Raw genomic sequence first — 54918 nt, 5'->3', positions numbered from 1 at the left:
CTGGGCTTTGTGGAAATGATCGAACAGATCATGGAACTGGCCGAGACCCGCCTGAAGAAACTCGACCAGCGCCGCCGCGAAAGCGTGCCGGCCAGCGAACTGATCCTGGGTATGCAGTGCGGGGGCAGCGATGCCTTCTCGGGCATCACCGCCAACCCGGCGCTGGGCTACGCCGCCGACCTGCTGGTACGCGCTGGCGCCACCGTGCTGTTCTCGGAAGTGACCGAAGTGCGCGACGCCATCTACATGCTCACCTCGCGGGCGGAAAACCAGGAGGTCGCAGACGCCCTGGTGCGCGAAATGGACTGGTACGACCGCTACCTGCAGCAAGGCGCCGCCGACCGCAGCGCCAACACCACGCCGGGCAACAAGAAAGGCGGCTTGTCGAATATCGTCGAGAAGTCCCTGGGGTCAATCGTCAAGTCCGGCAGCGGCGCCATTCAGGGCGTGCTCGGCCCGGGCGAGCGGGTCAATCGCAAAGGCCTGATCTTCTGCGCCACCCCGGCCAGCGACTTTGTCTGCGGCACCCTGCAACTGGCTGCCGGCATGAACCTGCATGTGTTCACCACCGGCCGCGGCACCCCGTACGGCCTGGCCATGGCGCCAGTGGTCAAGGTATGCACCCGCAGCGAGCTGGCCCAGCGCTGGCCCGACCTGATCGACATCGACGCCGGGCGCATCGCCAGCGGCCGCTCGACCATCGAGGAGCTGGGCTGGGAGCTGTTCCACTACTACCTGGACGTGGCCAGCGGCCGCAAGCAGACCTGGGCCGAACAGCATCGCCTGCACAACGACATCACCCTGTTCAACCCGGCACCGATTACCTGATGCCAAGGGCTTGCCCGACTCAATATTGCAACGCGGTCCCTGTGGGAGCGGGTTCACCCGCGAATACCGGCAAAGCCGGTGCCATACACCGAGTTGCCTGCTTCGCGGGTGAACCCGCTCCCACAGGGTCCGAGCAAACGCCTCAAGCACGGTCTCTTCCTTCACTACTCTCTACAGGAGCATCCCATGCCTGAAATCCTCGGCCACAACTTCATCGCCGGCCAGCGCAGCGCCGCTGGCCCGCAGCGCCTGCAGAGCCTGGACGCCAGCACCGGCGAGGCCCTGCCCTACAGCTTCGCCCAGGCCACCGAAAGTGAAGTGGACCAGGCCGCCAAGGCCGCGGCCGCCGCTTTCGCCGAATTCCGCCAGCTGACCCCGGCGCGGCGCGCCGAGTTCCTCGACGCCATCGCGGCCGAACTGGACGAACTGGACGACGCCTTCGTCGCGATCGTCTGCCGTGAAACCGCCCTGCCCCCCGCCCGTATCCAGGGCGAACGCGGCCGCACCAGCGGCCAGATGCGCCTGTTCGCCCAGGTGCTGCGCCGTGGTGACTTCCTCGGTGCGCGCATCGACCTGGCCCTGCCCGAGCGCCAGCCCCTGCCACGCGTGGACCTGCGCCAGATGCGCATCGGCGTCGGCCCGGTCGCCGTGTTTGGCGCCAGCAACTTCCCGCTGGCCTTCTCCACCGCCGGTGGCGATACCGCCGCGGCCCTGGCCGCCGGTTGCCCGGTTGTGTTCAAGGCCCACAGCGGCCACATGGCCACCGCCGACCTGGTCGGCTGTGCCATCCAGCGCGCCTCCGAGCGCACCGGCATGCCCAAGGGCGTGTTCAACATGGTGTTCGGTGGCGGCGTCGGCGAGTGGCTGGTCAAGCACCCGGCTATCCAGGCCGTCGGCTTCACCGGCTCGCTGAAAGGCGGTGACGCCCTGTGCCGCATGGCCGCCGAGCGCCCGCAGCCGATCCCGGTGTTCGCCGAGATGTCCAGCATCAACCCGGTCATCATCCTGCCGGGCGCCCTGGCCAAGCGTGGCGAAGCCATCGCCCGAGAACTGGCCGGTTCGGTGTGCCTGGGCGCAGGCCAGTTCTGCACCAACCCGGGCCTGGTGATCGGCCTGCAATCGCCGCAGTACAGCCAACTGCTGGCAGAGCTTGGCCAGCACCTGAGCCAGCAGGCCGGCCAGACCATGCTCAACGCCGGTGGCCTGCGCAGCTACGTCGGTGGCCTGGAGCACCTGCACGCCCATGCCGGTATCGAGCACCTGGCCGGCCAGGCGCAGGCAGGCAGCCAGGCGCGCGCCCAGCTGTTCAAGGCCGATGCCCGCCTGCTGGTGGAATCTGACCCGCTGCTGCAGGAAGAAGTGTTCGGCCCGACCACCGTTGCCGTGGAAGTGCAGGACAACGACCAGTTGCGCGCCGCCCTGCTCGGCCTGCGCGGCCAGCTGACCGCGACCCTGATCGGCGAGCCGGAAGACCTGCAGGCCTTCGCCTGGCTGGTGCCGCTGCTGGAGGAGAAAGTCGGGCGGATCCTGGTCAATGGCTACCCGACCGGTGTCGAGGTGTGTGATGCGATGGTGCACGGCGGGCCATATCCAGCCACGTCGGATGCGCGCGGCACGTCGGTCGGCACCCTGGCCATCGACCGCTTCCTGCGCCCGGTGTGCTACCAGAACTACCCGCAGGCGCTGTTGCCTGAGGCACTGCGCGACGGCAACCCGCTTGGGCTGCGCCGGCTGGTAAATGGACAGTGGAGTGAGGGCGCGATCTGATCGCCCCTTGAAACCAGAAAGCCCCGCGCATGGCGGGGCTTTTCTTTTGGCTGTACCGGCCTCTTCGCGGGTAAACCCGCTCCTACAGGGACCGCGCCGTACTTACAGGTAATGGATAACCTTGTGGGAGCGGGTTTACCCGCGAAGAGGCCAGGTCAGGCAACAGAGAAGCCTCAGACCCCCTGCGCCTCGGCCTCTTCATGCGCCTGGCGCAAGCGCTCGCGGCTGTTGCTCAGGTGCATGCGCATGGCCATCTTCGCCCCTTCGCTATCACGCCGGGCGATGGCTTCGTAGATCGCCTCGTGCTCATGCATCAACCGGCTCATGTAGTGCGCCTGGTCATCGTGGGCCAGCCGCGCCGAATTCAACCGGGTACGCGGGATGATACTGGTGCCCAGGTGGTTGATGATGTCGGCGAAGTAGTGGTTGCCGCTGGCCTGGGCAATGCGCAGGTGGAACTGGAAATCCGCCGACACCGCATCCGTGGCGTGGGCAGCCCCTTCGTTGAGTTCGTCCAGCGCCGCACGCATGCCGGTCAGCTCTTCATCGCTGCGCCGCTGCGCCGCCAGGCCCGCTGATTCGATCTCCAGGGCAATGCGCAATTCCAGCACCGCCAACACTTCGCGCAGGGTGACCACGGTCGCCGGGTCGATACGGAAACCACCCGTGGCTGGCGCGTCCAGCACGAAGGTGCCAATGCCGTGGCGGGTCTCGACCTGCCCGGCGGCCTGCAGCCGCGAGATCGCTTCACGCACCACCGTGCGGCTGACACCCTCTTCGACCATGATCTGCGATTCGGTCGGCAGCTTGTCGCCGCGCTTGAGCTGGCCGCTGCGAATGCGCTCGGTCAGCACCGTGACCAGTTCCTGGGCCAGACTGCGCGGCTTGCGCCGGGTCTTTGCCTGTACCTGCTGCTCTGTCATTGCCCTGTATTTCACCTTGAAAGACAGCGCTCATCATAGCGCAAGCAGTTGTACGATCACATACACGCAGTGCGGTATTTCTCGGCGTTCGCTGGCGCGGCAGCCCTGAACGAAACACTGGAAATGCTGGCCCCTCGCAGGTGCGAGGCTGTACTGTGCGGTTTCACGCTCATCCATGGAAGGAAAACACAGCATGAAACCCCTCGACCGCCTGTTGCTCGCCAGCGGCCTGTTGATCCCCCTCTGGCTGCTGGCAGGTGTATGGTTCACCGCCCTGGCCTACCCCGGCTACGACCACCTGCAACAGGCCATGAGCCAGCTCGGCGCGGTCGGTTCGCCGACCCAGAACTGGTCGCCGCTGGTCAACAACTTCCCCCTTGCCATCCTGTTCACCCTGTTTGCCTGGGGCCTGGCGCGGCGCTGGCGTGGCTCGAAGCTGGCATTGCTGAGTGCGGCGCTGGTGCTGTTGCATGGCGTGGGCAGCCTGGGTACCGGGTGGTTTCCCTGCGACCAAGGTTGCGTTCCGGCGCAGCCTTCCCGTTCGCACCAGCTACACAACCTGTCCGGCTTGCTGATGTTCCTTTCGCTGACCCTTGCTAGCGCGCTGTGGGCCTGGTTGGGCAATCGCATTGCCGGCTCCAGGGCACTGGGGCTGTTTTCCCTGGCCTGCGTGGTATTGGCGATCGTGACCATCGCGCTCATGGGCAAGGCAGCGCAAAGCGGCCAGTGGTTCGGCCTGTACCAGCGACTGAACTACGGCGTATCAGTAATCTGGGTCGCCAGCCTGGCCTGGACCAGCCTACGCCCCTCCCGCGCCAGCCCGTTGCGGATGGCAACAACCTGACGGCAATTTGCTGGCCCCCGGTAGCAGCTTGTGAAGGCAAACTTCGTTTTCCTTCAGATGCTTAGGACAGCAACATGCGAGTACTTCTAGCAACGATGGCCGGCTGCCTGCTGGCCACGCTCGCTTTCGGCGCCCAGGCACGGGCGCTGAGCCAGAACGATCGCCACACTTGCGGCTGGGGCGCGCAGATAGCCGCCGAGGCGCAGCAGGCCAAGCTTTCCGGGGTAACCCTGTATGCCACGCGCAAGAAGCTGCAGGCGCGCAAATTCCCCAAACCGTGGATGCGCATGACCGCCTTCGGCATTACCGAACAAACCTACAACAGCCGCTCGCGGCTCAAGCCTGCAGCGATCAAGCAGACCTATTACGAGCAGTGCGTGCAGCATGCCGTAGCAAGGCGATAACGATTGCCCGCGTACCCTGTGGGAGCGGCTTTAGCCGCGAAGAAGCCAACGCGGTGCATGGCACCGGCTACGCCGGTGTTCGCGGCTAAAGCCGCTCCCACAGGGTCTCTGCTAATTCAATTAGTTATGTGCAATTCTATAGCCGCCATGGTGCGCCGGCCTCGAAGCGTGCTTCCAGCCACGCCTTGAAAGCCACCAGGGCGGCAGTGTTGAGGCGCGCGGTCGGCCGTACCAGGTAAATGCCTGCCGCCACATCCAGCTGCCATTGCGGCAGCACCCGCACCAAGCGCCCGGCGGCGAGGTCCTCGCCCATCAGCCAGTCCCCTCCCGCCAGGATGCCAACGCCACGCCGCGCCGCCTCCAGCAGGGCTTCGTTGTCATTGCTGCGCAGGCTGCCGGCAACCTTGACACTCACCTGCTGCCCACCACTCATCAGTCGCCATTCAGGAAAGCTTCGCAAGCCACTGAAACTCAAGCAATTGTGCCCAGCAAGATCCTCTGGTTGCCGAGGTGCGCCATGCCGGGCCAGGTACTCGGGCGACGCACACAGGATGCGCAGGTGATCACAAAGCTTCCTGGCCACCAGGCGGTTGTCAGCCAGCTCGCCAATGCGGATGGCGGCGTCGAAACCCTCGCCGATCAGGTCGACGAAACGATCGGCATACTCGGCCTCCACCATCACCTGCGGGTAGGCCAGCACGAAATCGGCCAGCATCCCACTCAACCAGCGCCGGCCCATGGCTGCCGGCAATGCCAGTCGCAGGCGCCCACGTACCGTCGCCGCCCCCTCGGCCGCTTCCTGTTCGGCCTCGGCGATCAGCCGGTTGGCCTCGCGCACCTTGGCCACCAACCGCTCGCCTTCATCGGTAAAGCGCAGTTGCCGCGTGCTGCGCTCCACCAGGCGAATGCCCAGGCGCACCTCCAGTGCACTCAGGCGCTTCGACAGCACCGTGGGGTGGCGCTCCAACTGCCGCCCGGCAGCGGCAAACGAGCCCTGCTCGTGCAGCGCCAGCAAGGTGGCAAGTTCATCGGCGCGGCGGCTGTCGAAGGCATCCATGGCAAGGCTCGGCACAAGGCAGTAGGGGTGGAATTCGGGTATCAGGCAGTAAGGACCAGCGCGCCCTCCGACTGCCCTTGCTCCAGGTCCCCGTGGGCCCTGGCCGCGTCGGCCAGCGGGTAGGCACGCCAGACCCGAGGCTGGATGATACCCTCGGCGACCGCCGCCAGCACATCGGCGGCGCGCTGCTGGTACTCGTCGACCGTGCGGGTGTGCGCTGCCAGCGAGGGCCGGGTCAGGTACAGCGAGCCCTTGGCGTTGAGCGTGGCAACCTCGATGGCCGCCGGCGCGCCAGAGGTGCCGCCGAACGACACCAGCAAGCCACGCACCCGCAGGCTGTCCAGCGAGGCTTGCAGCGACACCTTGCCGACACAGTCATAGGCCACGTCCACGCCCTGGCCCTGGGTCAGCTCGCGGACCTGGCCGGCCAAGGTTGCCGCGTCGAACACCAGCACATGGTGGCAACCCGCTGCCTGCGCCCTTGCCACACTCTGCGGGCGTGATACCACGCCGATCACCGTCGCCCCAAGGTGCCGCGCCCAGGGCGCCATCAGCTGGCCCAAGGCACCGGCGGCACCGTACAACAACACTTGGCTACCCGGGCCCACGGCATAAGTGGTCTTCAGCAAGTACTGCGCCGTGATGCCCTTGAACAGCACGGCGGCAGCGGCCTGGTCATCCAGCTGCGGCGGCAGCTTGACCAGGCGCTCGGCCGGGTACAGGCGGCCGCTGGCGTAACCGCCAACCGGGCCCATGGCATAGGCGACCCGGTCGCCCACCTGCACGTCATGTACCCCTTCGCCGATGGCAGCGACCCGCCCAGCCCCTTCCAGCCCCAGCCCGGAAGGCAAGTCCAGTGGGGCACCGCCCTTGCGCTGCAACAGGTCGAGCGGGTTGACACCCATGGCCGTCTGTTCCAGCCAGACCTGGCCGGGCCCTGGGGCTTGTGCTTGCAAGTGTTCAAGCTGCATGACATCGGCGGTGCCGGTGCTGTTGAGAACGATGCGGGTAGCCATGATCGAATCCTGTTGGATGGGTGTTCGAGTCAGGCTAATCAGGCGAGGAAAGTTGAACAATAAGGCGGGATGCAGATGATTTCTGCACCCCTTGCAGCAATTCGCTCAGTGCCTCAGCACCCGGTGAGTGCTACAGGCCGACGCTCGCCGGCAAAGTGTCGCGATGGGCCGCAACGCGGCCCCGACAATGTCAGCCATGATGCCGAAATCCTGGGGCCTCGACAGCCCTGGGCATTTGTTAAGCTGATCAAAACTGCCAGACACAACCAAGACCATTCGCACCATGGATGAACTACGCAAGATCGACCTCAACCTGCTGCTCGCCCTGCACGCCCTGCTGAGCGAAAAGCACGTGACCCGCGCCGCCCTGCGCCTGCACCGCAGCCAACCGGCGGTAAGCCACGCCCTGGCGCAGTTGCGCAAGCACTTCGACGACCCCTTGCTGGTGCGCCAGAACGGCCGCATGGCCTTGACCGCCCGCGCCCAATCGCTGGCCAAACCGCTGCACGACGCCTTGGGCAACCTCAACGGCCTGCTTGCCGCCCCACAGTTCGAACCGGCCAAGGCCCAGCGTCGCTTCAGGCTCTCGCTGTCCGACTATTCCTCGCGGATCATCCTGCCACCCCTGCTGCGCCACCTGCGCCATGTCGCGCCCGGGGTGGACCTGGCCATCAGCCAGGCCAGCCGCGAAACCATGCTGGCCCAGTTGCTCGATGGTGAACTGGACCTGGCCCTGGGCATCTTCCCGGACCTGCCCCAGGCCATCACCGCGCAGCCGCTGTTCACCGACAGCTTCATCAGCGTTGCCGACCGCCAAGTGCTGCCGGCCAGCGGCGGCCTGGCCCTGGCCGACTGGCTGGCCCGCCCGCATGTGCTGATGGCCATGCACCCGGATGCCTTCGATGAAATCGAACGCGCCCTGGCCGCGCAAGGCCTGCGCCGGCGGATTGCCCTGGCCTTGCCGCACTGGAGTGCGGCAGTCGAAGTGCTGGCCGGCACCGACCTGATCCTGACCGTGGCCAGCCGCGCGGTGGGCTCGCTGCACCAGCACAGGACATTGCGCCAGTTCGAGCCGCCACTGGCGATTCCTTCGTTCGATTACCAGCAAGCCTGGCATAGCCGCAAGGACAACGACCCCGGGCATCGCTGGCTGCGGGAAACCGTGTGGGCGTGCAGCCAGCCGGGGCGCTGATCAGCCTTCCGGCTGTTTCACCACGGCAGTGGCACTGGCCGGCGTGCCTGCTGCCCAGGTGCCCTGCACCAGCAGCACGCCGCAGAGGATCAGCACCACACCCGCCAACCTGGCCAGGTTGAGCGGCTTGCCCCCCAACCCCATCACCCCGAAGTGGTCTGCGACCACCGCCGTGATGATCTGCCCCGCCACCACCAGCACCAGGAAACCCGCTGCGCCCAGCCTGGGGGTGAGCGCCGCGGCACCGGCCACGTACAACGCCCCGAGCACACCGCCAACCCACAGCCACCAGGGCCCCTGCAAGGCCTTGCCCATGTCCGGCGCCGGCACCCTGAGGATCAGCAACGCGGCGATCACTACCAGCGAACTTACCGTCAATGACGTGAACGCACCCCACAACCAGTGCCCCAGCGCCCGGCCGACGGCGGCATTACCCGCAGCCTGGAACGGCAGCACGGCACCAGCAAGCAACGCCAGGGCAAAGGGAAGCACCAGAAGGCACAAGGTCTTGCTGAACATGGCAGTCCTCATTTCGTGACAGATGTTCAGGCGATGATCGGAAAATTCCCTTTATCCATGGAAATCGAAAGTGTGCACGCATGCTATTCGCCACATGGATACCAGCCAATTGGGCTAGGATGCTGCGCAGCCTCGGCGCCCGCAGCCTGAGCCGGCGGGTTCACGGCTGAGGCCAGACCAAACCGTATGTGATGGAGCACATTCGATGACAGATGAACGTACAACCCTGATCGACCATGGGCAGTTGCCCACCCGCAACCTGGCCGAATGCCTGGCGGTGGATCAAAGGACCTTGGTCAGTGCACTGACAGGCCAGTTGCCCGACACGCTGATCGAACAGCTGGCTACCTGCGCCGAAGAAACATGCTCGCAGGGCCTGTCAAAAAAAATCACGGGGATCGGCCTTGCCCTTGGGCAGTGGCTGGAACCCGTACCTGCACCCCAGCGCCAGCAGGTGTTGGAGCAGTGCAGCGCACACAGCTCCGATACGGTGCGCAGCTGGGCGGCCTTCGCCCAGGCGCACCTGTCGCGCACGCTCGATCTCGAAGCCGCATTGCTGGCCCAGCTGCGTTTTGCTCGCGATGAACATTTTGGTGTGCGCGAATGGGCCTGGATAGCCCTGCGCCCGCGCCTGGCTCAAGCGCTGGATGATGCCCTGGCCCTGCTTGCCCGGCATGCCGGCGACAGCAACCCACTGGTACGACGCTTCTGTATCGAGGTGCTGCGCCCACGTGGCGTCTGGTGCGAGCACATCGCCGCACTCAAGCAAGCGCCCGAAGTGGCCGAGCCACTGTTGGTGCCGCGCCTGGCCGAAGCAGACAAGTATGCCCAGGACTCGGTTGCCAATTGGCTCAACGATGCCAGCAAGACTCGGCCCGATTGGGTGATGCAGCTGTTCGAACGACATCCGCCGTCATGCAAGGCATCACGGCGGATCCATGCGCGGGCAACCCGTAGCCTGCCCCAATGAATGGTCAGCGCGAGGTTTCGACGCGCAGCACTTCGGTGTAGATCGCGTCGACCGTCTGGCCGACCTTGAGGTTCTTCATGCGTGCCTGCAGATCAGGGTTCTCGACCTTGACCACCTGCAGCTTGCCCTCCGGCGGCAACAGGCTCACCTCATGCTTCTTGAGGTCGATCTTCTTGATCTGCGAGGTCACCTTGACCTGGCGGAACGCCTCGCCGCCCGGGTTGGGGTTGTCCGCCGTGGCGCGAATGGTACCGGACTCTTCAGTCGCCTTCGGTGCACCGCCCACTTCGGGATTGAGCACATAGGCCACAGCACGGGTCACGTAGATGTCGACCTGGTCACCCACCTTGAGGTTGGGCAGCGCCTTGGCCTTTTCCGTGAGCTGGAAGGTCACATCCTTCTTGTCGTCGGGGCCTTTCACCGTGACCTGGCGGCTGGCCAGGTCGATGGCCGTGACCTGCGTGGTGACGTGGCTTTCCAGCGCCTCGCTACCAATGGGAATACCGGCAGCCTGCACCGTGAAGCTGGCGGCGGACGCCAGGGTGGCAAGGGCAACAGCACGAGCGAGAGAGCGAATTGGATTCATAGGCCTGCTTCCATGTGATCAAGACCGGATGGGGGCGTGAAATGCTCACGCGCCAACAAGCATAGCCCTTGCCTGGCACATTGCCGGCCCTCCCCCTTGCGACGCGTTTTGTCGTTTTTTCGCCACCTGCGCCATTGCAATAGCAAATGCGAACTCTTTACACTTGCTTTACATTTACAAATCATTACTATTCGTGACCTCCAAATACAACAAAGAGTCACCTGTAATGGCAAAAAAGTCTGTTGCCCCAGCATCCATTTCCATGCTGGGCCTGCTGGTTGTGCCTGCGGTTCACGCGGCTGTCCAACCTGAATCGCAGGGCTCCCTCGCCTTACCCGCCACTGCCGTCACCAGCGCCTACGAGCAGCAAAGCTACAAGGCCAGCGAAAGCCGCAGCGCCATGAAGATCGACGCCCCGCTGCGCGACATCCCGCAAACCGTCAACGTCGTGCCCGAAAGCGTGATCAAGGACCAGGGTGCACAGTCCATGGAAGACGTGCTGAAGAACGTGCCCGGCGTCGGCCTGTCCAACGGCGACGGCCAGCGTGACCAGGTGACCATTCGCGGCTTCAGCGCCATTGGCGACATGTACATCGACGGCGTGCGCGACGACGCCCTGTACTTCCGTGACCTGTCCAACATCGAGCGGGTCGAGGTGATCAAGGGCCCTGCCGCCGTGCTGTATGGCCGTGGCTCTTCGGGCGGCCTGATCAACAGCATCAGCAAGAAGCCGAGCTTCACGCCCAAGCGCGAAGTCGGCATGAGCTTCGACAGCGAAGGCAAGCGCCGCACCCAGTTCGACACCGGCTGGGCCGACCCGCGAAGCAACCAGGCCTACCGCGTGACCGGCGCCTTCGAAGACAGCGACACCTTCCGCGACGATGGCTACATCGACCGCAAGGCCATCGCGCCGTCGGCCTACTTCCGCCTCTCCGACGACCTGGAACTGAACCTGGGCGCCACCTACCTGTACGACAAGCGCCTGATCGACTTCGGCATCCCGGCGCTGGGCAACCGCCCGGTAGATGTGGACCGCGACAAACGCTTCGGCTCCGGCGATGCCGACCAGGACTACGCCCGCAGCGAAGTGTTCTCGCTGACTGCCAGCCTGGACTACCGCATCAACGACGACTTCACCCTGACCAACACCAGCCGGTACTACCGCTACGACCTGGACCGCAACAACACCTTGGCCGACAGCAGCCCGACGCGCTTCGTCACCGCGCCTGACGGCGAACTGCTGGTCAAGCTCAACCGTGGCAACGTCGCCCGCGACGAGTACGGCATGTTCAACCAGACCGAACTCAAGCAGCAGGCGCAGCTTGCCGGCATGCAGCACAACCTGCTGTATGGCGTGGAAGTGGGCTTCCAGGACAAGCACCAGCGGGTGTTGAGCCAGAACAACGTGGCCCAGGTGCCGGTGTATCGCGACGCCCTGGTGCCGGTGCCGGAGCACGCCGCCAACCTGTCGTCCAAGGGCACCAACTTCCAGCAGACCACCGGCCTGTACGTGCAGGACATGATCGAGCTGAACGAGCACTGGAAGGCCCTGGTCGGCGTGCGTTATGACATCTTTGGCCAGGAGTACGACGACGACCGCGCGCAGAACGTAGACCTCGACCGTACCGACAAGACCTGGAGCCCACGTGCCGGCCTGGTCTACCAGCCGGATAACATCCAGTCCTACTATGTGTCGGTCAGCCGCAGCTACCAGCCTTCGGGCGAAGTGTTCGCGGTCAGCCCGACCAACCAGCACCTGGAGCCGGAAGAAACCACCAACTACGAAATCGGCGCCAAGTGGGACCTGCTCGACAGCCGCCTGTCGCTGACCGCAGCGGTATTCCGCCTCGAGCGCACCAACATGAAGACCGCCGACCCGGCCAACCCCAACCTGACCGTGCTGGCCGGCGAGCAGCGTACCGACGGCTTCGAAGCCACCGTCAGCGGGCAACTCACGGACAAGTGGCAGATCTACGCCGGCTACGCCTACCTGGATGCCGAGATCACCAAGTCCAACAGCAAGACCAACGGCGTTGCCAACGAAGGCCAGACCCCTACCCTGACGCCGCGCAACAGCGCCAACGTCTGGCTGGTGCGCACCCTGACCCCGGAATGGCGCGTGGCCGCCGGCGCCAACTACGTCGACGAGCGCTACACCGCACTCGACAACGTGGTGGTGATGCCGGGCTACACCACCTTCGACGCCGCGCTGCTGTACAGCGTGCCGCAGTGGGACGCAGCACTGCGCCTGAAGAACGTGTTCGACCGTGACTACTATGCCTCCGCGCACGGTTCGGTGGACCTGATCACCCCGGGTGCACCGCGTACGCTGGAAGCCAGCTTCAACTACCGCTTCTGATCGTTGCCCCAGGCGCAAGGCCTTGCCATGGTGCAAGGCCTTGCGCTGCATCTGGTGCAACGCAAGCGTTCACCGCTTCGCTTGAATGCAATATCCTGTGCAGAGTATGGCACCGGCCTTGCCGGTGTTCGCGGCGGGGAGTCCTGCGCCTCGGTAAGGAGAGCATATGAGCAGTAAACCGATTCGCCCCTACACGTCCTGGGCGCTGACCACCCTGCTCGCCTTCAGCCTGGCACTCACCGCCGGCTGCTCCAGCAAAGCCAGCAAGGCCAGGTACGCGACGCCCGCAACGGGCTCCAACTGCTTCGCCAAAGCTGTGCCCACCACCGGCGAAGGCGGCCTCGCGTGGGGCAATACGCTGAGCATTGCCCGGCAGAAATCGCTGAACAACTGCGTGCGTTATGCAAGCCGGTCAGGGGGCACACCGAAGACTTGCCAGGTGGTGATGGCCAAGTGCAAGAACTGAGCGCTTGGCCCGTGGGCTCAACCTCGAATGATCACCACTTCAAGGTACTCACTCGGCACCACCAACGACGACGCGCCGCCCACATTGCTTTCATTCAGCAATTGCGCCAGATCCCGCTCCAGCGCCCCGGCAGCTTCCGGCTCCAGCGAGGCAAACGCTTTGTGCACCGGCCCGTACCAGGTGCGGAACACCTCGATGAAATGCGCCGCCGAGCGATAGCGGAAGTTGAAGTGCTGGCGGCTGACCTTCAATTCGCCCAGCGCCCCCTCGAACATCACGCGCAACTGTTCTTCATCACCCCAGCGTGAAGGCGGCAGAGCCCCGGCTGGTGGCGGTACATGCCGCCCGAGGGTCTTGAACATCTGCCCGACGAACCCTTGCGGGGTCCAGTTGGCCAGGCCGATCCGGCCACCGGGCCGGCACACCCGGCCCAGTTCACGCGCCGCCTGGGCCTGGTCGGGCGCGAACATCACGCCGAAGGTGGACAGCACCGCATCGAATGTTCCATCGGCAAACGGCAGCGCTTCGGCATCGGCAGTCTGGAACACCACATTGAGGTGCTCGGCCCGCGCACGTTCTTCACCGCGCTTGAGCAGCTCGGGCACATAGTCGGTGGAGGTGACACGGCAGCCGCGCCGGGCAGCAGCCAGGGTGGCATTGCCGTTGCCGGCGGCGACATCCAGCACCTGCTCGTCCCAGCGCAGGTCACAGGCTTCGGCCAGGCGCTCGCCAACCAGTTGCAGGGTGGTGCCGATTACCGCGTAGTCGCCACTGGCCCACGCGGCTTGGTGGCGGGCTTTGAGGGCATTGGTATCCAAAGGGGTGCTCATGGTCTGCGCCTTCTTGTTGTGCGCGGCCGAGGTCCTTCTGGCGGTCAACGCGCCATGGATCGAGGGGATGGGAGCAAAACGCTACGCGCCTGGCAGGCGAAGCGGCAAGACAGATTGGGGATAGCGGTTATTTGAAACCGATATATGAAGGCGATCGACGTCGTTGTAGGAGCGGCCTTGTGTCGCGATGGGCCGCAAAGCGGCCCCGGCAATATCAGCTTCAATGCCAAAACGGGGGCCGCTTTGCGGCCCATCGCGACACAAGGCCGCTCCTACAGGAGTAACGCGTGGTCAGGCCAGTTTGGCCCGGGCCGCGTGCAGCTTCTTGTAGCTTTCGATCAGGCGCAGGTGGCGATCGAGGCCTTCGAGCTTCATGCTGGTCGGGGTCAGGCCATGGAAGCGCACGCTGCCGTCCACCGAACCCAGCACCGCGTCCATGCGCGGGTTACCGAACATGCGGCGGAAGTTGGCTTCGTAGTCGTCCATTTCCAGTTCGTCGTCCAGCAGCACTTCCAGCACCACATTCAGCGCCTGGTAGAACAGGCCACGCTCGACGGTGTTGTCGTTGAACTGCAGGAACGCCTCGACCAGTTCCTTGGCGTCCTCGAAGCGCTGTACCGCCAGGCAGATCAGCAGCTTCAACTCGAGAATCGTCAGCTGGCCCCACACCGTGTTCTCGTCGAACTCCACGCCGATCAGCGTGGTGATGGTGGTGTAGTCATCCACATCGCAGTTGTCCAGGCGCTTGAGCAGCAGCTTGAGGGAACGGTTGTCCAGGCTGTGCAGGTTGAGGATGTCGGCGCGGAACGACAAGGCGCGGTTGGTGTTGTCCCAGATCAGGTCCTCGACCGGGTAGATCTCCGAGTAACCCGGCACCAGGATGCGGCAGGCGGTGGCGCCAAGGTTGTCGTACACCGCCATGTACACTTCCTTGCCCAGGTCCTCGAGGATGCCGAACAGGGTCGCGGCTTCCTGCACGTTGGAGTCCTCGCCGTGGCCGGAGAAGTCCCACTCGACGAACTCGAAGTCGGCCTTGGCACTGAAGAAGCGCCACGACACCACGCCACTGGAGTCGATGAAGTGCTCGACGAAGTTGTTCGGCTCGGTCAGCGCATGGCTTTCGAAGGTCGGTTGCGGCAGGTCGTTCAAGCCTTCGAAGCTGCGGCCCTGCAGCAGTTCGGTGAGGCTGCGCTCCAGCGCCACTTCCAGGCTCGGGTGGGCGCCGAACGAAGCGAACACGCCGCCGGTGCGCGGGTTCATCAAGGTCACGCACATCACCGGGAACTCGCCACCCAGCGACGCATCCTTGACCAGCACCGGGAAGCCCTGCTCTTCCAGGCCCTGGATACCGGCAACGATGGCCGGGTACTTGGCCAGCACTTCCTGCGGCACATCCGGCAGGCACAGCTCGCCTTCGAGGATTTCACGCTTCACGGCACGCTCGAAGATTTCCGACAGGCACTGCACCTGCGCCTCGGCCAGGGTGTTGCCGGCGCTCATGCCGTTGCTGAGGAACAGGTTCTCGATCAGGTTGGACGGGAAGTACACCACCTGCTGGTCGGACTGGCGCACGAACGGCAACGAGCAGATGCCGCGCGCGGTGTTGCCCGAGTTGGTGTCGTACAGGTGCGAGCCACGCAGCTCGCCGTCCGGGTTGTAGATTGCCAGGCAGTGCTCATCGAGGATCTCGGCCGGCAGCGCATCACGCGGGCCGGGTTTGAACCACTGCTCGTTCGGGTAGTGCACGAACGGCGCGTTGGCCAGCTCCTCGCCCCAGAACTGGTCGTTATAGAAGAAGTTGCAGTTCAGCCGCTCGATGAACTCGCCCAGCGCCGAGGCCAGCGCGGCCTCCTTGGTCGCGCCCTTGCCGTTGGTGAAGCACATCGGCGACTGGGCGTCGCGCACATGCAGCGACCACACGTTGGGCACGATGTTGCGCCACGAGGCGATCTCGATCTTCATCCCCAGCCCGGCGAGGATGCCCGACATGTTGGCGATGGTCTGCTCCAGCGGCAGGTCCTTGCCGGGGATGTAGGTGCTGGTGTCCGCCACCGGCATCAGCAGGCCCTGGGCATCGGCATCGAGGTTGTCGACCACTTCGATCACGAACTCGGGGCCGGTCTGCACCACCTTCTTCACCGTGCAGCGGTCGATGGAGCGCAGGATGCCTTGGCGGTCCTTCTCGGAAATGTCCTCGGGCAGCTCGACCTGGATCTTGAAGACCTGGTTGTAGCGGTTTTCCGGGTCGACGATGTTGTTCTGCGACAGGCGAATGTTTTCGGTAGGGATGTCGCGGGTCTGGCAGTACAGCTTGACGAAGTAAGCCGCGCACAAGGCCGAAGACGCCAGGAAATAGTCGAACGGCCCCGGGGCCGAGCCATCACCCTTGTAGCGGATCGGTTGGTCGGCGATCACCGTGAAGTCGTCGAACTTGGCTTCGAGACGGAGATTGTCGAGAAAATTAACCTTGATTTCCATGCGGGATTACCGTGATTTAAGCGTGCAAAACGAAATTGGCCGGCATTATCCGGGTTTTCGCTGCGGAAGTCCCCCTCACCTCCAAATGCGCTTTCTTGTAGGAGCGGCCTTGTGTCGCGATGGGCCGCAAAGCGGCCCCTTACAATACTGCATGCTGCCAAGATCCCGGGGCCGCTGCGCGCCCCATCGCGACACAAGGCCGCTCCTACAGGCGATAGCGCACATCGCCGCTTGCGCATTTCACCGAATTGCTTGCCTGATCCTCTGAACCTGCCCCCGCCAGCAGACCAGCGGTCACCCCGCTGTGCTAGCGTTTCTGCACTGGGGAGCACCGTATTCCCCAATCAGAAGAAACCAAGCGACAGCAACCGTTGACGGGCAGGTGAACCATGGAACTACGCATCAACCAGAAGACCTACCAGGTCGAGGCAGACGCCGACACGCCCCTGCTGTGGGTGATCCGCGATGACCTGGGGCTGACCGGCACCAAGTATGGCTGCGGCCTGGCCCAGTGCGGCGCCTGTTCGGTGCTGGTGGACGGCAACGTAGTGCGCGCCTGCGTCACCCCGGTGGCCGGAGTGGTCGGGCGCGAGGTGACCACCATCGAGGCGATCGAGGCCGATGCCGTGGGCAAACGGGTGGTCGCGGCCTGGGTCGAGCACCAGGTGGCCCAGTGCGGCTACTGCCAGTCCGGCCAGGTAATGGCGGCCACGGCGCTGCTCAAGCACACGCCCAAGCCCAGTGACGCGCAGATCGAGGCAGCCATGGTCAACCTGTGCCGCTGCGGCACCTACAACGCCATCCATGCCGCCGTGCATGGGCTGGCCCAAGGGGAGAAGGCCTGATGAACACACCAGTCGATACCCCCGCCGAACTGCTCAGGCTGCAACTGGGCGAAACGGTCAACCTGTCGCGTCGGCGCTTTCTTGCCGGCACGGCTGTCGGTGCCCTGGTGCTGGGTTTCGGCCTGCCCATGGGGTCGGCCCGCGTGCAGGCAGCCGCCGCAGCGACCCCGGAGCGCGGCACCCAGGTGCCGGCGTTTCTGGAGATCCGCCCTGACGGCAAAGTGCGCCTGCTCAGCCCGTTCATGGAAGGTGGCCAAGGCCCCTTCACTGCCATGGCGCAGATCGTTGGTGAAGAGATGGACGTCGACCCGGCCAATTTCGTGGTCGACAGCGCGCCGCCCGGCGAAGCTTATGTAGTGATGGAAAATGGCATGCGCATCACCGGCGGCAGCATGTCGGTGCGCATGAGCTACCCGACCATGCGCCGCCTGGGCGCCCTCGCCCGGGCCATGCTGCTGCAGGCGGGCGCCGAGCAGCTGGGCGTGCCGGTCGAAGAACTCTCCACCACGCCGGGCCACGTGGTACATACCACGACTGGCCGCTCCATCCCCTACGGTGAACTGGCCGGGCGGGCCATGGACCTGCCGGTGCCGGACCCGGCCAGCGTCAAGCTGCGCGACCCCAGCCAGTTTCGCTGGATCGGCAAGCCGGTACGTCGCCTGGATGCCTACGACAAGTCCACCGGCAAGGCTGTGTACAGCATCGATATCAAGGTTGACGGCATGCTCCACGCTGCCGTGCAGCACGCGCCGCGCCTGGGCATGACCGTCGGCAGCCTGCGCAACGAAGACCAGGTAAAGGCCATGAAGGGCGTGCATTCGGTGCATCAGCTGCCGGGTGCCGTGGCGGTGGTTGCCGAACGCTGGTGGCACGCCAAGCGCGCGGTCGAAGCCATTCAGGTGGACTGGAAGGAGCCCGCGGCCGATAGCCCGGTACGGCCAATGCCGGCCGACTTCTCCAGCGATGGCTGGCGCGAGCACCTGGCCACGGTCACGGGCCCGGCGCGCGACGACGAAAACCAGGGCGATGTGGCCGGCATGCTGGCCAGTGCCAAGACCCGGGTCGAGGCAACCTACCACAACCAGTACCTCAACCACGCCCAGCTGGAGCCGCCGTCGGCACTGGCGCGCTTCAACCCGGACGGCACCCTGGAAGTGTGGCTGCCCAATCAGGCACCGGACATGTTCCGTGACGACATTGCCAAGCGCACCGGCCTGGCCCCGGCGCAGATCACCCTGCATTCGCCGTTGCTGGGTGGTTTCTTTGGCCGCCACTTCCTGTACGACTCGGCCAACCCCTACCCACAGGCCATTGCCCTGGCCAAGGCGGTCGGCCGGCCGGTGAAACTTATCTGGAGCCGCGAAGAGGAATTCCTCCGCGATGTGCTGCGCCCGGTCGCCGTGGTGAAGTTCCGCGCCGGGCTGGATGCCGACGGCCTGCCGGTGGCCCTCGAAGCCGTGAGCGCCACCGAAGGCCCGACCGAAGCCATCGCTGGCAAGCAAGGCGAAAAACTCGACCCGACCGCGCTCGAAGGGCTGTCGGGCAAGTCCTACGCCATCGCCAACAAGCGCATCGCGCAGATCTACGTGAAAGGCCCGGCGATGCTCGGCTACTGGCGCTCGGTGGGCAACTCGCTGAACGACTTCTTCTATGAATCGTTCCTCGACGAACTGGCCGACAAAGGCGGCAAGGACCCGTTCGAACTGCGCCTGCACCTGCTGCGGGACAACCAGCGCCTGACCAACCTGTTGCAGGCCGTCGCCGAACTGTCCGGCGGCTGGAAACGTGGGCCGTTCACCGCCGAGGATGGCAGCAAACGAGCGCGTGGCGTGGCCATGGCCTCGCCGTTCGGCTCGGAGGCAGCGGTCATTGCCGAGGTGTCGATCGAGAATGGCCAGGTCAAGGTGCACGACATCTGGCAGGCCATCGACCCGGGCAGCATCGTCAACCCGGCGATCATCGAGCATCAGGTCAACGGCGCCGTCGCCCTGGGCCTGTCGCAGACACTGCTGGAAGAAGCGGTGTACGTGGATGGCAAGCCGCGCGCGCGCAACTACGACCTGTACCCGATCCTGCCGCCGTCGCGCATGGCCAGGGTACATGTGCGCATTGTCGAAAGCGGGGCGAAGATGGGCGGCATCGGCGAGCCACCGTTGCCCGCAGTGGCACCGGCGGTGGCCAACGCAGTCGCACAGCTGACCGGCCAGCGCGTGCGCAGCCTGCCATTGAGCCGCCATACCTTCAGCTGAGCAGACAAGGACGCCCCATGACCCACCGTTTCGCAAGAACCGCTGGCTGGCTGGCGCTGCCGTGCCTGGTCGCGGCAGGCCTGCTGGCCTGGTACGTCACCCGCGAGCCCGCCTCGCCATTTGCCGATGCGCAGGCCACCACTGCCGACCCGGCGCTGGTCAGCCGTGGCGAGTACGTGGCCCGCCTCAGCGACTGCGTGGCCTGCCACAGCCTGCCGGACGGCAAACCGTTCGCCGGCGGGCTGGAAATGGCCACCCCGCTGGGGGCGATCCACGCCACCAACATCACCCCCGACCGCGACACCGGCATCGGTGGCTACAGCCTGGCCGACTTCGACCGTGCCGTGCGCCAGGGCGTCGCGCCCGGTGGCCGGCGGCTGTACCCGGCCATGCCCTACCCGTCCTACGCCAAGCTCAGCGATGACGATGTAAAGGCGCTGTACGCCTTCTTCATGCACGGCGTGCAACCCGTGCAACAGGCCAACCTTGCCAGCGACATTCCCTGGCCGCTGAACTGGCGTTGGCCCATTGCCATGTGGAACGGCCTGTTCGCCGCCACCACGCCATATGCCGACCAAGCCGGGCAGGATGCCCAGTGGAACCGCGGCGCCTACATCGTCCAGGGCCCTGGCCACTGTGGCAGCTGCCATACGCCGCGCGGCCTGGCCTTCAACGAAAAGGCCCTGGATGACAGCGGCAAGCCGTTCCTCGCTGGTGCCCTACTCGATGGCTGGTATGCACCGAGCCTGCGTGCCGACCCCAACACCGGTCTGGGGCGCTGGAGCGAGGCCGAGATCGCGCAGTTCCTCAAGACCGGACGCAACCGGCATGCGGTGGTATTCGGCTCGATGACCGAGGCATTCAACAACTCCACGCAGTTCATGAGTGACGACGACCTGGCCGCCATCGCCCACTACCTGAAGTCGCTGCCCGGCGACCCGCAACGCGACGGTGAGCCGTGGCAGTACCAGGCCGAAACGACGGCGGCGCGGCTCGACAGCCCTGGGGCGCATACCTATGTAACCCGCTGTGCGTCGTGCCATGGCCTGGACGGCAAGGGCCAGGCCGAGTGGATGCCACCTTTGGCCGGCGCTACCTCGGCACTGGCCAAGGAAGACGCCTCGGCGATCAATATCACCCTCAATGGTTCGCAGCGGGTGGTGACGGCCGGGTTGCCCGATGCCTATCGCATGCCGGCCTTCCGTGAGCAGTTGAGTGACCAGGAAATTGCTGATGTGCTGGGTTTCGTGCGCAGTGCCTGGGGGAACAATGGTGGGGCGGTGAATGCGCAGGCGGTGGGCAAGTTGCGTGGGCATACCGACCCGGCCAGCAGTAGCCCGATCATTTTGCATATGCGATGAATTTGGTGGCTGTACCGGCCTCTTCGCGGGTGAACCCGCTCCCACAGGATTTGCACCACCCCTAAGACCTGTGCAGTACCTGTGGGAGCGGGTTCACCCGCGAAGAGGCCGGTACAGCCACCCTTGAACACCAGGCTTTACCGGAGTACCCATGGAAAGCATCGACCTGCTGGTCCTGCGCACCACCCGAGACTGGCTCGCCGCCGGCCACCGCACCCTGCTCGCCACGGTCGCCCGCACTTGGGGCTCCTCCCCCCGCCCGGTGGGCTCGATGATGGCCCTGCGCAGCGACGGCCGTGTAGTTGGCAGTGTCTCTGGCGGCTGCATCGAGGACGACCTCATTCACCGCTACACCAGTGCCTACGGCGGCCCCGGCATGCCCGGCGGCCTGCCCCAGGTGGTGCGCTATGGCGTCAGCGCCGACGAGGCCCACCGCTTCGGCCTGCCCTGTGGCGGCACCCTCGAACTGGTGCTGGAATTCGCCCCGTCGCTGCCACACGTGGAGCAACTGCTCGCCGGCCTCGACGGCGGCAATCTGGTACGCCGTGGGCTTGACCTGCGCAGCGGCGAGGCCAGCCTCACCGCCACCACCACGCCCGAACTGTTCAGCTTCGATGGCCAGCACATGCTCAGCACCCTCGGCCCCGGCTACCGCCTGCTGCTGATCGGTGCCGGCGCGCTGGCCGAATACCTGGCGACCATGGCCCTGTTCAATGGCTTCAGCGTTTCACTGTGCGACCCGCGCCCCGAGTACACGGCAGGTTGGAACGTTGCCGGCGTCAACCACCTGGCCGGCATGCCGGACGACGTGGTCCGCGCCTTCGCCCCAGACCTGCGCAGCGCCATCGTCGCCGTCAGCCACGACCCCAAGCTGGACGACCTGGCCCTGCTCGAAGCCCTGCACAGCCCAGCGTTCTATATCGGTGCCATCGGCTCACGGCGCAACAGCCAGCTGCGCCGCGAGCGGCTGATCGAACACTTTGGCGAAAGCGAAGCGTCGTTGCAGCGCCTGCACGGCCCTATCGGCATTTATATCGGTAGCAAGACCCCGGCCGAGATTGCCGTCAGTGTCATGGCCGAGATCCTCGCGGCGAAGAACGATGTCACCCTGCCCGGCGCAGTCAGCGTGACCCGGGCCAAGGAAGCCGAGCAACTGGCCCGGTCCCTGTAGGAGCGCATACCAGGCTGCTATTTATTGCCAACGCTCCAGGTTTTGCTGCAGCAGTTGCTCCGGCAACGCCCCGGCAACGATCTTTTCCATCTCCCTCGCCAGCGCCTCACGCAGCTTCGGCTGGTTGCAGGGCGAGTCATGCGACAGCGCCAGGTACAGCCCTTCGCTGGATATCGGTGGCTCCAGCACCTGCAAAGTGTCGGCAATCCCCAATGTGCGCGCCAGCGCCAAGCCGGGATACTGCTCGTACACCACATAATCGCTGCGCTTGTGCATCAACTTCTCGAATGCCTGCCTGGCACCGGGTACCGCTTCGAGGGTGAGGTTGGTCCTGGCGTAGTCGTCGAACTGCTGGCCGTGGCTGTTGTTGACCAGCGTGCCACCTTTGCGCCCCTTCAGGTCGGCCCATTGCCGGTAGGCAAAGGTATTGTCCTGGCGCACCCAGACAACACTTGGGGTATGCAGGAATGCCGGGGCAATGAAGTCCATCTGTTGCCGGCGGGCCTCGGTCAGGAAATACCCGGCCATCAAATCGATCCGGCCCGTGCGCACTTCTTCCTGGGCGCGCGACCACGGCCCGCCGTAGACCACCTCGATTTCCAGCCCCAGCTGCTTGCCCAGGTACTTGAGCAGGTCGGCATTGGCACCGATCAGTTGCTGGGGGTTCTGCGGGTCGCGCCACAGGTAGGGGGGGTATTCCGGGTTGCCGGTGGCAGTCAGCCGCCGGCATTCCTCATGCGCTACCGCCGCCAGCGGCAGCAGCAGGCACGGCAGCAGCAACAAGGCGTGGCGAAAGCAGCGCTCGATCATCGACAACCCTCGGCACATGTGACATCCGCAGACCCGGAGCGGTGGCCAAAGGCTGCCACATCCTGTGGTCGACTGCAGCACCCATCTGTGCGTGCTGTAGACAGTCTGGACCATGTATGGCCATCAGGTTGGCCTTTTATCGGCCGAGCGGCCCTCGTACTTCAGGCCCCCTGCCGACGCATCGCCAGGATCGCCGCGCCAAAACCGATGAAGGTGGTGCCCACCACCCGGCTCACCCAGCGCGACAGCGACGGCCGGGTCAGCACGCCCTTGGCCCGCGCTGCCAGCGCGGCATACAGGCTCAGCGAAACCAGCGACAACGCCACGAATATCCCGGTCAGGATCAGGAATTGCGGCAGCAGCGCCGCCCCCTGGTCGATGAACTGCGGGAACAGTGCGGTGAAGAACATGGTCGCCTTGGGGTTGGTCACTGCCGTGAGGAAGGCCGACTTGTAGAGTTTCAGCGGCGTGGGCCGGACCTTGGCCACACCCTCTGCGGCGCCCTGCGCCAGCATCGGGCTCTTTTTCAGCAATTGCCGCGCCCCCAGGTAGAACAGGTAGCCCGCCCCCAGGATCTTCACGGCGTTGAACAGCATTTCGGAACTGGCCAGCAGCGCGCCCAAGCCCAGCATGGCTGCAGCAGAAAGGCAGAACAGGCCCGAACCATTGCCCAGCGACGACCAGATCGCGCTGCGCTGGCCATGGGCCAGGCTGTTGTTGATGGCCATCAGGGTGGCAGGGCCGGGGCTGGCGATCGCGATGGCAGCGACCAGGGTAAAGGCAAACAGCGAGTGAGAATCCATTTTCAGGCTCGTCAGACAATCAGGAAAGGCCGCGCACAGGGTGCGCAGGTTCAGTCGGCATTCTGCCGCTTGGCCGCCTTCTTGGCGATAGCCTTCATCCGCGTTGCCGCCCGCTGCACGGTGGCCATCTTCTCGGGGCGCTTCATGCCCCGCCATTTGCGGATTTCGTCACGGGTGCGACCACAGCTCACGCACAGCTCGCTATTGAGCTGGCACAGCGAGACGCAAGGGTTGTCGATGTCTTTGGCCATGCCGCCACTCAGCCGGGCATTTCTGCCCGCGCACGCTCGGCGGCGCTCTGGAACACCTGGCGCACTTCCTCGGCCTTGATCTTGCTGACCGACCTGGCAGCCAGCAGCTCGTCGACCACGCGCAAGCCCTGTTCCAGGGCGGTGGCCAGTTGCTCGGGGTCGGAGGCGTCAGCGATATCACCCAGATAAGGAGCGATGAGATACACGTAACGGTCCTGCAGCTTGAGCGCTTCCAGCGCGTCGAGGGCTTTCTGGAACCGATCGGCAGCGGCAGGGCTCATGCTCAATTTATCGAAATGAATCAGGCTCACACGGTCAGTGGCCATTTGGACGAATCTCCGTTTCCTGGTACGGCCAGGCCCACAAGCAGCAGCGCTTCTACGGTGCTCGGATGTGCAGGCCCGGGGAATGCCCATCAGGGTACCAGAACGCGAAGCAGAAAGGGCCATCGCCCCCAGAACTAAAAGTATTTGGCAGGTCGCGTAATGGACGCCCCGGGGCGTTATCGGGACAGGAGCCGCCGTTTCGTGCACAGGATAATCCCGCCAGCAATCTCCCGGCCGAGGCAGTCATCGAACTCGGTAGCCCACACAACAACAAGCCTGCACCTGCAGGTAAGCCAGAAAGGGGCCTCATCATTCATGGCAAAGGAACACATCACCGAAACGCTCGACCTTGGCGTGACGGACCCCTCGAAAACCGCAGAAGCGCGCCAGGACCGGCGTTTCGAGGGCAAGATCGACTGGATCGTCTTTGGTTTCACCAGCCTCCTGGCAATCGCTTTCGTCCTCTGGGGCTTCCTCAACCAGGCCAGCCTCGCCAGCAGCGCCTCCAGCGCGCAATCCTGGGTCATTCTCAACTTCGGCTGGTTCTTCGTGCTCACCTCCACGCTGTTCGTGGTGTTCGTGCTGTGGCTGGCGGCCAGCCGTTACGGCCGGGTCCCGCTGGGCCGTGATGGCGAACAGCCAGAATTCCGTACGGTGTCGTGGGTGGCGATGATGTTCAGCGCCGGCATGGGCATCGGCCTGATGTTCTTCGGCGTTGCCGAACCGCTGTCGCACTATGTGTCGCCACCGCCTGGGACGGCCGCCGGGCAATCCAGCGAAGCGATGCAGGTGGCCATGGCCACCACGCTGTTCCACTGGACCCTGCACCCCTGGGCCATGTATGCCATCGTCGGCCTGGTGATTGCCTATGGCACCTTCCGTCGCGGCCGCTCGCAGCTGATTTCCGCCGCCTTCCGGCCGTTGATCGGCAAGCATGCCAACGGCCCGCTCGGCCGCCTGATCGACATGATGGCGATCTTCGCCACGCTGTTCGGCTCGGCGGCCTCGCTGGGCCTGGGCGCGCTGCAGATCGCCGGTGGCCTGGAATACAACGGCTGGATCGAAAGCCCCGGCAAGCTGTTCTACATCTCGATCATCACCCTGCTGACCATCGCCTTCGTCACCTCGGCGGTGTCGGGCATCGGCAAGGGCATCCAGTGGCTGTCCAACACCAACATGGTGCTGGCGCTGGTGCTGGCGCTGTTCGTGTTCATGGTCGGCCCGACCCTGCTGATGCTCAACCTGCTGCCAACCTCGATCGGCATCTACGTCAAGATGCTGCCGGAAATGATGGCCCGCACCAACGCCAGCGGCGGTGAACAGATGAACAGCTGGCTGGCCGGCTGGACCGTGTTCTACTGGGCCTGGTGGATTTCCTGGACGCCGTTCGTGGGCATGTTCATTGCCCGCATCAGCCGCGGCCGCACCATCCGCCAGTTCGTTACCGGGGTGCTGCTGGTACCGAGCCTGGTCAGCCTGGTGTGGTTCACCATCTTTGGCGGCGCGAGTATCGACGCCCTGCGCGAAGGCGCCTTCCAGCTGGCCAATGGTGCGGTCAACAGCAACCACGCGCTGTACCAGTTGCTGGACAGCTACCCGCTGGCCTCGGCGACATCGGTGCTGGTGATGGTTCTGGTGGGTATCTTCTTCGTTTCCGGTGCCGATGCGGCCTCGCTGGTGATGGGCACGCTGTCGGAACACGGCACCACCACGCCATCGCGACGTACGGTGATTTTCTGGGGCGCACTGACCGGTACGGTGGCGGCGATCATGCTGGCAATCGGCGACCCGAGCGACCCCGGCGAGGCGCTGACCGGCCTGCAGAACCTGACCATCGTCGTGGCCCTGCCGTTCGTGGTGGTGATGGTGCTGCTGTGCCTGGCGCTGTACCGCGACCTGCGCAAGGACCCGATGATGCTGCGCCACCTGCGCGGCAACGAACTGATCGAGAAGGCCGTGCTGTATGGCGCGGTGAAGCATGGCGAAGAGTTCTACATCGTGGTGCAGGAGAAGAAGACTTCGGCCAAGCCGGCGTCGGCAGAGGCCGAAGTGACCGGCAACTGATCGGGCAAGCTCGCTCCCACAGGGACCGCGTGAGCCGGAGCCTGCGCCGTACCTTGTGGGAGCGGGTTTACCCGCGAAGCAGGCGGCGCGGTGGATGGCACCGGCTTTGCCGGTGTTCGCGGCTAAAGCCGCTCCTACACAGGTACGGCGCAGGTTTCAGGTGCCCAATCAATCGCGCAGGAAGCTTTCCTCGAACGGGTAATAGGTCAAGAGCTCATACCCATCCTCGGTCACCAGCAACTGGTTCTCCAGCTTGATCCCGTCACGGCCGCCCACTTCGCCCACATAGGCCTCCACGCACAAGGCCATGCCCGGCTGCAGTTCGCCTTCGTAGCCATAGGACTCGAGGTCTTCCGGGTAACGAATGCTCGGGTACTCGTCGCATAGCCCTACCCCATGGAACATCACGCCGTAACGCTGTGCGCGGCAGCTCTCGGGCAAGCGGTGGCCGTTGCGGGTGAGTTCGGTGAAGCGCACGCCAGGCTTGACCATTTCGGCGTTGACGTGGATGTGTTCATGGGCAATGCGGTACAGGCGCTTCTGCTCAGCCGTGGGCTCCAGGCCACCGCAGATCCAGCTGCGCGACATGTCCACGCAGAAGCCATATACACCAATCAGGTCGGTGTCGAACGACAACAGTCATCATGGCGTGCGGATTTCCTGGTTCTACAAAAACTCATGGTCAAAAGCACGCTCACCCCGATCAGCCCTCAATCAAGATGCCTTCACTGTCGTAATCAGCCCTTCAACGCCGCCTCTATCCTGGCCACATCGATCTTGCCCATCTGCATCATGGCCTCGAACGCCCGCTTGGCCGCTGCCCGGTCGGGGTGCCCGATGGCTTCGATGAGGATGCGCGGGGTGATCTGCCACGAAATCCCCCATTTGTCCTTGCACCAGCCGCAGACGCTGGCCTGGCCGCCATTGTTGACAATGGCATCCCACAAGCGGTCGGTCTCGGCCTGGTCCTCGGTGCTGACCTGAAATGAAAAAGCCTCGCAGTGCGTGAAGGCCTTGCCTCCATTGAGCCCCACGCAGGGAATGCCCATGACGGTGAATTCGACCGTGATCACGTCGCCCTCCTTCCCCGACGGGTAATCACTCGGTGCCTTGTGCAGCGCGATTACCTTGCTGTCGGGGAAGACGCTGGCATAGAAGTTGGCTGCCTCCTCGGCATCATTGTCGTACCAGAGGCAGATGGTGTTCCTGGCAGTCATGGTCTTGCTCCATGAATGAATGTGAACTCCAGAGTCTAGCCCCGGCAAGCAGGGTGAATTCACAGGATCGACAAGGGGTACTCCACGACATTTTCCTCATTGGCAATGCAGCAAAGCCAAGCCGGGCCCTGCAACATCCTGCAGACATTTCCGACGTCAGGTAGTGAACCCGCCTACAAAAAAACGGTCTTTCGCTGACGGTCAACTCACCGACCGGTTCATCGGCCCAGTCACCGGGCCTACTTTTGTCCTGTTTCAGCGAAGACCCAACATGCCCGATTCCCGCCCAACTGCCTCCGCCCTCACTGCCCTGCGCGGCGGCCTGATCGCCACCCTGGTGGCCCTTGCCGCACCGGTGCACGCCGAAGAGCCTGCCAGCGACGCACGCTGGGTCAGCGATAGCCTGAGCACCTACGTGCGCAGCGGCCCCACCGATGGCCACCGCATCGTCGGTACGCTCAAGTCCGGGCAGAAGCTGACCCTGATCGGCAGCCAGGGCAACTACAGCCAGGTGCGCGGGCAGAACGGCGATCTGGTGTGGATTCTCAGCAACGACCTGCAGTCGGTGCCAGGCCAGAGCGAGCGCCTGCCGCAGCTCGATGCCCAGGTCGCGGACCTGACCGGGCAGTTGAAAAACATCGACGACAGCTGGAAGAGCCGCGTGCAGGGCATGCAGGAAACCCTGGATTCACGCAAGAAGCTGATCGACGAACTGGAGGCGCGCAACAAGGCGCTGAATGAACAGCTCGACCAGAGCCAGTCGCAGCTGCGCGATACCCAGGCCCGCCTGGGGGACGAGAACAAGCAGGTGATGATGCGCTACATGGTGTATGGCGGCAGCATTGCCGGCGCGGGCTTGCTGGCGGGGCTGATCCTGCCGGCGCTGACCCGTGGGCGCAGGAAGAACGATCGCTGGTTCTGACTGGGCTTTCCTGCACTGGCCTCTTCGCGGGTAAACCCGCTCCCACAGGTACCGCGCTGGCCTTGAGCCTGTTGGAGATGCTGTGGGAGCGGGTTTACCCGCGAAAGGGCCAGGAAGCGCTTATCTGCTACGTGCCTTGTTGTAGATAGTCTTGGCCTGGTCGGCCGAGGCCTGACACTGCTTCATATCACCCTTGCTCTGAGCATCCTTGGCATTTTGCAGGTGGACTTTGAAGTCATGGGCCATGCCGCCATGCATTGCCTGGCCACTGGCCTTGTCGAAATCCTCAAGTTCCTTGATCTTGGCCGCACAGTTGCTCGCTGGGTCTGCGTGTGCGGCAAAACTGAGGACCGAGGCAATCACCAGCAAGGGTATGCATTTCGTGGATTTCATGGAGCGTTCTCCTGGAAAACCTGAAGGGTCGTCGAGATGACATTGGCTCGACGCAGCAAACAGCATAGTCGGCCATACGCCACGGCGCCTCGGCTCGACCCGGGGGCTATGCCCCCTCGGCAAACAGGAAATCGATGAACACCCGCACCCGCAGCGGCATGTGCCGGGCCTGGGGGTAGATCAGCATGAACGGCCGCGAAGTGCCGCCAAACTCGGCGAGCACTTCCACCAGTTCGCCACTGGCCAGTGCGTCCTGCACGGTAAAGCGGTAAGCCTGCATCAGCCCGCCGCCGTGGCGCACCAGCGTGGCGGTGGCGAGGAAGTCGCCCAGGCAGGTGAACCCACCCTGGGTTTCGATCTCCACCTGCTGGCCATCCTGAAGGAAGCTCCACGGCGGGCGGCGGCCACTGCTGGGCAGTTCGAACTGGATGCACTCATGTTGCAGCAAGTCGTGTGGTGTTCGTGGCGTGCCGGCACGGGCCAGGTAGCCCGGCGTGGCCACCACCACCAGTTCGGCATCTTCCAGGCGACGCGCCACCAGCCGCGAATCGGCCGGCTCGCGACCACGAATGGCCAGGTCGAATGGTTCCTCGGCAAAGTCGACGTTGCGGTTGCTGACATGCATATCCACCTGCACCTTTGGGTAGCGCTGGCGAAACCGCGGCAGCAGCGGCAACAGCCGGTGATGGGCATAGGGCGTGGGTGCACTGATACGCAGGCGGCCGCTCGGCTCGACCTGCCCGCCCGTGACCTGGCGCTCGGCCTCGACCAGTTGCCCCAGTGCCTGCCGGCATTGCTGGTAATAGGCCTGGCCGGCTGCGGACAGGCGCATCTGCCGGGTGGTGCGGACGAACAGGCGCACGCCCAGGCGCTCTTCCAGGCGCGCCACGCTGCGGCTGACCGCCGCCGGCGTAACGCCGGCCTCCGTGGCCGCGGCAGTGAAGCTGCCGCTGTCGGCGGCCAGGCAGAACAGTTCCAGGCTGCCCAGTTGCAGGTCATCGAAATGGCGGGTCATGACGGCTCGATTGATTACATGGTGTATCGATTGAAATGCCCCGTGCCTCATTTTTCAAGTGCTGATTGCAACCTACAGTGGCTTCACACCGAGCCCATGGCTCACTTCACTGGAGATCATGCACATGAACACGCCACGCACCGTCATCATTACCGGGGCCTCGAGCGGCCTGGGTTTCGCCCTGGCCGAGGCATTCCTCGAACGCGGCGACAACGTGGTCGGCAACGCCCGTAGCCAGGCCCGCCTTGAGCAAGCCGCCGCCCGCCTCGGCAACCCATCGCGCTTCATCGGCGTGGCTGGCGACATCGCCGAACCGGGCACGGCGCAGCGCCTGTTCGCCAGCGCCGAGCAAGCCTTTGGCGGGGTCGACCTGCTGATCAACAACGCCGGCATCTTCATTGCCAAGCCATTTGCCGAGTACAGCGAAGCGGATGTCGACGCCCTGGTCGGTACCAACCTCAAGGGGTTCTTCTACCCGGCCCAGGAAGCGGCGCGGGTCATGACCAGGCAAGGGCATGGGCAGATCATCGCCATCACCGCCTCCATCGCCTTGCAACCGGACACCCGCGTGCCGGCCCTGCTGCCGGTACTGGTCAAGGGTGGCCTGAACCAGGCGGTGAAAGGCCTGGCACTGGAACTGGCAGCCAGCGGCGTACAGGTGAATGCGGTGGCACCGGGGATCATCGAAACACCGCTGCATGGCGGCAACACACAAGGCATGGGCGCGCTGTCACCCAGTGGCCGCACCGGCTTGCCACAGGATGTCGTGGATGCAGTGTTGTACCTGGCCGATTCACGCTTCGTCAGCGGCGTGATCCTGCCGGTGGATGGCGGTAGCACCGCTGGCACCTGGCACTGACAGAGGAGCGAGAACCATGCCCTATGTCCATATTCGCGTAACCGATGAAGGCGTGAGCGCTGAGCACAAGCGCCAGTTGATCGAACAGACGACCCGCATGCTGCAGCAGGTGCTGGGCAAGCCGCCGGCCAGTACCTTTGTGGTGATCGAGGAGGTGCCGACCGATAACTGGGGGGTTGGCGGGGAGACAGTGACCGCGCTGCGGGCCCGAGAGCGGGGTTGAAACCTGAGGCCGCTGTGCGGCCCTTTCGCGACACAAGGCCGCTCCTACAAGAGGTCGCGTTCCCTTGTAGGAGCGGCCCTGTGTCGCGAAAGGGCTGCAAAGCAGCCCCAGGGCCCTCACTGGCGCAACCGCTCCAACGCCTGCAACACATATCCAGTGGCCCGCTCCACCTGCCCTTCCCGGCAAGCAATGCCCAGTTGCCGCCACAACCCCGGCCGCAGCGGCCGGCGGGCGATGCGCCGGTCCAGCTCGGCCGACTCCCCCTCCTGCGGCAACAATGTCGCCCCATACCCGGCCCCGACCAGGCTCTTGATCGCATCGTTGTAGTTCAGCTCGATTCGCGGCTCGGGGTACAACCCCGCTGCCGCGAACCACTCGCCGGTCACCCGCGAAAGCTGGGTGCTGCTGTCGTTGAGGATCAACGCCCGCTGCGCCAGCCAGGCCGGCGTAACCTTGGCCGGTGGCTGCCAGTCGGCCGGCACGTAGGCCAGGATCGGGTCGCGCCGCCAGGGCGTAACCGCAAGCCCTTTGCCGGCCACCTGTGGCAAGGCCACCAGGCCGATATCCAGCGTGCCCTCGCGCAAGCGCGCCAACGAGGCCTGGGAGGTCAGCACCTGTACCTGCACATCGATCCCCGGGTGCACCGTACGCAAGTGCTCCAGCGCTTGCGGCAGCAGGTGGGCGATGGCACCGGTGGAAGCGCCCAGGCGCACCCGGCCGGTCAGGCCCTCGACCTGTCGGCGCACTTCATCCAGCGCAAGGTCGGCGTCGGCCAGCAGGCGGCGGGCACGGGCCAGCAGGGTTTCGCCGATGACCGTGGGCCGCACCTGGCCGCGGGTGCGGGTAAGCAACGGGGCGCCGATGCGCGCCTCCAGCTCGGCCACGTGCAGGCTGATGGTGGGCGGTGCCAGGTTGAGCTGGCGGGCGGCTTCGGCAAAGGAGCCCAGGTCGGAGATGACCACCAGGGTGCGGAGGCGATCGAGGCTGATTTCGCGCATGGGCCAAACTCATTCAGAAAAGATGAACATATCGATCATCATATTCAAATTTTCTTTACCAGAGCCACAAGCGAGCATAGGCCATCCCTCCCCGACCGGACTTTGACCATGCACACCCCTGTTGTCTTCATCGACGGTGACCAAGGCACCACCGGCCTGCAGATCCATGCCCGCCTGCAAGGCCGCAGCGATCTGCGCCTGCTGACCCTGCCCGAAGCCGAGCGCAAAGACCCGCAACGGCGCCGCGAGGCAATTAACAGCGCCGACATCGCCCTGCTGTGCCTGCCCGACGATGCCGCCCGCGAGGCCGTGGCGGCGATCCACAACCCGCAGGTACGGGTGATCGACGCAAGCTCCGCGCACCGCACCAGCCCAGGCTGGGTCTATGGCCTGCCGGAGCTCGACGAGCAGCAAGCCGAGCGCATCGCGCACAGCAAGCGCGTCAGCAATCCCGGCTGCTACCCCACCGGCGCCATCGCCCTGTTGCGCCCACTGGTCAAGGCCGGCCTGCTGCCAGCGGATTACCCGCTGAACATCCACGCCATTTCCGGCTATTCCGGTGGCGGCCGCGCCGCAGTCGAACGGCATGAACAGCCCGCCGCCGGCAAAACCCCGGCCCTGCAACTGTACGGCCTGGAACTGGCGCACAAGCACGTGCCGGAAATCCAGCAGCACGCCGGGCTGTCGGCGCGGCCGATGTTCATGCCCGGCTACGGTGCCTACCGCCAAGGCATCGTGCTGAGCATCCCGCTGCAGTTGCGCCTGCTGCCCGGCCAGGTCAGTGCCGAACAGCTGCAGGCCTGCCTGCAGCAGCACTACCAGGGTGCCCGCCACGTCCAGCTGATGCCCCTGCACCAGCACGGCGCAGCGCCGAACCTCGACCCCGAGGCGTTGAACGACAGCAACGACCTGCGCCTGGCGCTTTACGCCAACCCTGAGCATGGCCAGGTGCTGCTGACCGCAGTGTTCGACAACCTCGGCAAAGGTGCCTCCGGTGCGGCGGTGCAAAACCTCGACCTGATGCTCGGTGCATTGCAGGTACAAGGCTGATCGGCAAAACCGGTTAGACTGTACAGCCCGCGCCCGCATGGCGCGGGCCGTCCATCTACCCGCCGGAGCCCGCCCCCCGATGTTCATCCTGAGCCGCCTCGACAGCGTGCCGCCTGAATCTTTCCAGAACCAGATCCGCGAACTGGTGATCCACCACGTCGGCGAACTGAGCAGTGTCGCCATCAGTGCCGACAACCCGCTGTACCCGCTGTACCAGTACGGCGTCGGCATGGAGGTGCACCAGTACCTGCAAGCACTGGACGGCACCCGCGGCCTGGCCGTGACGCTGACCCTGGCGCTGGATGCCGAGGCACCGGACCAATTGCTGGGGTTTGCCCTGTCGCTGCCGGCCGAGGACGATGAACAGGCCTGCGCCCTGGCATTCCTCGCCGTGCGCGCCAGCCATCGTCGCCAGGGCATCGCCCGCGCCCTGCTGGGCGACCTGCAGGCACGCCATGCCTGCGTCGAGCTGAATGCCTTTGCCAGCCAGGTACCGTGGTTCGAGGCGATGGGCATGCAGGTGGTGGCCGCCAATGGGCCGCAGGTACTGATGAGCAGTACCGGGCGGGCTAGCGGCGCGCTGATCGGGCGGCTGGATATTGCGCCGATCTACCAGACGGCGGAAGTGATGCAGATCCATACCTACCTGCTCAACCAGCAGGGTGAGGATGCGATGATCGAAGCGGAACAGATGCGCGATGAGCGGCTGGACGAACTGACCGCTCAGGCCCAGGAGTGTGTACGGCAGCGCAAGACCGTGCATTGATCCGAGGGCCTGTGGGAGATTGCCCAGCCCTTTGGGCTGCGCTGTCGCACAGATAACTGAATTCGCAAGCGATCCTCGTACCCTGTGGGAGCGGCTTTAGCCGCGAAGAATCCAACGCGGTGCATGGCACCGGCTGCGCCGGTGTTCGCGGCTAAAGCCGCTCCCACAGGGTCCCTGTTAATTCAATGAGTTATGTGCAGTTCTATGGGAGCGGGTTTAGCCGCGAAGAAGCCCCACTGGCCCCTCAGCCATGCACCCAACGCCGATGCAGCCCACGCGCCAGGGCATCCAGCACAAACCCCAGCACCCCGATCAGCAGCACCATCGCCATCAGCTCGGAATACGCCAGCCGGTCGCGGGTATCGAGAATGAAGTACCCCAGCCCCGCACTCACCCCGAGCATTTCGCACGGCACCAGCACGATCCACAGGATGCCGATGGCCAGGCGCACGCCGGTCAGCACATGGCCGATCACCCCGGGCACGATCACCTTGCACAAGGTCTCCCGGCGCGTGGCACTCAAACTGCGGCTCAACTGCAACCAGCGTGGGTCCAGCTGCCTTACCCCGGCCGCCGTGTTCAGCAAGATCGGCCACAACGCGGCAAACGCCAGCAGGAAGTAGATAGGCTGGTCCCCCACGCCCATCAGCATCACCACCACCGGCATCCACGACAGCGGCGAGATCATGCGCAGGAACTGGAACGCCGGTGTGGTCGCAGCCTCCAGGTGCCGGTAGCTGCCCACCAGCAAGCCCAGCGGCACGCCGATCAGCAGCGCCAGCAGCAGCCCGACCAGGATACGCTTGAGGCTGACCCAGATATGCCCGTACACCTCGCCCTGCCCCAACAACTCGACCAGGCTGGCCAGGGTCGCTGCCGGCGAAAAGCGCGCCGACAGGCCATCGGCCTGGCCGAACAGCGCGACACCGGCCCACCACAACAGCAACAAACCCAGCAACCCGGCCAGCCCCAGGCCGGCATGAACGACATGCGTGCGCATCAGACCGCGAACTCCTCGCTACGCTCGAAGTTATCGGCGATGCCGAACACCGACGGCCCGCCAACGCTGGCGATGGCGTTGCGCACGAAGCGGTCGTCGACCAGGTCGCGGGCGGTCTGTGCCGGGTCCAGGCCGGCCAGGAACGCGCTGTCGCCCTCGATCAGGGTGGTTTTCAGGCGCTTGACCAGCTCTTCGGTGTAGCTGGGGAACGGGTAAGGCTGGAAATCGATGCGCTTTTCGTCCCACTGCTGGTGGCGAATGGCGCCACTGGCAATGTAACCGGCACGGTCCTCGGCGGCCGGGGCCAGCACTTTGCCGAGCACTGCTGGTTCATGCGGGGTGTACTTGTTGGGGCCGGCCTTGGACAACAATGCGGCGGCCTCGGCGCGGTGATCACGGGTCCAGTGCTGGGCCTTGACGATGGCGTTGACCACCTTCTGCGACCACTCCGGGCGGTTGTTCAGGTCGTGCTCGTGCATGAACACCACGCAGCAGGCGTGGTTGCGCCACACATCGCCGGTAAAGCGCTGCACGCGGCCAACCTTGAGGTTCTCGGCCAGGGCGTTGAATGGCTCGGCGACGATATAGCCAGCGATGCGTTTGCTGGCCAGCGCCGGCGGCATGTCGGACGGCGGCAATACCAGCAGGTTGACTTCGTTGCCGGCCAGTGGCGCATTGGCCGGCTTCGACACCGGGGTCAGGCCGTTGTCGTTGAGCATCTGTTGCAGCACCACGTTGTGGATCGAGTACCAGAACGGGATGGCCACGGTCTTGCCGCCCAGCTGTTTCATGTCGCTGATGTCCGGGGACACGGTCAGGCCTGAACCGCCCACGTGGTTCCAGGCCACCACCTTGGCCGGCACCTTGCTGCCGTAGCGGGCCCATACGGTCATCGGCGACAGCAGGTGGATGACGTTGACCTGGCCAGAGATGAACGCCTCGATTACCTGCGCCCAGCTGCGCAGCAGCACCGGGCGCTCGGCCTTGATGCCTTCGGCCTCGAACAGGCCGTTGTTGTGCGCCACCAGCAGTGGCGTGGCGTCAGTGATCGGCAGGTAGCCGATACGCACTGGCGCGTCCGGCTCGGCGGCGGCACGGGCCTGCAGGCTCGACAGCAACGGCAGTGCTCCGGCGGCCGTGAGCATGGCGCCGAGCTTGAGGAAATCGCGACGCGAAGAAGAGGAACAGCAGTCATCCATGCACATGGACAGCCTCCGAGGGCAACGGGGTTGGGGTAGGTTCGACTGTGCGGCTTGCCCGCCGAAGGGTTTTGAGGATTTCGATGCGCAAGGCGCCCAGTTCCTCGACCCGCTGCGTCCGTGGTTGCGGCAGGTCGATGCGCCACTGGCCGAGGGTATGCGCTGGGTGGTTGCCCAGTAGCAGGACCCGGTCGGACAGCAGCAGGGCTTCGTCGATATCGTGGGTGATCAGCACCGCCGCCGTGTTGTGGGTGGCGATCAGTTGCAGCAGCAGTTGCTGCATGTCGGCCCGGGTCACTTCATCCAACGCGCCGAAAGGCTCGTCGAGCAACAGCACTTCGGGCTGGCGGGCCAGGCAACGGGCCAGCGCGGTGCGCTGGGCCATGCCGCCGGACAACTGCGCCGGGTACTGGCCGCGAGCATGGGCCAGGCCCACGGCGGCAATCGCATGGTCGATGCGGGCGCGCCGTTCGGCGGCGGCAAGTTTTGGCTGGCGGGCGAAGTCCAGGCCGAAGGCGACGTTCTTCTCCAGGCTCAGCCAGGGCAACAGGCTCGGGTCCTGGAAGGCCACTGCCAGGCGTGGGTGCGGACCCTGCAGCGGCTGGCCGTGCAGGGTCACGCTGCCACCGCGGGGCTGCTGCAGGCCGGCCAGTACCCGCAGCAGGCTGGACTTGCCGACCCCGCTGGGGCCGAGGATGGTCACCACTTCGCCGGGTGCCAGCTGCAGGTCGAACTGCGCCAGCACCGCCTGCCAGCCACCCTCGCGGGGGTAGCCCAGGCTGATGTCGCGGGCTTCGAGCAACACTTGGCTCATGCCGCGCCCGCCTGGCGTTGCAGTTCGGCGCGCAGTTGCACCAGGCTGGGCGTGACGATCGGCACGAAGGCCGACTCGCGCCAGCGGCGGGCAAAGCCTTCGCCATACTCGCTGAGGTAGGCCTTGCCACCACTGGCCTGCAACTCCAGTTGCACGGCGTCGGCAGCGCTTTCGGCCAGGGTGATGCGCAGCTTGAACAAGGCTGCCGGCTGCTGCTGGAAGCGCCCATCGAGCAGGCCCTGCTTGAGCTCGCTCACGGTGTTTTCCAGGCGCTCGCCGAGCACCTGGCGTGCTTCGTCGAGGAACGAGGCACGGCCATGCAGGTGTGCCTGTACTTCCGCCAGCGCCCGCCGCGCCAGGCCAATGGCCATGCCGCACTGCAGCGCCAGGAACGCCGGGCGTACCCGGGGCAGGAACTCACGGGCATTTTCGTGCAACAACCAGCCACGCTGCAATTGCACCTGGTGGAAGGCCAGTGCCGCGGTGTTGCTCGACTGCAGGCCCATCAGTTGCAGGTCGTCGGAGCGCTCCAGGCCCTGCGCGTCGGACGGAATGGCCAGCACGAACGGTGCACCACCGGCTTCGTCTTCAATAGCCGCAGCCACCACGAAGCCGCTTTTGCGCAGGTTGGTCACCCAGTGCAGGCGCCCTTCCAGCTGCCAGCCATCGGCTTGCGGGCGCCCGCGCACCTGCAGCGCTTCGATGCCGGACAGGAACTTCATGGCATTGGACAGCCCGGTGGCGCCGGCCAGTTCGCCAGTCAGCAGGCGCGGCAACAGGCGCTCGCGCAGGGGCTGGTTGGGGCTGTGCAACAGGTATTCGATGAAGGCGCGCTGGCCCCAGCAGACGAACGCCGCTGCCAGCGAGCGGCTGGCGATCGCGGCAATGGCCTCGACCGCGTCGGTCACCTGCCCGCCCGTGCCGCCCAGGGCCGGGTCGACACCGACCCGCAGCAGCTGCGATTCGGCGATTTGCGCCAGCACCAGCTGCGGCTCGCACTGGCCGCGGTCAATGGCCTCGGCATTGGCATCCAGCCAGTGTCGAAATGCACAATCTTGCATGGTCTTGCTCCTTTGAAAACGCCGGGGCCGCTTGGCGGCCCATTCGCGGCACAAGGCCGCTCCTACAACGATCGCGGTACGACCGGTGTCACGCGCGGATCATGCAGAAGGTTGCCAGCGGTACTTGCCGAGCTCGTCATTGAGCGGCGTCTGGGCGAACACATTAGCAAAGTTGCACAGGGTTGCGAGGCTCACGCCCAGAATCACCTCCAGGGCGTTGCCTTCGCTGAAACCGGCTGCGCGGAAGGCCTGGTAAGTGGCCTCGCTGACATTGCCACGGGTGGCGATGACTTCGCGGGCGAACGCGGCCAGGGTTTCATACCGGGCATCGGGCAGCTCGCCACGGGCACGCAGGGCATCGACCACCTCCTGCGGCAGCTTGGCCTTGTTCAGGGCCACGGCCGTGTGGCCGGCCACGCAGAAGTCACAGCCATGCTGGGTGGCGGCAATCAGCTGCACCACTTCACGCTCGGCCAGGCTCAGTTCGGCTTTGCCGTTGAGTGCCGAAACGGTCACGTAGGTTTCCAGCGCCGCCGGGGCATTGGCCAGCACGCCCAGCAGGTTGGGGATGAAGCCGGAATTCTTCTGGGCGTTCTCGAGGAACGGACGGGCCGCTTCCGGGGCGCTCTGCAGCGTGTGTAAAGTAATGCGCGAGGACATGGAGTGGTCTCCTTTGATGGGTGTCACTACAGTCTGTTGGTTATAAGAACTACCCTCCATATTCATCAGTCGCCTTTCCTTGCTCTTGAGTCTTTGCATTAGATGATTTCGTCCAGCCACCTTGTCGATTGGTTATTAGAGGGCCTGGAGCTCGATGCCAGCCTGTTTCATGTGGGCCGCTACTGCGGCGGCTGGCACGCCAGCACCCAAGGCATGAGCCGGGCCAGCTTCCACCTGGTGGTGCAAGGGCATTGCTGGCTGCACATCGACGGCCAGCCCGAGGCACTGCGCCTGGAGGCCGGCGATGCGGTGTTCCTGCTGCGCGACCTCGGCTATCGCCTGGCCAGCGACCAGGACCCGGCCAGTGCCTGCGCCCAGCCACGCCAGCACATGCAGCCCATGGACGCCGATGCGGTCGATGGCGTGGGGCTGGTATGTGGTTTCTTCCACTTCAGGCCGGGCTTGTCGGCGCTGATTGTCGACGGCCTGGCCGACTGGATATTGCTGCGCGCCGATGAACCGGCCGGGCATGCGGCGCGGGCGTTGTTCGAGCTGATCCTGGAGGAATGCCGGCGCGCCGCCGGGCCGTCACAGGCGTTGCTGGAGCGGCTGACGCACTTGTTGTTCCTGTATGTGCTGCGCCAGCAGGTGCATGCCGGGCAATCGCTGGGCGGGCTGGTCGCCCTCGCCCGGCAACCGGCGTTTGCCGGGTTGCTGGAGCAGCTGATCGAGCAACCGGGGCAAGCGTGGACGCTGGAAAGCATGGCCGCCTGCACCGGGTTGTCGCGGTCGGCGTTTTTCAAGCGTTTCAATGAACTGGCGGGACAGTCGCCGGGGCAAGTACTGCTGGCGTTGCGCATGCGCCATGCCAGCCAGTTGCTGCGGGCGGGGCATACCGTGGAGCAGGTGGGGGCGCAGGTGGGGTATCAGTCGGTGGCGGCATTTACCCGGGCGTTCGCCAAGGCGGTGGGGGTGCAGCCGGGGGCGTATCGGCGGCAGCATGAGGGGCGTTAGCCTGCACTGGCCTCTTCGCGGGTGAACCCGCTCCCACAGGGATATCAGAATCTCTGGAACTTGTGGGGTACCTGTGGGAGCGGGTTTACCCGCGAAGAGGCCGGCACTGGCAGCAGATTCAGACCTGACTGACCGGAATATCCCCTGCCCCTTTGCCCTCCCGCCGCTCACCCATCCAGGCATTGACCTTCTGCCCGAACTCGGCCGGCGCCTTGCGCCCGAACCGCCGCGCCAGATCAAGGATGGTCTGCTGCGCCAAGGCCTCTTCCATGCGCTTCTGCGCACCCAGCATCACCGCATGGATCGCGCAGGTGCCCTCGGTCGCCCAACCCGGCGGCGAACCCTCGAACAGGCTGCAACGCTCGCGAACTTCGCGGCAGTCGAAGATCTTCTTTGGCCCATCGATGGCATTGACGATATCCAGCACGGTGATTTCATCCGACGGCCGCGCCAGCCGGAAGCCGCCACGCACGCCCTCGGTGGCGGCCACCAGCCCGGCACGGGCCAGCTTGGTAAAGACCTTGGCCAGGTACTCCTGGGGTACACCCTGCAACTCCGCCAGGTCGCGCACGCTGGACTCGCGCGAGTCGCCCCGCTCGTCCACCAGGAACAGCAGGCAATGGATACCGTATTCGACGCCAGCACTGTAGAGCGACATATCTATCTCCGACCAATCTTGTCGCAAATAATACGCCGATAGCATCCGCACCGCAAAGCGCAAAGCTGCCGCCGGTCGGCCTTGGTTTTCCCTTAAGCCCAGTAAATACAGCTATTCGAGCCGCGAAATGGTGATGCGGAGTGTCGGCATGCGGAAAAAAAGACTTGCACGCACAAACTGCGATCAATACAGTCGTAGTTATTCGAGAGGCACACAACCCGCCCTCGAAGCCCCTTTCGAACCTTGCGGAGCACCTTCATGAAATCGAACATCCTCATCATCGGTGCCGGCTTTGCCGGTGTATGGAGCGCCCTGAGCGCTGCGCGCCTGCTCGATCAGGCCCAGCGTCCTGACATCAACATCAGCGTCCTCGCTCCGCAGCCTGAACTGCGCATCCGCCCGCGCTTCTACGAGGCCGACGTGCACGGCATGAAGGCCCCGCTGGGCGAGCTGTTCGAAGCCGTGGGCATTCACTTCATTCCGGGCAACGCCGACAGCATCGATACCGAAGGGCGCAGCGTCAGCTACACCGACGCCCAGGGGCACCGGCAACAGATCGCCTACGACCGCCTGATCCTTGCCGCCGGCAGCCAGGTCGCACGCCCGGCAGTGCCTGGCCTGGCCGAACATGCATTCGATGTCGACCAGATGGAATCGGCCATGCGCCTGGAACAGCACCTGGTCGGCCTGGCCGCCCAGCCCGCTTCGCCTGCACGCAACACTGTGGTGGTCTGCGGTGGTGGCTTCACAGGTATTGAAACCGCCACGGAAATGCCTGCCCGCCTGCGTGCCATCCTCGGTGCCAGTGCCGCGTTGCGGGTGGTGGTGGTCGACCGTGGTGCGCAAGTTGGTGCGGCGCTGGGCGCGGGTATCACGCCGTCGATCATCGCCGCCTGCGAACAAGCCGGGGTCGAGTGGAAGGCCGGGGCCTCGGTGGTAGCGGTCGATGCCGGTGGCGTTACCCTGGACAACGGCGAGCATATCGCCAGCAACACCGTGATCTGGACCGTTGGCGTGAAGGCCAGCCCGTTGACCGCACAGGTTGCCGGCGAGCGCGACAACTTCGGCCGGCTGAAAGTGGACGGCCACCTGAAGGTGCTGGGCCAGGACCATGTGTACGCCACAGGCGATACTGCCTGGGCCGCTGTGGACGAGCTGGGCAACCACGCCCTGATGACCTGCCAGCACGCCATCCCCATGGGCCGCCACTCCGGCAACAACGCCGCGGCCGACCTGCTCGGCCTGCAGCCGGTGGTGTACCGCCAGCCCAAGTACGTCACCTGCCTGGACCTGGGCGAATGGGGCGCGACGTTCAGCGAGGGTTGGGAGCGCGAACTGAAGCTGCACGGCCAGGAAGGCAAAGACCTCAAGCGCCAGATCAACTCGGTGTGGATCTACCCGCCAGCGGCTGATCGCGCCTTGGCACTGGCCGCTGCCGACCCGCTGATCGCGATCGTCTGACCGCAGCGAGGTGCAAGCTGAAATAACCGGGGCCGCATTGTGGCCCTTCGCGGGCATGCCCGCTCCCACAGGGATAGTGCAGCCTGCAAGGGCAACATGAAACCTGTGGGAGCGGGCGTGCCCGCGAAGGGGCGCAACGCGGCCCCAATACCTGCAACTACTCTCTATCAGTCATTGACACTCACAACCCGCCCCGCCTTCTCGGCAGCCTTGCCCCGGGTCGCCAGGCAGTAATACAGCGGCACCGTCACCAGCAGGCCGAACAGCCACGACAGGTCAGCCCCTTCGACGATATTGGAATACGGCCCCACATACAGCGACGTATTGGCAAACGGCAACTGCACCAGGATGCCGCAGGCATAGGCAATGATCGCGTGGTGGTTGAAGCGGCCATAGATGCCGCCGTCGGCACTGAAGATCGAGGCGATGTCGTACTGGCCCTTCTTGATCAGGTAGAAGTCGATCAGGTTGATCGATGCCCACGGTACCAGCACCAGCAGCAGTGCCAGGATCAGGCCGATGAACTGGCCGATGAAGTCCGCCGAGGCATTCAGCGCGACCATGCCACAGCCCACCAGAATCACCGCAGCCAGCACCACCCGCACCTTGATGCTCGGCGTCCACTCGGCGATGAAGGTCTGGATCGCGGTCACGATCGACAGCACCGCGCCATACAGATTGAGGGCGTTGTGGCTGATGATGTTGAGCAGGAACAGCACCATCAGGATCGGGCCCAGCCAGCCGGTGGCCTGCTTGACCGCGTCCATCGCATCGGTACCTTCCGGCACGCACAGCACCGCCACCGCACCAAAGCTGAAGCACAGGATGGTGCCCAGGGTAGCGCCGAAGTAGGTGGCCCAGAACGGCTTGGCAATGCCCACTTCACGCGGCAGGTAGCGCGAGTAGTCGGAGGTATACGGCGAGAAGCTGATCTGCCAGATGGTGCCCAGCGACACGGTGGCGATGAAGCCCGACAGGTTGAACGCGCCACGGCTGAAGAAGTCGGCCGGCAGTTCCTGGGCGAACATCATGATGAAACCGGCCAGCAACGCCGAACCCATCACCCAGGTACCGATGCGGTTGAGGATGTGGATGAAGCGGTAACCGATCACGCCAATGGCGGTGGCACTCAGCGCACCGATCACGATCGCGCCCGGCATCGGCACGCTAGGGGTGATGCCGTGGATGGTCTTGCCCGCCAGGACGATGTTGGAAATGAAGAAGCCGACATAGATCAGCGCGGTGAAGAACACGATCAGCAAGGCGCCGTAGCGGCCGAACTGGCCACGGCTCTGCACCATTTGCGGAATGCCCAGCTGCGGTCCCTGCGCAGAAGCAAGGGCAATGACCACGCCCCCGACCAGATGGCCCAGCACGATGGCGACCAGGCCCCACAACAGGTTCAGGTGGAACACCTGGACCACCATGGCGCCGGTGACGATGGGCAGTGGCGCGATGTTGGTACTGAACCAGAGGGTGAACAGGTCGCGCGCCTTCCCGTGGCGCTCGGCAGGTGGAACGTAATCGACCGTGTGATTCTCGACAAACTGGTGTTGCGACGACGGTTGGGACATAGGATTCAGCTCGAAAGGTCGTTTTTATCTTTGTAAGGAAACCGCATCTAGGCGGCCTCTCAGCTGCGGACCATATTATGGTATTCCAAACTTTTGACAACACTGATGCGTAGGAAAAAACGCCCACTGATCCGCTCGCGCAACCCCTGCGGCAAACCGCCTCACCGCTCAAAGCCACGGTATACGCGGGCTTGAGCCGTTCATCGCGCAATACCCTAGCTTGAAAATTCCGCTTGCAAAATAGGTATTACGGTATACCATCAGACACATCAACGATAAAAACCGCGGACCACCGCAGCCCTATAGAGGTACACCAGATGATCGACGCAACCGTCTACAAGCATGTCCTGGGCTCCTTCCCGTCCGGCGTTACCGTCATCACCACCCTGGACGACGATGGCTCGGTCGTCGGCCTGACCGCCAGCGCCTTCTCCTCCCTGTCGATGGACCCGCCGCTGGTGCTGTTCTGCCCCAACTACACCTCCGACTCCTACCCCGTGCTGATCAGGCAGAAGCGCTTCGCCATTCATCTGTTGTCCGGTGAACAGCAGGCCGAAGCCTATGCGTTCGCCAAGAAGGGCAAGGACAAGGCCAGTGGTATCGAGTGGTCCCTGAGCGAACTGGGCAACCCGATCCTGGCCGGTGCCACCGCGGTCATCGAATGCGAACTGTGGCGCGAATACGAAGGTGGCGACCACGCCATCATGGTCGGCAAGGTGCACAACCTGATCGTCCCTGAAGAGGCGCCACGGCCGATGGTGTACTGCCGCGGCAAGATGGCCAGCCTGCCGGCCTTTGCCTGAAGCCTATTCTGAATCGAGACCGCTGGTGCCAACCCTGCCAGGCGCCAGCCCCTTTCAAGCGTTGAGGAAAGCCCCATGAAATTTTCGTTGTTCGTGCACATGGAACGTTGGGATGAACAGGTCAGCCACCGCCAGCTGTTCGAAGACCTGACCGAACTGACCCTGATGGCCGAGAACGGCGGTTTCAGCACCGTGTGGATCGGCGAACACCACGCCATGGAATACACCATTTCGCCAAGCCCGATGCCGCTGCTGGCCTACCTGGCTGCGCGCACCGACAAGATCCGCCTGGGCGCCGGCACCATCATCGCGCCGTTCTGGAACCCGATCCGCGTGGCGGGCGAATGCGCCCTGCTCGACGTGATCAGCAATGGCCGCATGGAAGTGGGCCTGGCGCGTGGCGCCTACCAGTTCGAATTCGACCGCATGGCAGGCGGCATGCCGGCCACCGACGGCGGCAAGGCCCTGCGCGAAATGGTGCCGGTGGTGCGCAAGCTGTGGGAAGGCGACTACGCCCATGACGGCGAAGTCTACAAGTTCCCCACATCTACCAGCGTGCCGAAGCCGTTCAACGCCACCCCACCGATGTGGATCGCCGCTCGCGACCCGGACTCGCACAACTTCGCCGTGGCCAATGGCTGCAACGTCATGGTCACCCCGCTGATGAAGGGTGACGAGGAAGTGCTGGACCTGAAGAACAAGTTCCAGGCTGCCCTGGACAACAACCCAGGCGTGCCGCGCCCACAACTGATGGTGCTGCGCCACACCCACGTGCACAGCCCGGCCGAGCCGGAAGGCTGGAAAGTCGGCGCCCAGGCCATCTCGCGCTTCTACCGCACCTTCGATGCCTGGTTCGGCAACAAGACCACCCCGGTCAACGGCTTCCTCGAGCCGAGCCCGGAATCGAAGTTCGCCGAAGTGCCGGCGTTCGAGCTGGAGAACATCCGCAAGAACACCATGATCGGCACGCCGGAAGAGGTCATCGCGCGTATCAAGTACTACCAGGAACTTGGCGTCGACGAGTTCAGCTTCTGGTGCGACAACAGCCTGCCCCACGCCGAGAAGAAGAAATCGCTGGAGCTGTTCATCAAGGAAGTGGTGCCGGCGTTCGCCTGATTTCCCATTACCTGAAACATTGCGGGACGCGCCCGCTCCCGTGGGCCCCGTGGCCCGCGTGAGCGGGCTTTTTTTTGGGGATTGATCCGTTGCCTGTACCGGCCTCTTCGCGGGTAAACCCGCTCCCACAGGTATGGCGCAGACCATGAACCCTGTGGGGTACCTGTGGGAGCGGGTTCACCCGCGAAGAGGCCGGTACAGAACGCCACAAAAACCCCGATACACAGCGCCTTTCGTCCCCTCGCAAGAGAAATTTCCAGCCACCTCTTGCACAACAAATATTATGGTATACCATCAGACAACAAGAGCTGATAACCCTCACCAGGAGCCACCCATGAGTTTCGAAATCCGCAAGATCGTCACCTACTCCGAAGAGACCCGCATCGAAGGCGGCAAGGCCACCGACAAGCCGGTGACCATGGTCGGCCTGGCCGTCGTGATCAAAAACCCATGGGCCGGTCGCGGTTTCGTTGAAGATCTGAAGCCGGAAATCCGTGCCAACTGCTCGGACCTGGGTGCCCTGATGGTCGAGCGCCTGACTGCAGCCATCGGCGGCGCCGACAAGATCGAAGCCTACGGCAAGGCCGCAGTCGTCGGTGCCGACGGCGAAATCGAACACGCCTCGGCGGTGATCCACACCCTGCGCTTCGGCAACCACTACCGCGAAGCGGTACAGGCCAAGAGCTACCTGAGCTTCACCAACAAGCGCGGCGGCCCGGGCACCTCGATCCAGATCCCGATGATGCAGAAGGACGACGAAGGCCTGCGCTCGCACTACATCACCCTGGAAATGCAGATCGAAGATGCCCCGCGCGCCGATGAAATCGTCGTGGTCCTGGGCGCCTCCGACGGCGGCCGCCTGCACCCGCGCATCGGCAACCGCTACATCGACCTGGAAGAACTGGCTGCCGAAAAAGCCAACGCTCAATAACAACAACCAAGACGGGCCGGGGCGTGGCGTGCTTACCCGCCGCGCCCGACCTTCAAGGAGCGCCCTCCATGATTCAGCCTGTCGCTGAACGCACACCCGCCGGCACCAGCTACCTGTCCGTCGGCCAGGGCCAACCCGTGGTACTGATTCACGGCGTGGGCCTGAACAAGGAAATGTGGGGCGGTCAGTTCGTTGGCCTGGCCAACGACTACCGCGTCATCGCCTACGACATGCTCGGCCACGGCCAGAGCGCACTGCCAGCCGCGGACATCGGCCTGGAAGGCTATGCCGCCCAGCTCGCCGAACTGCTCGACCACCTGCAGATCGCGCAAGCCACCGTGATCGGCTTCTCCATGGGCGGCCTGGTCGCCCGGGCGTTCGCCCTCGGCTACCCGCAGCGCCTGGCCGCACTGGTAGTGCTCAACAGTGTGTTCAACCGCACCCCCGAGCAGAGTGCCGGCGTTATCGCCCGCGCCGCCCAGGCTGCGCAGCTGGGCCCCGACGCCAACGTCGACGCCGCGCTCGACCGCTGGTTCAGCCGTGAATACAAGGCTGCCAACCCGGCGCAGGTCGCCGCCATTCGCCAGGTGCTGGCGAGCAACGACCCGCAGGGCTACCACACCACTTATTCGCTGTTCGCCACCCAGGACATGTACCGCGCCGCCGACCTGGCCAGTATCCAGGTGCCGACGCTGATCGCCACCGGCGAACTCGACTCGGGCTCCACCCCGGCCATGACCCGCCAGCTTGCCGCCAGCATTCCTGGCGCGCACAGCGTGGTCCTCGCCGAGCAACGGCATATGATGCCGGTGGAAGCACCGCGTGAAGTCAACAAGATGCTGCTGGACTTCCTCGCGCAAGCCCGCACCCTCACCGAATCCGCCAAGGGGATTGTTGCATGACCCTCGTTCGTTTCCAGATGTGCATCGACGGCCAATGGCGCGATGCCCAGAGCGGCAAGACCTTCGACAGCCTCAACCCGGCCACCGCTCAGGCCTGGGCGCAACTGCCCGACGCCGACGAGGCCGATGTGGAGCTGGCCGTGCAGGCCGCCCAGCGTGCCTTCGACAGCAAGGAGTGGCGCAGCATCACCGCCACCGCGCGCGGCAAGCTGCTGCGTCGCCTGGGTGACCTGATTGCCGAAAACAAGGAACACCTGGCCCAGCTGGAAAGCCGTGACAACGGCAAGCTGATCCGCGAAACCCGCGGCCAGGTCGGCTATCTGCCGGAGTTCTTCCACTACACCGCAGGCCTTGCCGACAAGCTTGAAGGCGGCACCCTGCCGCTGGACAAGCCCGACCTGTTCGCCTACACCGTGCACGAGCCGATCGGCGTGGTGGCCGGGATCATCCCGTGGAACAGCCCGCTGTACCTCACCGCAATCAAGCTGGCCCCGGCCCTGGCCGCCGGCAACACCATCGTGCTCAAGCCGTCCGAGCACGCCTCGGCGACCATCCTCGAGCTGGCCCGCCTGGCCCTCGAGGCCGGCTTCCCGGCCGGTGTGGTCAACGTGGTCACCGGCTACGGCCCCAGCACCGGCGCGGCGCTGACCCGCCACCCGCTGGTGCGCAAGATAGCCTTCACCGGCGGCGCCGCCACCGCCCGCCACGTGGTGCGCAGCAGCGCCGAGAACTTCGCCAAGCTGTCGCTGGAGCTGGGCGGCAAGTCGCCGAACATCATCTTCGCCGATGCCGACCTGGACAGCGCCATCAACGGCGCCGTGGCCGGCATCTATGCCGCCTCCGGGCAAAGCTGCGTGGCCGGCTCGCGCCTGCTGGTGCAGGACGAGATCTTCGACGAGTTCGTCGAACGCCTGATCGCTCGCGCCAAGCGCATCCGCATCGGCAACCCGCAGGACGATGCCAGCGAAATGGGCCCCATGGCCACCGCGCAACAGCTGGCCGTGGTCGAAGGCCTGGTGGCCGCGGCCAAGGCCGAGGGCGCCAAGCTGCACATGGGCGGCAAGCGTGCCGAGGTCGAGGGTGACGGCTGGTTCTACGAGCCGACCCTGTTCGAGTGCGACAGCAACTCGATGACCATCATGCAGGAAGAGGTGTTCGGCCCGGTTGCCGCGGTAATCCGCTTCAAGACCGAGGAAGAGGCCCTGGCCATCGCCAACGACTCGCAGTTCGGCCTGGCCGCCGGCATCTGGACCCGCGACCTGGGCCGTGCCCACCGCCTGGCCCGCGACGTGCGTTCGGGGATCATATGGGTCAACACCTACCGTGCCGTGTCGGCCATGGCGCCGATCGGCGGGTTCAAGAACAGCGGCTACGGCCGTGAGAGCGGCATCGATTCGGTGCTGGCCTATACCGAGCTGAAGACGGTGTGGATCAACCTGTCCACCGCGCCGATGCCCGACCCGTTTGTGATGCGCTAAGAGGTAGCACAAGATGATCGAACCAGGCATCTACAAAGACGTGATGGGCTCCTTCCCGTCCGGCGTCACGGTGGTCACCACCCTCGACGCCGACGGTGGCATCGTCGGCATCACCGCCAGCGCGTTCAGCGCGCTGTCGATCGACCCGGCGCTGGTGCTGTTCTGCCCCAACTACGCATCCGACACCTACCCCATCCTGCGTGACAGCAAGCAGTTCGCGATTCACCTGCTGTCCGCCGACCAGACCGCCGAGGCCTATGCCTTCGCCGGCAAGGGCAAGGACAAGGCCAAAGGCATCGACTGGCACCTGAGCGAGCTGGGCAACCCGCTGCTGGCCAAGGCCACGGCGATCATCGAGTGCGAACTGTGGCGCGAGTACGACGGCGGTGACCACGCGATCATCGTCGGCGCGGTGAAGAACCTGGTGCTGCCGGCCGAGCCGGTGACCCCGATGGTCTACCACAAGGGCAAGCTGGGCGCCCTGCCGCCCTTGGGTTGATAGACCGCGTTGGCTTCTTCGCGGGCTCGCCCGCTCCCACAGGTACAGCGCAGGTTTCAGCACCTGTGCAATCCCTGTGGGAGCGGGCAAGCCCGCGAAGAAGCCAACACCGATGACTCTGTTTTGATCCGGAGTACTGCACATGAACAATGAAAAGTACGAAAAAGGCCTGCAGATCCGCACCCAGGTGCTGGGCGAGGACTACGTCAACCGCTCTATCCAGAACGCCGACGACTTCACCAAGCCGTTGCAGGAGCTGGTCACCGAATACTGCTGGGGCCATGTCTGGGGCCGCGAAGGCTTGTCGCTCAAAGAGCGCAGCATGATAAACTTGGCCATGATTTCCGCGCTCAACCGGCCCCACGAGCTCAAGCTGCACATTCGCGGCGCCTTGCGTAATGGCCTGAGCCGTGAACAGATTCGCGAGATCCTGCTCCAGGTCGGCATTTATTGCGGCGTGCCCGCGGCGGTGGACAGTTTCCGCCTGGCCCGCGAAGCGTTCGCTGAAGCCGATGCGGAGTCAACCCGTTAACACCGGGCTGTTCGAACCCACGCAAGGAGCACCCAAGGTTCGTGGTGCTGTTGCGGTTGCGGCCGGGCAACCTCTTTAAGAGCGCACTTGATGAAACGCCAGCCACTCGACGACAGCTTCAAGGTCAACCGCAACCCCGTTACCCTGCGCGAAATCGTGCTCGACAAGCTGCGCGCCGCGATCATGAATTTCCACCTGCTGCCAGGCGACCGCCTGGTCGAGCGCGACCTCTGCGACCGCCTCGGGGTCAGCCGCACCTCGGTGCGTGAAGCCCTGCGCCACCTGGAGTCCGAAGGCCTGGTGGAATTCGCCGACGCCAAGGGCCCGCGCGTGGCCATCATCACCCTGGAAGACGCCCGCGACATCTACGAGCTGCGCTGCGTGCTCGAAGGCCTGATCGTGCAGCTGTTCACCCTCAACGCCAAGGCCAAGGACATCCGCGCCCTGGAACGCGCGCTGGAGGTCAACCGCGAAGCCCTCGAGGAAGGCGAACTGCAACAGGTGCTGGACTCGGTACAAGGTTTCTACGATGTGCTGCTGGAAGGCTCCGGCAACCAGGTGGCGGCCCAGCAGCTGCGCCAGTTGCAGGCGCGCATCAGCTACCTGCGCGCCACCTCGGTGTCGCAGGAGAACCGCCGCGGCGCCAGCAACCGCGAAATGGAAAAGATCGTCGAGGCGATCAAGAGCGGCGACCCGCTGGTTGCCCACCAGGCCTCGGTCGACCACGTCCGCGCCGCCGCCAAGGTGGCCCTGGACTACCTGCGCCAAAAGCAGGATGACAACGTCAAGGTGCGCGAGATGGTCGAGCCCCTGGCCTTGAAGGACCCACGCATATAAGCCACCCACAGGCCAGCGATCATGCCCAACGCCCCGCGCTACTGCCCGCACTGCACCACGGAACTGGCCCGGGGCGTTCCCACAGGCGACACCCACGAACGCCTGCACTGCACCGGCTGCGGCTACATCCACTACATCAACCCGAAGATCATCGCCGGCTGCATCATCGAGCGTGATGGCAAGTACCTGCTGTGCCAGCGCGCCATCCCACCGCGCCCCGGCACCTGGACCTTGCCGGCCGGGTTCATGGAGGCCGGCGAAACCACCGAGCAGGCGGCCCTGCGCGAGGTCTGGGAAGAAAGCGGCGTACGCGCCGAAATCGTCTCGCCGTACTCGATCTTCAGCGTCCCGAGGATCAGCGAGGTCTACATCATCTTCCGCGCCATCGCCACCGAGGAAACCGGGCAGTACGGGGCGGAAACGCTGGCGTACAGGTTCTTCGAACCGGACGAGATCCCGTGGGACGAAATCTACTACCCGGCAATCCGGCAGATTCTCGAGCGCTATATCCTCGAGCGGCAGGCCGGGGTTTATGGCATCTACATGGGCAATGACGACACTGGCAAGGTGCACTTCATTCGCTAGCCTGTACCGGCCTCTTCGCGGGCCTGCCCGCTCCCACCTGTACGGCGCAAAGCTTGAGCAATGTGCTATCCCTGTGGGAGCGGGCAAGCCCGCGAAGAGGCCGGTACAGCCACCAAAAATTCTCGCCAAACGTCTATTCTGGATGCACCCTTAAGGCCTTACGCAAAAGGACCAGCAGAGCACATGGCAAAATGGCTAGACGGCGGCGGGCTGATGGCCGAGCGCATCCGCAACCACGATTGGGCCGCCACCACACTGGGCCCGCTGCAGCACTGGCCCGACCCGCTGAAAACCAGCCTGGCCCTGTGCCTGGCCTCGCGCTTCCCGCAAGCCGTGCTCTGGGGCCCTGACCTGCTCACCCTGCACAACGACGCTTTCTCGCCGATACTCGGGCAAAAGCCCTCGGCCCTGGGCATCCCCTTCCGCGCCGTGTGGCAGGAAGCCTGGGCCGACATCGGCCACATGGCCAACCGCGCCCTGGCCGGCGAGGCGGTGTACATCGAAGACTTCCCGCTCGTCATCGACCGCAACGGCGGCCCCGAACGGGCCTATTTCACCTTCTGCTACAGCCCCATCCGCGACCACGACGGCAAGGTGCTGGGCATGCTCGATACAGTCACCGAAACCACCGCCAGCGTGCTCGCCAACCAGCGCCTGAAATTCCTCGACGACCTTGGCCGCGCCGTGGCAGATGCCACCGACCCGGACCAGATCCTTGCCACTACCACGCGCATGCTGGTCGAGCACCTGCAACTGTCGAGTTGCGCCTATGCGGTGATGGAGCCCGACGAAGACGGTTTCACCATCTGCGGTGACGCTGTGGCGCCCGGCTCGCCGCATCTGTTGGGCCGCTATCGCTTGCAGGATTTCGGCAAGCTGGCGCTCGGCCGCCTGCGCAGTGGCCTGCCGTTGGTCATCCAGGACAACCTGAGCGAGCTGTCCCCCGAGGAAGCTGCCACCTTCCAGGCCATCGGCATTACCGCGACCATTTGCATGCCCCTGATCAAAGGCGGCCGGCTGACCGCGCTGATGGCCATCCACGACAAGGCGCCACGGGAATGGACCCACTATGAACAGGCGCTGATCAGCGAAGTCACCGAGCGCTCCTGGGCGCACGTCCAGCGGGTGCAGGCCCACATCGAAGTGCGCGAGGCCATGGCGGCACTGGAGGCGCTGAATGCCACCCTCGAACAGCGCGTGGATGAACGCACCAGCCAGTTGCTGCACACAGAAGCCGTGCTGCGCCAGGCCCAGAAGCTCGAAGCCATCGGCCAACTGACCGGCGGCGTGGCCCATGACTTCAACAACCTACTGACCATCATTCGCTCGTCGCTGCATTTTCTGCAGCGCCCCAACCTCGATGCACAGCGCCGCGAGCGCTACCTCAAGACCATGTCCGACACTGTCGACCGCGGTACCAGGCTGACCGGCCAGTTGCTGGCCTTCGCCCGCCGCCAGGCCCTGAGCCCGCAAGTGTTCGAGGTTGGGCCACGGCTGGAGGCCATGGCCGACATGCTCGACACGGCCACCGGTGCGCGGATCCAGGTCGAGCTGCAGTTGCCGCAGGCGCCTTGCCATATCCGCGCCGACCTCAACCAGCTGGAAACCGCGGTAATCAACCTGATGCTCAACGGCCGCGATGCCATGGCCGGCGAAGGCACCTTGCAGCTGCGCCTGCAGGCCGACCAGCGCCTGCCCGCCCTGCGCGGCCAGGCGCCACAGCCGGGCCAGTTCGCGGCGATTTCGGTGAGCGACAGCGGTGTCGGCATTGCCGCCGAACTGCTGGAGCGCATCTTCGACCCGTTCTTCACCACCAAGGCACCGGGTGAAGGCACCGGGCTCGGGCTGTCGCAGGTGTTCGGTTTTGCCAAGCAGTCCGGGGGCGATGTGCAAGTGAACAGTGTCCCAGGCCAGGGCACCACCTTTACCTTGTACCTGCCCCAGGAGCCGCCGCCTGAGGCCTAGCGGTCAGCGCCGCCCTTCGGCCAGCATGCGCACGGCCAGGCCCGCCAGCACCGTACCCATCAGCCAGCGCTGAACCTGCTGCCACAACGGGCGACCGGCGAGGAATACGGCGATCGACCCTGCCATGATCGCGATCAGTGCATTGACCGAAACGCTGATGGCGATCTGCGTCGACCCCAGCACCAGCGACTGCAGCAGCACGCTGCCATGCCCCGGCTCGATGAACTGCGGCATCAACGACAGGTACATGACGGCGATCTTGGGGTTTAGCAGGCTGGTGGCAAAGCCCATGGTGAACAGCCGCCGCGGGCTGTCGGCAGGCAGGTCGCGAACCTGGAACGGCGAACGGCCACCAGGGCGCAGCGCCTGCCAGGCCAGGTACAACAGGTACAGCGCGCCACCGATGCGCAGCGCGTCGTAGGCAAAAGGCACGGCCATCACCAGGGCGGTGATGCCCAGCGCGGCGCAGAACATGTAGATGACGAAGCCCAGGGCCACACCACCCAACGAAATCAGCCCGGCCTTGCGGCCCTGGCAGATCGAGCGGGAGATCAGGTAGATCATGTTCGGCCCTGGGGTCAGGACCATGCCGAGGCAGATCAGGGCGAAGGTGAGCAGTTGCGTGGTTTCGGGCATGGGGCACTTCCTGGTTGTGCGTTGAAGTGCTGCGAGTTTATCCGAGGCCATGCATGTCGTCTTTACCCTTGGCACTCGCCTGCCAGGTTAACGCGGCAACCTGTAGGAGCGGCCTTGTGTCGCGATAGGGCTGCAAAGCAGCCCCAGGATTTCAGCGCAGGTGCACAAATCGTCGGGGCTGCTTTGCAGCCCTATCGCGACACAAGGCCGCTCCTACAAGGGCCAGCGCAGGCCAGTGAGTCAGCTGATCTGGCCGGCTATCAAGCCCAGGGCCACCGTGATCATCGCCACCCCCGACACCCGGCCAACCAGCTTCGCCGCCCCCGGCCGGGTGCTCAGCACGGCTTTGGCGCCATAACCGACCAGCGAGTAGATCACCAGCGAACTGCACAGGTGCACCAGGCCCAGCAGCAAGATCTGCAACGGCACCGGCCAGCTCGACTGCGGATCGGTGAACTGCGGCAACAACGCCAGGAACAGCAAAAACACTTTCGGGTTCAGGCCACTGACGCAAAACCCTTTCAATGCCCAGCGGGACCCCGACTCCCCCGCACCATCCTGCCCGGCCGCCGGCAATGCCGGGCTCAGCAGCAGGTTGCCACCCAGCCACAGCAGGTAGCTGCACCCCGCCAGGGTCAGCAAGGTCAGCGCCAGCGGGTGGCCGGCCAGCAGGCTGCCGACCCCGGCCGCCACCACCAGGGTCGCAAGGAAATGCCCCGACAACATCCCCGCCACCGCGGGCATCACCCAGCGCCCGCGCATGCCGGCCGAAATGGCGTAGGCCCAGTCCGCGCCCGGGGTAATCACGAACAGCATCGACACGGCCCAGAACGCCGTCAGAACACTGAGAGCCACTTGAATCTTCCTTTTTCCACTGCTTTGGGATGACGAAAGATTACGGATTCCGCCGAGGGATTTTCTTTCGTATATTCCCCAACAGCCCTCAATTACTGGAAGATCCTTCTCGATGGACAGGACTGATCGAAAAATCCTTGCCGAACTGCAAAAAGACGGTCGGCTATCGGTGACCGAGTTGGCAGACCGTGTGGGGCTCAGCCTGTCGCCCTGCCATCGGCGCTTGAAGGCACTGGAGGAATCAGGGGCGATTCTTGGCTATCACGCCCGCCTGGCGCCGAGCGCCCTGGGGCTGAACTTTGCCGCGCTGGTGTTCGTGACCCTGCGCGAAGTCACCCGCCAGCCGGTAGCGGACTTTGAAGCGGCGCTGGCCGAAATCCCGCAGATCGTCGAGGCGCAGCGGCTGTTTGGCGACCCGGATTACCTGCTGCATGTGGTGGCCAAGGATTTGCCGGCGTTCCAGAAGCTGTATGACGAGCAGCTGACCAGCATTCCCAATGTGAAGCGGTTGAGTTCGACCCTGGTGATGAAAGAGGTGATTCAGGATCGGTTGTTGCCGATGTAGCGTTGTTGCCTGTGCCGGCCCTTTCGCGGGCTCGCCCGCTCCCACCTCGACCGCATTGATTTCAAGCCATGCGCAGTACCTGTGGGAGCGGGTTCACCCGCGAAAGGGCCGGCACAGGCGATCTTTTATCTGCCCTGCAAACGCGCACGGCGCACCACCAAAGCACACCGCTTCTAGCCTCCACAAGGCCCAAACCCCTCTAGCCCAAGCC

56 protein-coding genes (1 of these 56 only partly in view) are annotated in these 54918 nt (G+C 64.8%); 31 read left to right on the top strand and 25 right to left on the bottom strand.

The annotated features are described in order from the left end of the window. On the top strand, positions 1–828 hold the 3' portion of the coding sequence (gene garD, locus CAG00_RS25895; RefSeq protein WP_025338828.1) for a galactarate dehydratase. Its footprint begins 726 nt before the window's first position; only the last 828 of its 1554 coding nucleotides appear in the window; its start codon lies off the left edge, out of view; its stop codon occupies positions 826–828. Between the two features lie 186 nt (positions 829–1014). Continuing rightward, complete coding sequence (locus CAG00_RS25885; RefSeq protein WP_085665670.1) at positions 1015–2595, top strand: aldehyde dehydrogenase (NADP(+)); 1581 nt, start codon at positions 1015–1017, stop codon at positions 2593–2595. 173 nt (positions 2596–2768) lie between these two features. On the opposite strand, the gene CAG00_RS25880 is transcribed toward CAG00_RS25885, so the two are convergent. Continuing rightward, positions 2769–3518, bottom strand: a complete 750-nt coding sequence (locus tag CAG00_RS25880; protein ID WP_085665669.1) for a FadR/GntR family transcriptional regulator — start codon at positions 3516–3518, stop codon at positions 2769–2771. 193 nt (positions 3519–3711) lie between these two features. On the opposite strand from CAG00_RS25880, the gene CAG00_RS25875 reads away from it, so the two are divergent. Both CAG00_RS25875 and CAG00_RS25870 read left to right on the top strand, forming a co-directional pair. Then, positions 3712–4362: a DUF998 domain-containing protein gene (locus CAG00_RS25875; protein ID WP_085665668.1), complete on the top strand. Its 651-nt coding sequence runs from the start codon at positions 3712–3714 to the stop codon at positions 4360–4362. Positions 4363–4436: 74 nt separating this feature from the next. Next, complete coding sequence (locus CAG00_RS25870; protein WP_023660807.1) at positions 4437–4766, top strand: hypothetical protein; 330 nt, start codon at positions 4437–4439, stop codon at positions 4764–4766. A 136-nt stretch (positions 4767–4902) separates the two neighbouring features. On the opposite strand, the gene CAG00_RS25865 is transcribed toward CAG00_RS25870, so the two are convergent. Beyond that, a complete protein-coding gene (locus tag CAG00_RS25865) occupies positions 4903–5823 on the bottom strand; it encodes a LysR family transcriptional regulator (RefSeq protein ID WP_085665667.1) in 921 nt (306 codons plus the stop codon). A gap of 41 nt (positions 5824–5864) precedes the next feature. Then, positions 5865–6839 (bottom strand): quinone oxidoreductase, encoded by a 975-nt coding sequence (locus CAG00_RS25860; protein WP_085617052.1) that lies wholly within the window; start codon positions 6837–6839, stop codon positions 5865–5867. A 283-nt stretch (positions 6840–7122) separates the two neighbouring features. On the opposite strand from CAG00_RS25860, the gene CAG00_RS25855 reads away from it, so the two are divergent. Further along, positions 7123–8031, top strand: a complete 909-nt coding sequence (locus CAG00_RS25855) for a LysR family transcriptional regulator (protein WP_085665666.1) — start codon at positions 7123–7125, stop codon at positions 8029–8031. Here the strand turns inward: CAG00_RS25855 and CAG00_RS25850 are convergent, their stop codons facing one another. Beyond that, complete coding sequence (locus CAG00_RS25850) at positions 8032–8550, bottom strand: DMT family transporter (protein ID WP_025338822.1); 519 nt, start codon at positions 8548–8550, stop codon at positions 8032–8034. It abuts the gene before it with no gap. A 205-nt stretch (positions 8551–8755) separates the two neighbouring features. Here CAG00_RS25850 and CAG00_RS25845 point away from each other — a divergent pair, with 205 nt between their 5' ends. Further along, on the top strand, positions 8756–9520 hold the full coding sequence (locus CAG00_RS25845; RefSeq protein WP_085665665.1) for a hypothetical protein: 765 nt from the start codon (positions 8756–8758) through the stop codon (positions 9518–9520). A 4-nt stretch (positions 9521–9524) separates the two neighbouring features. Here the strand turns inward: CAG00_RS25845 and CAG00_RS25840 are convergent, their stop codons facing one another. After that, the gene (locus CAG00_RS25840) at positions 9525–10106 is read right to left on the bottom strand and encodes a hypothetical protein (RefSeq protein WP_085617056.1); all 582 of its coding nucleotides are present in this window, start codon (positions 10104–10106) and stop codon (positions 9525–9527) included. Positions 10107–10332: 226 nt separating this feature from the next. On the opposite strand from CAG00_RS25840, the gene CAG00_RS25835 reads away from it, so the two are divergent. Both CAG00_RS25835 and CAG00_RS25830 read left to right on the top strand, forming a co-directional pair. Further along, positions 10333–12465 carry a TonB-dependent siderophore receptor gene (locus CAG00_RS25835; protein ID WP_176240920.1) on the top strand — a complete coding sequence of 711 codons (2133 nt, stop codon included), beginning with the start codon at positions 10333–10335 and terminating at the stop codon, positions 12463–12465. A gap of 166 nt (positions 12466–12631) precedes the next feature. After that, a complete protein-coding gene (locus CAG00_RS25830; RefSeq protein WP_025338818.1) occupies positions 12632–12931 on the top strand; it encodes a hypothetical protein in 300 nt (99 codons plus the stop codon). Between the two features lie 17 nt (positions 12932–12948). Here CAG00_RS25830 and CAG00_RS25825 read toward each other — a convergent pair whose 3' ends face one another. Both CAG00_RS25825 and CAG00_RS25820 read right to left on the bottom strand, forming a co-directional pair. After that, positions 12949–13761, bottom strand: a complete 813-nt coding sequence (locus CAG00_RS25825) for a class I SAM-dependent methyltransferase (RefSeq protein WP_085665663.1) — start codon at positions 13759–13761, stop codon at positions 12949–12951. 291 nt (positions 13762–14052) lie between these two features. Then, a complete protein-coding gene (locus CAG00_RS25820; protein ID WP_085665662.1) occupies positions 14053–16239 on the bottom strand; it encodes an OsmC domain/YcaO domain-containing protein in 2187 nt (728 codons plus the stop codon). 389 nt (positions 16240–16628) lie between these two features. Between CAG00_RS25820 and CAG00_RS25815 the strand changes: the two genes are divergently transcribed. The 4 genes from CAG00_RS25815 (at position 16629) to CAG00_RS25800 (ending at position 21865) form a co-directional block, all read left to right on the top strand. Beyond that, positions 16629–17084, top strand: a complete 456-nt coding sequence (locus tag CAG00_RS25815) for a (2Fe-2S)-binding protein (protein WP_085665661.1) — start codon at positions 16629–16631, stop codon at positions 17082–17084. Continuing rightward, positions 17084–19333 (top strand): molybdopterin cofactor-binding domain-containing protein, encoded by a 2250-nt coding sequence (locus CAG00_RS25810; protein ID WP_085665660.1) that lies wholly within the window; start codon positions 17084–17086, stop codon positions 19331–19333. The genes CAG00_RS25815 and CAG00_RS25810 overlap by 1 nt, the downstream gene beginning before the upstream one ends. Positions 19334–19350: 17 nt before the next feature. Beyond that, a complete protein-coding gene (locus tag CAG00_RS25805) occupies positions 19351–20694 on the top strand; it encodes a cytochrome c (protein WP_085665659.1) in 1344 nt (447 codons plus the stop codon). Between the two features lie 151 nt (positions 20695–20845). Beyond that, the gene (locus CAG00_RS25800; RefSeq protein WP_085665658.1) at positions 20846–21865 is read left to right on the top strand and encodes an XdhC family protein; all 1020 of its coding nucleotides are present in this window, start codon (positions 20846–20848) and stop codon (positions 21863–21865) included. A 21-nt stretch (positions 21866–21886) separates the two neighbouring features. Here the strand turns inward: CAG00_RS25800 and CAG00_RS25795 are convergent, their stop codons facing one another. The 4 genes from CAG00_RS25795 to CAG00_RS25780 form a co-directional block, all read right to left on the bottom strand. Next, entirely contained in the window at positions 21887–22675 is a 789-nt protein-coding gene (locus CAG00_RS25795) for an ABC transporter substrate-binding protein (RefSeq protein WP_085665657.1), read from the bottom strand. A 161-nt stretch (positions 22676–22836) separates the two neighbouring features. Further along, positions 22837–23478 (bottom strand): LysE family translocator, encoded by a 642-nt coding sequence (locus CAG00_RS25790; RefSeq protein ID WP_025338811.1) that lies wholly within the window; start codon positions 23476–23478, stop codon positions 22837–22839. A gap of 50 nt (positions 23479–23528) precedes the next feature. Further along, a complete protein-coding gene (locus CAG00_RS25785; protein ID WP_012271937.1) occupies positions 23529–23729 on the bottom strand; it encodes a DUF1289 domain-containing protein in 201 nt (66 codons plus the stop codon). Positions 23730–23737: 8 nt separating this feature from the next. Further along, positions 23738–24055, bottom strand: a complete 318-nt coding sequence (locus CAG00_RS25780; protein WP_085665656.1) for a hypothetical protein — start codon at positions 24053–24055, stop codon at positions 23738–23740. 315 nt (positions 24056–24370) lie between these two features. On the opposite strand from CAG00_RS25780, the gene CAG00_RS25775 reads away from it, so the two are divergent. Further along, complete coding sequence (locus CAG00_RS25775; protein ID WP_085665655.1) at positions 24371–26119, top strand: BCCT family transporter; 1749 nt, start codon at positions 24371–24373, stop codon at positions 26117–26119. Positions 26120–26287: 168 nt separating this feature from the next. Here the strand turns inward: CAG00_RS25775 and CAG00_RS25765 are convergent, their stop codons facing one another. Beyond that, positions 26288–26755, bottom strand: coding sequence for a Xaa-Pro peptidase family protein (locus CAG00_RS25765; RefSeq protein ID WP_256579164.1), 468 nt, complete (start codon positions 26753–26755; stop codon positions 26288–26290). A 101-nt stretch (positions 26756–26856) separates the two neighbouring features. Then, positions 26857–27336, bottom strand: a complete 480-nt coding sequence (locus tag CAG00_RS25760; RefSeq protein WP_085617079.1) for a VOC family protein — start codon at positions 27334–27336, stop codon at positions 26857–26859. 271 nt (positions 27337–27607) lie between these two features. Between CAG00_RS25760 and CAG00_RS25755 the strand changes: the two genes are divergently transcribed. Beyond that, on the top strand, positions 27608–28258 hold the full coding sequence (locus CAG00_RS25755; protein WP_025338806.1) for a TIGR04211 family SH3 domain-containing protein: 651 nt from the start codon (positions 27608–27610) through the stop codon (positions 28256–28258). 120 nt (positions 28259–28378) lie between these two features. Here the strand turns inward: CAG00_RS25755 and CAG00_RS25750 are convergent, their stop codons facing one another. After that, entirely contained in the window at positions 28379–28651 is a 273-nt protein-coding gene (locus tag CAG00_RS25750; protein ID WP_025338805.1) for a hypothetical protein, read from the bottom strand. A 106-nt stretch (positions 28652–28757) separates the two neighbouring features. After that, positions 28758–29666, bottom strand: a complete 909-nt coding sequence (locus CAG00_RS25745; protein ID WP_085665653.1) for a LysR family transcriptional regulator — start codon at positions 29664–29666, stop codon at positions 28758–28760. Between the two features lie 124 nt (positions 29667–29790). On the opposite strand from CAG00_RS25745, the gene CAG00_RS25740 reads away from it, so the two are divergent. Both CAG00_RS25740 and CAG00_RS25735 read left to right on the top strand, forming a co-directional pair. After that, complete coding sequence (locus tag CAG00_RS25740; RefSeq protein ID WP_085617083.1) at positions 29791–30525, top strand: SDR family NAD(P)-dependent oxidoreductase; 735 nt, start codon at positions 29791–29793, stop codon at positions 30523–30525. Between the two features lie 16 nt (positions 30526–30541). Further along, positions 30542–30748, top strand: coding sequence for a 4-oxalocrotonate tautomerase family protein (locus CAG00_RS25735; protein WP_025338803.1), 207 nt, complete (start codon positions 30542–30544; stop codon positions 30746–30748). Positions 30749–30864: 116 nt separating this feature from the next. Here the strand turns inward: CAG00_RS25735 and CAG00_RS25730 are convergent, their stop codons facing one another. After that, a complete protein-coding gene (locus CAG00_RS25730; RefSeq protein ID WP_025338802.1) occupies positions 30865–31746 on the bottom strand; it encodes a LysR family transcriptional regulator in 882 nt (293 codons plus the stop codon). Between the two features lie 108 nt (positions 31747–31854). Here CAG00_RS25730 and argC point away from each other — a divergent pair, with 108 nt between their 5' ends. Both argC and CAG00_RS25720 read left to right on the top strand, forming a co-directional pair. Next, on the top strand, positions 31855–32796 hold the full coding sequence (gene argC, locus CAG00_RS25725; protein ID WP_013973018.1) for an N-acetyl-gamma-glutamyl-phosphate reductase: 942 nt from the start codon (positions 31855–31857) through the stop codon (positions 32794–32796). Between the two features lie 79 nt (positions 32797–32875). Then, entirely contained in the window at positions 32876–33562 is a 687-nt protein-coding gene (locus CAG00_RS25720; RefSeq protein WP_025338801.1) for a GNAT family N-acetyltransferase, read from the top strand. Between the two features lie 244 nt (positions 33563–33806). Here the strand turns inward: CAG00_RS25720 and CAG00_RS25715 are convergent, their stop codons facing one another. From CAG00_RS25715 to CAG00_RS25695, 5 genes are all read right to left on the bottom strand, one after another. Next, the gene (locus CAG00_RS25715; RefSeq protein ID WP_015270722.1) at positions 33807–34562 is read right to left on the bottom strand and encodes an ABC transporter permease; all 756 of its coding nucleotides are present in this window, start codon (positions 34560–34562) and stop codon (positions 33807–33809) included. Then, positions 34562–35767, bottom strand: coding sequence for an ABC transporter substrate-binding protein (locus CAG00_RS25710; RefSeq protein ID WP_085665652.1), 1206 nt, complete (start codon positions 35765–35767; stop codon positions 34562–34564). Before CAG00_RS25710 ends, CAG00_RS25715 begins: the two co-directional genes overlap by 1 nt. Beyond that, a complete protein-coding gene (locus tag CAG00_RS25705) occupies positions 35754–36575 on the bottom strand; it encodes an ABC transporter ATP-binding protein (RefSeq protein ID WP_025338798.1) in 822 nt (273 codons plus the stop codon). Before CAG00_RS25705 ends, CAG00_RS25710 begins: the two co-directional genes overlap by 14 nt. Further along, positions 36572–37636 (bottom strand): acyl-CoA dehydrogenase family protein, encoded by a 1065-nt coding sequence (locus CAG00_RS25700; protein ID WP_085665651.1) that lies wholly within the window; start codon positions 37634–37636, stop codon positions 36572–36574. The genes CAG00_RS25705 and CAG00_RS25700 overlap by 4 nt, the downstream gene beginning before the upstream one ends. A gap of 99 nt (positions 37637–37735) precedes the next feature. Continuing rightward, on the bottom strand, positions 37736–38296 hold the full coding sequence (locus tag CAG00_RS25695; protein ID WP_003259243.1) for a carboxymuconolactone decarboxylase family protein: 561 nt from the start codon (positions 38294–38296) through the stop codon (positions 37736–37738). Between the two features lie 102 nt (positions 38297–38398). Between CAG00_RS25695 and CAG00_RS25690 the strand changes: the two genes are divergently transcribed. After that, positions 38399–39310 carry an AraC family transcriptional regulator gene (locus CAG00_RS25690; protein ID WP_085665650.1) on the top strand — a complete coding sequence of 304 codons (912 nt, stop codon included), beginning with the start codon at positions 38399–38401 and terminating at the stop codon, positions 39308–39310. A 118-nt stretch (positions 39311–39428) separates the two neighbouring features. Here the strand turns inward: CAG00_RS25690 and CAG00_RS25685 are convergent, their stop codons facing one another. Then, positions 39429–39968 (bottom strand): Rrf2 family transcriptional regulator, encoded by a 540-nt coding sequence (locus CAG00_RS25685; RefSeq protein WP_003259245.1) that lies wholly within the window; start codon positions 39966–39968, stop codon positions 39429–39431. A gap of 258 nt (positions 39969–40226) precedes the next feature. On the opposite strand from CAG00_RS25685, the gene CAG00_RS25680 reads away from it, so the two are divergent. Beyond that, positions 40227–41429 (top strand): NAD(P)/FAD-dependent oxidoreductase, encoded by a 1203-nt coding sequence (locus CAG00_RS25680; protein WP_085665649.1) that lies wholly within the window; start codon positions 40227–40229, stop codon positions 41427–41429. Between the two features lie 167 nt (positions 41430–41596). Here CAG00_RS25680 and CAG00_RS25675 read toward each other — a convergent pair whose 3' ends face one another. Next, entirely contained in the window at positions 41597–43003 is a 1407-nt protein-coding gene (locus CAG00_RS25675; protein ID WP_025338792.1) for a cytosine permease, read from the bottom strand. A gap of 317 nt (positions 43004–43320) precedes the next feature. On the opposite strand from CAG00_RS25675, the gene CAG00_RS25670 reads away from it, so the two are divergent. The 10 genes from CAG00_RS25670 to CAG00_RS25620 all read left to right on the top strand — a co-directional run bounded on the left by CAG00_RS25670 (position 43321) and on the right by CAG00_RS25620 (position 52651). After that, entirely contained in the window at positions 43321–43806 is a 486-nt protein-coding gene (locus CAG00_RS25670) for a flavin reductase family protein (protein ID WP_003259250.1), read from the top strand. 75 nt (positions 43807–43881) lie between these two features. Then, positions 43882–44922 carry an LLM class flavin-dependent oxidoreductase gene (locus tag CAG00_RS25665; RefSeq protein WP_085665648.1) on the top strand — a complete coding sequence of 347 codons (1041 nt, stop codon included), beginning with the start codon at positions 43882–43884 and terminating at the stop codon, positions 44920–44922. Positions 44923–45256: 334 nt separating this feature from the next. Beyond that, positions 45257–45853 (top strand): amino acid synthesis family protein, encoded by a 597-nt coding sequence (locus CAG00_RS25655; protein WP_003258678.1) that lies wholly within the window; start codon positions 45257–45259, stop codon positions 45851–45853. 68 nt (positions 45854–45921) lie between these two features. Beyond that, the gene (locus CAG00_RS25650; RefSeq protein ID WP_025338790.1) at positions 45922–46755 is read left to right on the top strand and encodes an alpha/beta fold hydrolase; all 834 of its coding nucleotides are present in this window, start codon (positions 45922–45924) and stop codon (positions 46753–46755) included. Next, positions 46752–48233: an aldehyde dehydrogenase gene (locus tag CAG00_RS25645; protein ID WP_015270730.1), complete on the top strand. Its 1482-nt coding sequence runs from the start codon at positions 46752–46754 to the stop codon at positions 48231–48233. The genes CAG00_RS25650 and CAG00_RS25645 overlap by 4 nt, the downstream gene beginning before the upstream one ends. 13 nt (positions 48234–48246) lie before the next feature. After that, positions 48247–48732 carry a flavin reductase family protein gene (locus CAG00_RS25640; protein ID WP_003258675.1) on the top strand — a complete coding sequence of 162 codons (486 nt, stop codon included), beginning with the start codon at positions 48247–48249 and terminating at the stop codon, positions 48730–48732. Positions 48733–48874: 142 nt separating this feature from the next. Then, positions 48875–49264: a carboxymuconolactone decarboxylase family protein gene (locus CAG00_RS25635; protein ID WP_085665646.1), complete on the top strand. Its 390-nt coding sequence runs from the start codon at positions 48875–48877 to the stop codon at positions 49262–49264. Positions 49265–49354: 90 nt separating this feature from the next. Then, positions 49355–50101: a GntR family transcriptional regulator gene (locus CAG00_RS25630; RefSeq protein WP_013973031.1), complete on the top strand. Its 747-nt coding sequence runs from the start codon at positions 49355–49357 to the stop codon at positions 50099–50101. A gap of 21 nt (positions 50102–50122) precedes the next feature. Then, positions 50123–50686: an NUDIX hydrolase gene (locus CAG00_RS25625; protein WP_085617095.1), complete on the top strand. Its 564-nt coding sequence runs from the start codon at positions 50123–50125 to the stop codon at positions 50684–50686. 183 nt (positions 50687–50869) lie between these two features. Beyond that, a complete protein-coding gene (locus tag CAG00_RS25620) occupies positions 50870–52651 on the top strand; it encodes an ATP-binding protein (protein WP_085665645.1) in 1782 nt (593 codons plus the stop codon). A 3-nt stretch (positions 52652–52654) separates the two neighbouring features. Here CAG00_RS25620 and CAG00_RS25615 read toward each other — a convergent pair whose 3' ends face one another. After that, positions 52655–53287: a LysE family translocator gene (locus CAG00_RS25615; protein ID WP_023660833.1), complete on the bottom strand. Its 633-nt coding sequence runs from the start codon at positions 53285–53287 to the stop codon at positions 52655–52657. A 240-nt stretch (positions 53288–53527) separates the two neighbouring features. Then, positions 53528–54142: a LysE family translocator gene (locus tag CAG00_RS25610; RefSeq protein ID WP_015270734.1), complete on the bottom strand. Its 615-nt coding sequence runs from the start codon at positions 54140–54142 to the stop codon at positions 53528–53530. A gap of 112 nt (positions 54143–54254) precedes the next feature. On the opposite strand from CAG00_RS25610, the gene CAG00_RS25605 reads away from it, so the two are divergent. After that, entirely contained in the window at positions 54255–54707 is a 453-nt protein-coding gene (locus CAG00_RS25605; RefSeq protein ID WP_015270735.1) for an Lrp/AsnC family transcriptional regulator, read from the top strand. Positions 54708–54918: the final 211 nt, after the last annotated feature.

Source organism: Pseudomonas sp. B5(2017) (genome assembly GCF_002112825.1).
Taxonomy (GTDB): domain Bacteria; phylum Pseudomonadota; class Gammaproteobacteria; order Pseudomonadales; family Pseudomonadaceae; genus Aquipseudomonas; species Aquipseudomonas putida_Z.
This window is presented reverse-complemented; position numbering and strand designations above follow the sequence as displayed.

Excerpts from the sequence above, each read along its gene's own strand:
- CAG00_RS25850 (WP_025338822.1), bottom strand. The coding sequence starts at position 8,550 with ATGTTCAGCAAGACCTTGTGCCTTCTGGTGCTTCCCTTTGCCCTGGCG.
- CAG00_RS25720 (WP_025338801.1), top strand. The coding sequence starts at position 32,876 with ATGTTCATCCTGAGCCGCCTCGACAGCGTGCCGCCTGAATCTTTCCAG.
- CAG00_RS25650 (WP_025338790.1), top strand. The coding sequence starts at position 45,922 with ATGATTCAGCCTGTCGCTGAACGCACACCCGCCGGCACCAGCTACCTG.
- CAG00_RS25865 (WP_085665667.1), bottom strand. The coding sequence starts at position 5,823 with ATGGATGCCTTCGACAGCCGCCGCGCCGATGAACTTGCCACCTTGCTG.
- CAG00_RS25635 (WP_085665646.1), top strand. The coding sequence starts at position 48,875 with ATGAACAATGAAAAGTACGAAAAAGGCCTGCAGATCCGCACCCAGGTG.
- CAG00_RS25760 (WP_085617079.1), bottom strand. The coding sequence starts at position 27,336 with ATGACTGCCAGGAACACCATCTGCCTCTGGTACGACAATGATGCCGAG.
- CAG00_RS25845 (WP_085665665.1), top strand. The coding sequence starts at position 8,756 with ATGACAGATGAACGTACAACCCTGATCGACCATGGGCAGTTGCCCACC.
- CAG00_RS25810 (WP_085665660.1), top strand. The coding sequence starts at position 17,084 with ATGAACACACCAGTCGATACCCCCGCCGAACTGCTCAGGCTGCAACTG.
- CAG00_RS25860 (WP_085617052.1), bottom strand. The coding sequence starts at position 6,839 with ATGGCTACCCGCATCGTTCTCAACAGCACCGGCACCGCCGATGTCATG.
- CAG00_RS25735 (WP_025338803.1), top strand. The coding sequence starts at position 30,542 with ATGCCCTATGTCCATATTCGCGTAACCGATGAAGGCGTGAGCGCTGAG.
- CAG00_RS25815 (WP_085665661.1), top strand. The coding sequence starts at position 16,629 with ATGGAACTACGCATCAACCAGAAGACCTACCAGGTCGAGGCAGACGCC.
- CAG00_RS25870 (WP_023660807.1), top strand. The coding sequence starts at position 4,437 with ATGCGAGTACTTCTAGCAACGATGGCCGGCTGCCTGCTGGCCACGCTC.
- CAG00_RS25640 (WP_003258675.1), top strand. The coding sequence starts at position 48,247 with ATGATCGAACCAGGCATCTACAAAGACGTGATGGGCTCCTTCCCGTCC.
- CAG00_RS25740 (WP_085617083.1), top strand. The coding sequence starts at position 29,791 with ATGAACACGCCACGCACCGTCATCATTACCGGGGCCTCGAGCGGCCTG.
- CAG00_RS25630 (WP_013973031.1), top strand. The coding sequence starts at position 49,355 with ATGAAACGCCAGCCACTCGACGACAGCTTCAAGGTCAACCGCAACCCC.
- CAG00_RS25780 (WP_085665656.1), bottom strand. The coding sequence starts at position 24,055 with ATGGCCACTGACCGTGTGAGCCTGATTCATTTCGATAAATTGAGCATG.
- CAG00_RS25840 (WP_085617056.1), bottom strand. The coding sequence starts at position 10,106 with ATGAATCCAATTCGCTCTCTCGCTCGTGCTGTTGCCCTTGCCACCCTG.
- CAG00_RS25745 (WP_085665653.1), bottom strand. The coding sequence starts at position 29,666 with ATGACCCGCCATTTCGATGACCTGCAACTGGGCAGCCTGGAACTGTTC.
- CAG00_RS25880 (WP_085665669.1), bottom strand. The coding sequence starts at position 3,518 with ATGACAGAGCAGCAGGTACAGGCAAAGACCCGGCGCAAGCCGCGCAGT.
- CAG00_RS25685 (WP_003259245.1), bottom strand. The coding sequence starts at position 39,968 with ATGTCGCTCTACAGTGCTGGCGTCGAATACGGTATCCATTGCCTGCTG.
- CAG00_RS25615 (WP_023660833.1), bottom strand. The coding sequence starts at position 53,287 with ATGCCCGAAACCACGCAACTGCTCACCTTCGCCCTGATCTGCCTCGGC.
- CAG00_RS25710 (WP_085665652.1), bottom strand. The coding sequence starts at position 35,767 with ATGTGCATGGATGACTGCTGTTCCTCTTCTTCGCGTCGCGATTTCCTC.
- CAG00_RS25625 (WP_085617095.1), top strand. The coding sequence starts at position 50,123 with ATGCCCAACGCCCCGCGCTACTGCCCGCACTGCACCACGGAACTGGCC.
- CAG00_RS25755 (WP_025338806.1), top strand. The coding sequence starts at position 27,608 with ATGCCCGATTCCCGCCCAACTGCCTCCGCCCTCACTGCCCTGCGCGGC.
- CAG00_RS25675 (WP_025338792.1), bottom strand. The coding sequence starts at position 43,003 with ATGTCCCAACCGTCGTCGCAACACCAGTTTGTCGAGAATCACACGGTC.
- CAG00_RS25690 (WP_085665650.1), top strand. The coding sequence starts at position 38,399 with ATGATTTCGTCCAGCCACCTTGTCGATTGGTTATTAGAGGGCCTGGAG.
- CAG00_RS25790 (WP_025338811.1), bottom strand. The coding sequence starts at position 23,478 with ATGGATTCTCACTCGCTGTTTGCCTTTACCCTGGTCGCTGCCATCGCG.
- CAG00_RS25775 (WP_085665655.1), top strand. The coding sequence starts at position 24,371 with ATGGCAAAGGAACACATCACCGAAACGCTCGACCTTGGCGTGACGGAC.
- CAG00_RS25680 (WP_085665649.1), top strand. The coding sequence starts at position 40,227 with ATGAAATCGAACATCCTCATCATCGGTGCCGGCTTTGCCGGTGTATGG.
- CAG00_RS25665 (WP_085665648.1), top strand. The coding sequence starts at position 43,882 with ATGAAATTTTCGTTGTTCGTGCACATGGAACGTTGGGATGAACAGGTC.
- CAG00_RS25605 (WP_015270735.1), top strand. The coding sequence starts at position 54,255 with ATGGACAGGACTGATCGAAAAATCCTTGCCGAACTGCAAAAAGACGGT.
- CAG00_RS25705 (WP_025338798.1), bottom strand. The coding sequence starts at position 36,575 with ATGAGCCAAGTGTTGCTCGAAGCCCGCGACATCAGCCTGGGCTACCCC.
- CAG00_RS25855 (WP_085665666.1), top strand. The coding sequence starts at position 7,123 with ATGGATGAACTACGCAAGATCGACCTCAACCTGCTGCTCGCCCTGCAC.
- CAG00_RS25620 (WP_085665645.1), top strand. The coding sequence starts at position 50,870 with ATGGCAAAATGGCTAGACGGCGGCGGGCTGATGGCCGAGCGCATCCGC.
- argC (WP_013973018.1), top strand. The coding sequence starts at position 31,855 with ATGCACACCCCTGTTGTCTTCATCGACGGTGACCAAGGCACCACCGGC.
- CAG00_RS25655 (WP_003258678.1), top strand. The coding sequence starts at position 45,257 with ATGAGTTTCGAAATCCGCAAGATCGTCACCTACTCCGAAGAGACCCGC.
- CAG00_RS25805 (WP_085665659.1), top strand. The coding sequence starts at position 19,351 with ATGACCCACCGTTTCGCAAGAACCGCTGGCTGGCTGGCGCTGCCGTGC.
- CAG00_RS25820 (WP_085665662.1), bottom strand. The coding sequence starts at position 16,239 with ATGGAAATCAAGGTTAATTTTCTCGACAATCTCCGTCTCGAAGCCAAG.
- CAG00_RS25700 (WP_085665651.1), bottom strand. The coding sequence starts at position 37,636 with ATGCAAGATTGTGCATTTCGACACTGGCTGGATGCCAATGCCGAGGCC.
- CAG00_RS25800 (WP_085665658.1), top strand. The coding sequence starts at position 20,846 with ATGGAAAGCATCGACCTGCTGGTCCTGCGCACCACCCGAGACTGGCTC.
- CAG00_RS25730 (WP_025338802.1), bottom strand. The coding sequence starts at position 31,746 with ATGCGCGAAATCAGCCTCGATCGCCTCCGCACCCTGGTGGTCATCTCC.
- CAG00_RS25875 (WP_085665668.1), top strand. The coding sequence starts at position 3,712 with ATGAAACCCCTCGACCGCCTGTTGCTCGCCAGCGGCCTGTTGATCCCC.
- CAG00_RS25825 (WP_085665663.1), bottom strand. The coding sequence starts at position 13,761 with ATGAGCACCCCTTTGGATACCAATGCCCTCAAAGCCCGCCACCAAGCC.
- CAG00_RS25830 (WP_025338818.1), top strand. The coding sequence starts at position 12,632 with ATGAGCAGTAAACCGATTCGCCCCTACACGTCCTGGGCGCTGACCACC.
- CAG00_RS25785 (WP_012271937.1), bottom strand. The coding sequence starts at position 23,729 with ATGGCCAAAGACATCGACAACCCTTGCGTCTCGCTGTGCCAGCTCAAT.
- CAG00_RS25645 (WP_015270730.1), top strand. The coding sequence starts at position 46,752 with ATGACCCTCGTTCGTTTCCAGATGTGCATCGACGGCCAATGGCGCGAT.
- CAG00_RS25835 (WP_176240920.1), top strand. The coding sequence starts at position 10,333 with ATGGCAAAAAAGTCTGTTGCCCCAGCATCCATTTCCATGCTGGGCCTG.
- CAG00_RS25670 (WP_003259250.1), top strand. The coding sequence starts at position 43,321 with ATGATCGACGCAACCGTCTACAAGCATGTCCTGGGCTCCTTCCCGTCC.
- CAG00_RS25885 (WP_085665670.1), top strand. The coding sequence starts at position 1,015 with ATGCCTGAAATCCTCGGCCACAACTTCATCGCCGGCCAGCGCAGCGCC.
- CAG00_RS25695 (WP_003259243.1), bottom strand. The coding sequence starts at position 38,296 with ATGTCCTCGCGCATTACTTTACACACGCTGCAGAGCGCCCCGGAAGCG.
- CAG00_RS25715 (WP_015270722.1), bottom strand. The coding sequence starts at position 34,562 with ATGCGCACGCATGTCGTTCATGCCGGCCTGGGGCTGGCCGGGTTGCTG.
- CAG00_RS25795 (WP_085665657.1), bottom strand. The coding sequence starts at position 22,675 with ATGATCGAGCGCTGCTTTCGCCACGCCTTGTTGCTGCTGCCGTGCCTG.
- CAG00_RS25750 (WP_025338805.1), bottom strand. The coding sequence starts at position 28,651 with ATGAAATCCACGAAATGCATACCCTTGCTGGTGATTGCCTCGGTCCTC.